General features: G+C 70.4%; 57 protein-coding genes, 1 tRNA gene, 1 pseudogene and 1 riboswitch. Of the genes and pseudogenes, 37 read left to right on the forward strand and 22 right to left on the reverse strand.

Annotated elements, in window-relative coordinates:
* From eno to ABZX10_RS21230, 5 genes and pseudogenes are all read left to right on the forward strand, one after another.
* Window positions 1-153: pseudogene (gene eno / locus ABZX10_RS21210) on the forward strand (phosphopyruvate hydratase); the annotation flags it as partial.
* 35 nt (window positions 154-188) lie between these two features.
* The gene (locus tag ABZX10_RS21215; protein ID WP_355544733.1) at window positions 189-608 is read left to right on the forward strand and encodes a septum formation initiator family protein; all 420 of its coding nucleotides are present in this window, start codon (window positions 189-191) and stop codon (window positions 606-608) included.
* Window positions 608-1,135 carry a DUF501 domain-containing protein gene (locus tag ABZX10_RS21220; RefSeq protein ID WP_355544736.1) on the forward strand — a complete coding sequence of 176 codons (528 nt, stop codon included), beginning with the start codon at window positions 608-610 and terminating at the stop codon, window positions 1,133-1,135. Before ABZX10_RS21215 ends, ABZX10_RS21220 begins: the two co-directional genes overlap by 1 nt.
* Window positions 1,132-2,103: a Ppx/GppA phosphatase family protein gene (locus ABZX10_RS21225; protein ID WP_355544739.1), complete on the forward strand. Its 972-nt coding sequence runs from the start codon at window positions 1,132-1,134 to the stop codon at window positions 2,101-2,103. Before ABZX10_RS21220 ends, ABZX10_RS21225 begins: the two co-directional genes overlap by 4 nt.
* 89 nt (window positions 2,104-2,192) lie before the next feature.
* On the forward strand, window positions 2,193-2,474 hold the full coding sequence (locus ABZX10_RS21230; RefSeq protein WP_355544742.1) for a hypothetical protein: 282 nt from the start codon (window positions 2,193-2,195) through the stop codon (window positions 2,472-2,474).
* Between the two features lie 33 nt (window positions 2,475-2,507).
* Here ABZX10_RS21230 and ABZX10_RS21235 read toward each other — a convergent pair whose 3' ends face one another.
* Window positions 2,508-2,822 carry an SMR family transporter gene (locus tag ABZX10_RS21235; protein WP_355544745.1) on the reverse strand — a complete coding sequence of 105 codons (315 nt, stop codon included), beginning with the start codon at window positions 2,820-2,822 and terminating at the stop codon, window positions 2,508-2,510.
* 18 nt (window positions 2,823-2,840) lie between these two features.
* Window positions 2,841-2,904: riboswitch (guanidine-III (ykkC-III) riboswitch) on the reverse strand.
* Between the two features lie 72 nt (window positions 2,905-2,976).
* Between ABZX10_RS21235 and ABZX10_RS21240 the strand changes: the two genes are divergently transcribed.
* The 3 genes from ABZX10_RS21240 (at window position 2,977) to ABZX10_RS21250 (ending at window position 5,376) form a co-directional block, all read left to right on the forward strand.
* Entirely contained in the window at window positions 2,977-3,558 is a 582-nt protein-coding gene (locus ABZX10_RS21240) for a dihydrofolate reductase family protein (RefSeq protein WP_355544748.1), read from the forward strand.
* A gap of 60 nt (window positions 3,559-3,618) precedes the next feature.
* Window positions 3,619-4,587, forward strand: coding sequence for a mechanosensitive ion channel domain-containing protein (locus ABZX10_RS21245; protein WP_355544751.1), 969 nt, complete (start codon window positions 3,619-3,621; stop codon window positions 4,585-4,587).
* A gap of 222 nt (window positions 4,588-4,809) precedes the next feature.
* Window positions 4,810-5,376: a dihydrofolate reductase family protein gene (locus ABZX10_RS21250; protein WP_355544755.1), complete on the forward strand. Its 567-nt coding sequence runs from the start codon at window positions 4,810-4,812 to the stop codon at window positions 5,374-5,376.
* A gap of 508 nt (window positions 5,377-5,884) precedes the next feature.
* On the opposite strand, the gene ABZX10_RS21255 is transcribed toward ABZX10_RS21250, so the two are convergent.
* Window positions 5,885-5,958 (reverse strand) — tRNA-Leu (locus ABZX10_RS21255).
* An 84-nt stretch (window positions 5,959-6,042) separates the two neighbouring features.
* Between ABZX10_RS21255 and ABZX10_RS21260 the strand changes: the two genes are divergently transcribed.
* The 3 genes from ABZX10_RS21260 to ABZX10_RS21270 all read left to right on the forward strand — a co-directional run bounded on the left by ABZX10_RS21260 (window position 6,043) and on the right by ABZX10_RS21270 (window position 7,849).
* Window positions 6,043-6,249 carry an RNA polymerase subunit sigma-70 gene (locus ABZX10_RS21260; protein WP_068574959.1) on the forward strand — a complete coding sequence of 69 codons (207 nt, stop codon included), beginning with the start codon at window positions 6,043-6,045 and terminating at the stop codon, window positions 6,247-6,249.
* A gap of 18 nt (window positions 6,250-6,267) precedes the next feature.
* The gene (locus ABZX10_RS21265; RefSeq protein ID WP_355544759.1) at window positions 6,268-6,807 is read left to right on the forward strand and encodes a Clp protease N-terminal domain-containing protein; all 540 of its coding nucleotides are present in this window, start codon (window positions 6,268-6,270) and stop codon (window positions 6,805-6,807) included.
* Between the two features lie 124 nt (window positions 6,808-6,931).
* Complete coding sequence (locus tag ABZX10_RS21270; protein ID WP_355544890.1) at window positions 6,932-7,849, forward strand: Bax inhibitor-1/YccA family protein; 918 nt, start codon at window positions 6,932-6,934, stop codon at window positions 7,847-7,849.
* A 60-nt stretch (window positions 7,850-7,909) separates the two neighbouring features.
* Here the strand turns inward: ABZX10_RS21270 and ABZX10_RS21275 are convergent, their stop codons facing one another.
* Window positions 7,910-8,827 (reverse strand): SGNH/GDSL hydrolase family protein, encoded by a 918-nt coding sequence (locus ABZX10_RS21275; protein ID WP_355544763.1) that lies wholly within the window; start codon window positions 8,825-8,827, stop codon window positions 7,910-7,912.
* Between the two features lie 71 nt (window positions 8,828-8,898).
* On the opposite strand from ABZX10_RS21275, the gene ABZX10_RS21280 reads away from it, so the two are divergent.
* Window positions 8,899-10,281, forward strand: a complete 1,383-nt coding sequence (locus tag ABZX10_RS21280) for a cystathionine beta-synthase (RefSeq protein WP_355544766.1) — start codon at window positions 8,899-8,901, stop codon at window positions 10,279-10,281.
* Between the two features lie 14 nt (window positions 10,282-10,295).
* Entirely contained in the window at window positions 10,296-11,468 is a 1,173-nt protein-coding gene (locus ABZX10_RS21285) for a cystathionine gamma-synthase (RefSeq protein WP_355544769.1), read from the forward strand.
* On the opposite strand, the gene ABZX10_RS21290 is transcribed toward ABZX10_RS21285, so the two are convergent.
* The gene (locus ABZX10_RS21290) at window positions 11,461-11,922 is read right to left on the reverse strand and encodes a hypothetical protein (protein WP_355544772.1); all 462 of its coding nucleotides are present in this window, start codon (window positions 11,920-11,922) and stop codon (window positions 11,461-11,463) included. The genes ABZX10_RS21285 and ABZX10_RS21290 overlap by 8 nt on opposite strands.
* Before the next feature lie 19 nt (window positions 11,923-11,941).
* Window positions 11,942-13,588: a hypothetical protein gene (locus tag ABZX10_RS21295; protein ID WP_355544775.1), complete on the reverse strand. Its 1,647-nt coding sequence runs from the start codon at window positions 13,586-13,588 to the stop codon at window positions 11,942-11,944.
* A gap of 153 nt (window positions 13,589-13,741) precedes the next feature.
* Between ABZX10_RS21295 and ABZX10_RS21300 the strand changes: the two genes are divergently transcribed.
* A complete protein-coding gene (locus tag ABZX10_RS21300) occupies window positions 13,742-14,803 on the forward strand; it encodes a polysaccharide deacetylase family protein (RefSeq protein ID WP_355544778.1) in 1,062 nt (353 codons plus the stop codon).
* A 78-nt stretch (window positions 14,804-14,881) separates the two neighbouring features.
* On the opposite strand, the gene greA is transcribed toward ABZX10_RS21300, so the two are convergent.
* The 3 genes from greA to ABZX10_RS21315 all read right to left on the reverse strand — a co-directional run bounded on the left by greA (window position 14,882) and on the right by ABZX10_RS21315 (window position 16,792).
* On the reverse strand, window positions 14,882-15,376 hold the full coding sequence (greA, locus tag ABZX10_RS21305; protein ID WP_168546995.1) for a transcription elongation factor GreA: 495 nt from the start codon (window positions 15,374-15,376) through the stop codon (window positions 14,882-14,884).
* A 169-nt stretch (window positions 15,377-15,545) separates the two neighbouring features.
* Window positions 15,546-16,367, reverse strand: a complete 822-nt coding sequence (locus ABZX10_RS21310; RefSeq protein WP_355544782.1) for a queuosine precursor transporter — start codon at window positions 16,365-16,367, stop codon at window positions 15,546-15,548.
* Window positions 16,364-16,792 carry a DUF4307 domain-containing protein gene (locus tag ABZX10_RS21315; protein ID WP_355544785.1) on the reverse strand — a complete coding sequence of 143 codons (429 nt, stop codon included), beginning with the start codon at window positions 16,790-16,792 and terminating at the stop codon, window positions 16,364-16,366. The genes ABZX10_RS21310 and ABZX10_RS21315 overlap by 4 nt, the downstream gene beginning before the upstream one ends.
* A gap of 136 nt (window positions 16,793-16,928) precedes the next feature.
* Here ABZX10_RS21315 and mca point away from each other — a divergent pair, with 136 nt between their 5' ends.
* The 3 genes from mca to ABZX10_RS21330 all read left to right on the forward strand — a co-directional run bounded on the left by mca (window position 16,929) and on the right by ABZX10_RS21330 (window position 20,137).
* Window positions 16,929-17,795 carry a mycothiol conjugate amidase Mca gene (gene mca / locus ABZX10_RS21320; RefSeq protein WP_355544788.1) on the forward strand — a complete coding sequence of 289 codons (867 nt, stop codon included), beginning with the start codon at window positions 16,929-16,931 and terminating at the stop codon, window positions 17,793-17,795.
* A complete protein-coding gene (locus ABZX10_RS21325; RefSeq protein WP_355544791.1) occupies window positions 17,795-18,109 on the forward strand; it encodes a hypothetical protein in 315 nt (104 codons plus the stop codon). Before mca ends, ABZX10_RS21325 begins: the two co-directional genes overlap by 1 nt.
* An 84-nt stretch (window positions 18,110-18,193) precedes the next feature.
* Window positions 18,194-20,137 carry a glycosyltransferase family 39 protein gene (locus tag ABZX10_RS21330; protein ID WP_355544794.1) on the forward strand — a complete coding sequence of 648 codons (1,944 nt, stop codon included), beginning with the start codon at window positions 18,194-18,196 and terminating at the stop codon, window positions 20,135-20,137.
* Between the two features lie 46 nt (window positions 20,138-20,183).
* Here ABZX10_RS21330 and ABZX10_RS21335 read toward each other — a convergent pair whose 3' ends face one another.
* Window positions 20,184-20,732 (reverse strand): dihydrofolate reductase family protein, encoded by a 549-nt coding sequence (locus ABZX10_RS21335; protein WP_355544797.1) that lies wholly within the window; start codon window positions 20,730-20,732, stop codon window positions 20,184-20,186.
* A 101-nt stretch (window positions 20,733-20,833) separates the two neighbouring features.
* On the opposite strand from ABZX10_RS21335, the gene ABZX10_RS21340 reads away from it, so the two are divergent.
* From ABZX10_RS21340 to ABZX10_RS21375, 8 genes are all read left to right on the forward strand, one after another.
* Window positions 20,834-22,804: a thioredoxin domain-containing protein gene (locus tag ABZX10_RS21340; protein ID WP_355544800.1), complete on the forward strand. Its 1,971-nt coding sequence runs from the start codon at window positions 20,834-20,836 to the stop codon at window positions 22,802-22,804.
* Window positions 22,805-22,999: 195 nt separating this feature from the next.
* Window positions 23,000-24,058 (forward strand): 3-deoxy-7-phosphoheptulonate synthase, encoded by a 1,059-nt coding sequence (locus tag ABZX10_RS21345; protein WP_355544803.1) that lies wholly within the window; start codon window positions 23,000-23,002, stop codon window positions 24,056-24,058.
* Between the two features lie 110 nt (window positions 24,059-24,168).
* Window positions 24,169-24,726 (forward strand): DinB family protein, encoded by a 558-nt coding sequence (locus ABZX10_RS21350; protein WP_355544806.1) that lies wholly within the window; start codon window positions 24,169-24,171, stop codon window positions 24,724-24,726.
* A gap of 74 nt (window positions 24,727-24,800) precedes the next feature.
* Window positions 24,801-25,556 (forward strand): SDR family NAD(P)-dependent oxidoreductase, encoded by a 756-nt coding sequence (locus ABZX10_RS21355; RefSeq protein WP_355544809.1) that lies wholly within the window; start codon window positions 24,801-24,803, stop codon window positions 25,554-25,556.
* 205 nt (window positions 25,557-25,761) lie between these two features.
* Window positions 25,762-26,622, forward strand: coding sequence for an ABC transporter permease (locus ABZX10_RS21360; protein ID WP_355544812.1), 861 nt, complete (start codon window positions 25,762-25,764; stop codon window positions 26,620-26,622).
* Window positions 26,619-27,674, forward strand: a complete 1,056-nt coding sequence (locus ABZX10_RS21365; protein ID WP_355544815.1) for an ABC transporter substrate-binding protein — start codon at window positions 26,619-26,621, stop codon at window positions 27,672-27,674. Before ABZX10_RS21360 ends, ABZX10_RS21365 begins: the two co-directional genes overlap by 4 nt.
* Entirely contained in the window at window positions 27,671-28,456 is a 786-nt protein-coding gene (locus ABZX10_RS21370; protein WP_355544818.1) for an ABC transporter ATP-binding protein, read from the forward strand. Before ABZX10_RS21365 ends, ABZX10_RS21370 begins: the two co-directional genes overlap by 4 nt.
* 72 nt (window positions 28,457-28,528) lie before the next feature.
* Window positions 28,529-29,329, forward strand: coding sequence for an isoprenyl transferase (locus ABZX10_RS21375; RefSeq protein WP_355544893.1), 801 nt, complete (start codon window positions 28,529-28,531; stop codon window positions 29,327-29,329).
* 9 nt (window positions 29,330-29,338) lie between these two features.
* Here the strand turns inward: ABZX10_RS21375 and coaA are convergent, their stop codons facing one another.
* Window positions 29,339-30,280 carry a type I pantothenate kinase gene (gene coaA / locus ABZX10_RS21380; RefSeq protein ID WP_269451185.1) on the reverse strand — a complete coding sequence of 314 codons (942 nt, stop codon included), beginning with the start codon at window positions 30,278-30,280 and terminating at the stop codon, window positions 29,339-29,341.
* A gap of 32 nt (window positions 30,281-30,312) precedes the next feature.
* On the opposite strand from coaA, the gene ABZX10_RS21385 reads away from it, so the two are divergent.
* The 8 genes from ABZX10_RS21385 (at window position 30,313) to ABZX10_RS21420 (ending at window position 39,117) form a co-directional block, all read left to right on the forward strand.
* A complete protein-coding gene (locus ABZX10_RS21385; RefSeq protein ID WP_355544822.1) occupies window positions 30,313-31,563 on the forward strand; it encodes a DUF885 domain-containing protein in 1,251 nt (416 codons plus the stop codon).
* A gap of 9 nt (window positions 31,564-31,572) precedes the next feature.
* Window positions 31,573-32,871 carry a serine hydroxymethyltransferase gene (gene glyA, locus ABZX10_RS21390; protein WP_355544825.1) on the forward strand — a complete coding sequence of 433 codons (1,299 nt, stop codon included), beginning with the start codon at window positions 31,573-31,575 and terminating at the stop codon, window positions 32,869-32,871.
* A 74-nt stretch (window positions 32,872-32,945) separates the two neighbouring features.
* Window positions 32,946-33,773 carry an acyl-ACP desaturase gene (locus ABZX10_RS21395; RefSeq protein ID WP_355544828.1) on the forward strand — a complete coding sequence of 276 codons (828 nt, stop codon included), beginning with the start codon at window positions 32,946-32,948 and terminating at the stop codon, window positions 33,771-33,773.
* Between the two features lie 301 nt (window positions 33,774-34,074).
* Entirely contained in the window at window positions 34,075-35,352 is a 1,278-nt protein-coding gene (locus tag ABZX10_RS21400; protein WP_355544896.1) for a PhoH family protein, read from the forward strand.
* A 135-nt stretch (window positions 35,353-35,487) separates the two neighbouring features.
* Window positions 35,488-35,955 carry an SRPBCC domain-containing protein gene (locus ABZX10_RS21405; protein ID WP_355544831.1) on the forward strand — a complete coding sequence of 156 codons (468 nt, stop codon included), beginning with the start codon at window positions 35,488-35,490 and terminating at the stop codon, window positions 35,953-35,955.
* Complete coding sequence (locus ABZX10_RS21410) at window positions 35,952-36,731, forward strand: metalloregulator ArsR/SmtB family transcription factor (RefSeq protein ID WP_355544834.1); 780 nt, start codon at window positions 35,952-35,954, stop codon at window positions 36,729-36,731. The genes ABZX10_RS21405 and ABZX10_RS21410 overlap by 4 nt, the downstream gene beginning before the upstream one ends.
* Before the next feature lie 89 nt (window positions 36,732-36,820).
* Window positions 36,821-38,515 (forward strand): fumarate hydratase, encoded by a 1,695-nt coding sequence (locus tag ABZX10_RS21415; RefSeq protein ID WP_355544837.1) that lies wholly within the window; start codon window positions 36,821-36,823, stop codon window positions 38,513-38,515.
* 65 nt (window positions 38,516-38,580) lie between these two features.
* On the forward strand, window positions 38,581-39,117 hold the full coding sequence (locus tag ABZX10_RS21420) for a Uma2 family endonuclease (RefSeq protein ID WP_355544840.1): 537 nt from the start codon (window positions 38,581-38,583) through the stop codon (window positions 39,115-39,117).
* A 23-nt stretch (window positions 39,118-39,140) separates the two neighbouring features.
* Here the strand turns inward: ABZX10_RS21420 and ABZX10_RS21425 are convergent, their stop codons facing one another.
* Together ABZX10_RS21425 and ABZX10_RS21430 are read right to left on the reverse strand one after the other, a co-directional pair.
* Window positions 39,141-39,722 (reverse strand): class I SAM-dependent methyltransferase, encoded by a 582-nt coding sequence (locus ABZX10_RS21425; protein WP_355544843.1) that lies wholly within the window; start codon window positions 39,720-39,722, stop codon window positions 39,141-39,143.
* 10 nt (window positions 39,723-39,732) lie between these two features.
* Window positions 39,733-41,217: a protein kinase gene (locus tag ABZX10_RS21430; RefSeq protein ID WP_355544846.1), complete on the reverse strand. Its 1,485-nt coding sequence runs from the start codon at window positions 41,215-41,217 to the stop codon at window positions 39,733-39,735.
* Window positions 41,218-41,407: 190 nt separating this feature from the next.
* Between ABZX10_RS21430 and ABZX10_RS21435 the strand changes: the two genes are divergently transcribed.
* Window positions 41,408-41,719 (forward strand): hypothetical protein, encoded by a 312-nt coding sequence (locus tag ABZX10_RS21435; RefSeq protein ID WP_355544849.1) that lies wholly within the window; start codon window positions 41,408-41,410, stop codon window positions 41,717-41,719.
* Window positions 41,720-41,809: 90 nt separating this feature from the next.
* Window positions 41,810-42,340 (forward strand): NPCBM/NEW2 domain-containing protein, encoded by a 531-nt coding sequence (locus ABZX10_RS21440; RefSeq protein WP_355544852.1) that lies wholly within the window; start codon window positions 41,810-41,812, stop codon window positions 42,338-42,340.
* A 6-nt stretch (window positions 42,341-42,346) separates the two neighbouring features.
* On the opposite strand, the gene ABZX10_RS21445 is transcribed toward ABZX10_RS21440, so the two are convergent.
* Together ABZX10_RS21445 and glpX are read right to left on the reverse strand one after the other, a co-directional pair.
* Window positions 42,347-43,765 (reverse strand): class II fumarate hydratase, encoded by a 1,419-nt coding sequence (locus ABZX10_RS21445; RefSeq protein ID WP_355544855.1) that lies wholly within the window; start codon window positions 43,763-43,765, stop codon window positions 42,347-42,349.
* Between the two features lie 57 nt (window positions 43,766-43,822).
* The gene (glpX, locus tag ABZX10_RS21450; RefSeq protein WP_355544858.1) at window positions 43,823-44,830 is read right to left on the reverse strand and encodes a class II fructose-bisphosphatase; all 1,008 of its coding nucleotides are present in this window, start codon (window positions 44,828-44,830) and stop codon (window positions 43,823-43,825) included.
* A 136-nt stretch (window positions 44,831-44,966) separates the two neighbouring features.
* Between glpX and ABZX10_RS21455 the strand changes: the two genes are divergently transcribed.
* Window positions 44,967-45,593, forward strand: coding sequence for a DUF4245 domain-containing protein (locus ABZX10_RS21455; protein WP_355544861.1), 627 nt, complete (start codon window positions 44,967-44,969; stop codon window positions 45,591-45,593).
* A gap of 1 nt (window position 45,594) precedes the next feature.
* Here ABZX10_RS21455 and ABZX10_RS21460 read toward each other — a convergent pair whose 3' ends face one another.
* The 3 genes from ABZX10_RS21460 to ABZX10_RS21470 are packed head-to-tail and all read right to left on the reverse strand — an operon-like array spanning window position 45,595 to window position 47,754.
* On the reverse strand, window positions 45,595-45,807 hold the full coding sequence (locus ABZX10_RS21460; RefSeq protein WP_355544864.1) for an exodeoxyribonuclease VII small subunit: 213 nt from the start codon (window positions 45,805-45,807) through the stop codon (window positions 45,595-45,597).
* Window positions 45,800-47,086, reverse strand: coding sequence for an exodeoxyribonuclease VII large subunit (gene xseA, locus ABZX10_RS21465; RefSeq protein ID WP_355544867.1), 1,287 nt, complete (start codon window positions 47,084-47,086; stop codon window positions 45,800-45,802). Before xseA ends, ABZX10_RS21460 begins: the two co-directional genes overlap by 8 nt.
* Window positions 47,083-47,754: a lipid droplet-associated protein gene (locus tag ABZX10_RS21470; RefSeq protein ID WP_355544870.1), complete on the reverse strand. Its 672-nt coding sequence runs from the start codon at window positions 47,752-47,754 to the stop codon at window positions 47,083-47,085. Before ABZX10_RS21470 ends, xseA begins: the two co-directional genes overlap by 4 nt.
* Window positions 47,755-47,813: 59 nt before the next feature.
* Here ABZX10_RS21470 and ABZX10_RS21475 point away from each other — a divergent pair, with 59 nt between their 5' ends.
* Window positions 47,814-48,764: a 4-hydroxy-3-methylbut-2-enyl diphosphate reductase gene (locus ABZX10_RS21475; RefSeq protein WP_168547021.1), complete on the forward strand. Its 951-nt coding sequence runs from the start codon at window positions 47,814-47,816 to the stop codon at window positions 48,762-48,764.
* 67 nt (window positions 48,765-48,831) lie between these two features.
* Here the strand turns inward: ABZX10_RS21475 and ABZX10_RS21480 are convergent, their stop codons facing one another.
* From ABZX10_RS21480 to ABZX10_RS21500, 5 genes are read right to left on the reverse strand one after another with little or no spacing between them, the layout of a single operon-like run.
* Window positions 48,832-50,433 (reverse strand): DUF6542 domain-containing protein, encoded by a 1,602-nt coding sequence (locus ABZX10_RS21480; RefSeq protein WP_355544875.1) that lies wholly within the window; start codon window positions 50,431-50,433, stop codon window positions 48,832-48,834.
* Window positions 50,434-50,449: 16 nt separating this feature from the next.
* Entirely contained in the window at window positions 50,450-51,535 is a 1,086-nt protein-coding gene (locus tag ABZX10_RS21485; protein ID WP_355544878.1) for a DNA recombination protein RmuC, read from the reverse strand.
* A 35-nt stretch (window positions 51,536-51,570) separates the two neighbouring features.
* Complete coding sequence (locus tag ABZX10_RS21490; RefSeq protein ID WP_355544881.1) at window positions 51,571-52,770, reverse strand: AI-2E family transporter; 1,200 nt, start codon at window positions 52,768-52,770, stop codon at window positions 51,571-51,573.
* Window positions 52,767-53,276, reverse strand: a complete 510-nt coding sequence (locus tag ABZX10_RS21495) for a methylated-DNA--[protein]-cysteine S-methyltransferase (protein ID WP_355544884.1) — start codon at window positions 53,274-53,276, stop codon at window positions 52,767-52,769. The genes ABZX10_RS21490 and ABZX10_RS21495 overlap by 4 nt, the downstream gene beginning before the upstream one ends.
* On the reverse strand, window positions 53,273-54,742 hold the full coding sequence (locus ABZX10_RS21500) for an AlkA N-terminal domain-containing protein (protein ID WP_355544887.1): 1,470 nt from the start codon (window positions 54,740-54,742) through the stop codon (window positions 53,273-53,275). The genes ABZX10_RS21495 and ABZX10_RS21500 overlap by 4 nt, the downstream gene beginning before the upstream one ends.
* Window positions 54,743-54,869: the final 127 nt, after the last annotated feature.

Raw genomic sequence — 54,869 nt, forward strand, 5'->3', positions numbered from 1 at the left:
GCGGTGGGCTCGGGTCAGATCAAGACGGGTGCTCCGGCTCGTAGTGAGCGGGTCGCGAAGTACAACCAGCTGTTGCGGATCGAGGAGGAGCTGGGCGACGCGGCGCGGTACGCCGGCGATACCGCGTTCCCGCGCTTCGAATTCAACAGCTGACCGATCGATAGCCAGAGCAGAAGGAGCACAGCACCGTGAGCAGCAGGTCCCGCCTCGTGCGAACCCCGTCCGGCGGCGAAGGCCGTTCGGACGGACGGCGTGCGGGGCGCACCGTCGTGCTGTTCCTGGTGCTGTGCGTCCTGGCGCTCACGCTCGCAGTGCCCGTACGGACGTACCTGTCCGAGCAGGCGCGCGAGGACAAGGTGGCCGCCGAGCACGCGCAGCTGCTCGCGGACATCGCGCGGCTCGAAGAGCGGAAGCGGTTGCAGGACGATCCCGAGTACATCAAGGCGCAGGCCAGGATCCGGCTCCAGTACGTGATGCCGGGGGAGACGCCGTACCGCGTGCAGGTCCCCGGGGCGCCGGCTCCCTCGATCGAACAGGTCGAGGCGGAACAGGCGAAGCAGAATCCGTGGTACACCAATGTCTGGCGCACGATCGCGGTGCCGCACTGATGAGCGGATCCGTTGTCGCCCAGGCGGACCTGGACAGAGTCGCCGAGCAGTTGGGCCGCGCCCCGCGCGGCGTCCTCGCCGTCGCCTACCGCACGCCCGACGGCGAGCCCGCCGTTGTCAAGACCGCGCCCCGGCTGCCCGACGGCACGCCCTTCCCGACGCTGTACTACCTGACGGATCCGCGACTCACGGCCGAGGCGAGCCGGCAGGAGAGCGCGGGCATCATGCGCGAGATGGAGGCATTGCTCGCCGCCGACGAATCGATCGCCGAGAACTACCGCGCCGCCCACCGGCACTACTTGGAGTCGCGGAACGCGTTGGAGGATTTGGGAACCGACTTCACCGGCGGCGGGATGCCGGACCGGGTGAAGTGCCTGCACGTACTCATCGCGTACGCGCTCGCCGAGGGCCCCGGTGTGGTCCGCCTGGGCGACGAGGCCGTTGCCCTCGCCGCCGCGGCCGGACTGCGCGGCAGCGCCATCCCCGTCGACTGGCCCGAGCCGCAGTTCCCCTGGGGCGGTCGGTGAGCTCGTCCTTCGCGGGTGTCGTCGCGGCGATCGACTGCGGCACCAACAGTATTCGTCTGTACGTGGCGCGCTCGGAGCCCGGCGGCGGGCTCGCGGAGCTGCACCGTGAGATGCGGATCGTCCGGCTGGGCCAGGGCGTGGACGCGACGGGTGAGTTCGCCGCCGAGGCGCTTGAGCGCGTCCGCATGGCGCTCGACGAGTACGTCACCACGGCACTGGAACTGGGCGCGACCCGCGTACGCATGGTCGCGACCTCCGCCGCCCGCGACGTGTCGAACCGGGAGGCCTTCCTCGAGCTCACCGCCGCCGCGCTGGGTCGGATCACGCCCGGTGCGCGGGCCGAGGTGATTTCCGGGACCGAGGAGGCCGCACTGTCGTACCGCGGGGCCACCGTCGGGCTCGCTGCGACCGATCCGACTCTCGTCGTGGATCTCGGCGGGGGATCGACGGAACTGGTCGTGGGGTCCGATGGCGCCGTGGCACATGCGTTCTCGGCCGACATCGGCTGCGTGCGGATCACTGAGCGCGCGCTGCACACCGACCCGCCGACGGCCGCCGAGGTGGCGGAGGCGACCTTCCACATCGACGCCGCCCTCGACGAGGCCACCGTCGTCGTGCCGCTCGACGGCGTGCGGACGTGGATCGGCGTCGCCGGCACCTTCACCACGCTGGCCGCGCTCGCACTCGGCCTCGACGAGTACGACCCCGTCCGGATCCACGGCGCACGAGTTCCGCTCGGCGACCTCGGCGCGCTGTGCCGCCGGCTCGTACGGATGACCGCCGCCGAGCGACTCGCACTGGGGCCCATGCATCCCGGCCGCGCCGACGTGATCGGCGGCGGGGCGCTGGTCGCGCTGCGCCTCGCCGAGCGGCTCGCCGCGGTGGGCGTCACCGAGCTGGTCGTGTCGGAGCACGACATCCTGGACGGCGTGGCCATGGGGCTCGCCGATGCCGCCCCCGCGATTTAACGCACTGTTGACGAACTCACAGCCTCGTGGCAGCGCACGGAGAGGTTTCGTCGCCTAACGTTATCGGCGTACGGCGAAGGGAGACGGAAATGAAGAACGTTGCTGCGGAGGGCGTGATCGTGGTGCTGGACGGCACCGACGCGACGGCCCGCCTGGTGAGTGACCTGTGCTGTTCCGGGACCCGAGTCACGGCCGTGGGATCGAACTTCCGCGACGTGGTCTCCGTGCTGTCGGGCGATGTCTACGCCCTGGTCGCCGACCTCGGCGACCCCGAGCAGTGGGAGACCGCGGTGCGCCGCGCCGAGGCGCGGCACGGCACCGTCGACCGCGTGCTGGATCCCGGCAACCGGCTGGCCGCCCGCGCCGCATGAGCCCATGTGGGCGTCGGCGAGGGTCGGGCGGCGTCAGTGGGCGAGCTTGAGCCCGATGACGCCACCCACGATGGCCATGATGCAGACGATCTTGGCCAGGGACGTGGATTCCGCGCCGGTGACCATCGCATAGACGACAGTGAGGGTGGCGCCGATGCCGACCCACACGGCGTACGACGTGCCGACCGGCAACTCCCGCATCGCGTACGCGAGTCCACCCATGCTGGCGACCAGCGCGACGCCGAACACGATCGACGGTGTGAGGCGGGAGAAGCCCTCGGACTTGCCGAGCGCAGTGGCCCAGACGGCCTCGAGAACGCCGGAGACGATCAGAACGATCCATGCCATGGTGCGAACCTCCTCGGGTTCACACCGTCTTTTCGCTCGCCGGGTACGGTGCGCCTCGTCCGGATGTCCTTCGCGACGCCACCCAGGCTACTCGACGGGGGATCGATGGTCACGTGGCGGTGACGAAGCTGACCCGCGCACTAGGGTGAGCGGCATGACGCGCGAACTGGTGTACACGGGATTCATCTCGCTCGACGGGGTGGCGGACTCGCCCGGCGGGACCGTCGAAGGACATCGCAGCGGTGGCTGGGTGGCGAGGCACGAGTTCCTACCGGAGGTCTTCTCGCTCAAAGGCGAAGAGCTCGAGGAGACGACGGCGCTGCTGTTCGGTCGACGCAGCTACGAGGCCTTCGGCGCGGTGTGGCCCCGGTCCGAGGATCACGCCGCGTACCGGGACCTGCCGAAGTACGTCGCCTCCACGACGATCGGTGAGGACGACCTCGTCGACGGCTGGGGTGCCACGACGATCCTGCGCTCCGCGGACGATATCGCCGCGCTCAAGGAGACCGACGGCGGCTCGATCTTCATCCACGGCAGCCCCGAGCTCGCCCGCAACCTCGCCGACGCCGGCCTCATCGATCGCTACAACCTCCTCGTCTTCCCGTACCTCCTCGGTGCGGGCAAGAGCATCTTCGGCCGCGAGGACCGCGACGCCACCGCGCTGCGCCTGCGGGAATCGCAGGCGTACCCGAACGGCGTGCTCAAGGTGATCTACGACGTGGTTCACCAACACTGATCCGCCCAGCCGCCGTTGACGGAACTTGCGCGTCTCGCGAGCGTCCGTACCGTCGGGGACATGTCCGACCTGGCTCTGCAACTCAGTGAGAACGGACGACAGTGGTTGATCCACAGGCCCCTGGAGATCGGCCTGTACGTCGTCCTCGCCATCGTGGTGCGGTATGTGCTGCATCGAGGGATCGACCGGCTCGTCCGCGGCAATCGTCGCGGAGAGGACACCGCCCCACGACGATTCGGCTGGGGGAGGATCCGTGGCGGGAGGCTCCCTGCGGTGCGGCGGCGCACCGTCGACGACCCGGGTAAGGCGCAACGGGATCGGGAGAACCGCGCCCGGCGGGCGCAGCGGGCCGAGACCATCGGCTCGGTGCTGAAGTCCGCCGTGTCCTTCCTCGTGCTGATCTGGGTCGTCATCCAGTCGCTGGCGATCCTCGGGGTGAACGTTGCACCGCTGATCGCATCGGCCGGCGTCGTGGGCGTCGCCCTCGGCTTCGGTGCACAGAACCTGGTGCGGGACTTCATCTCCGGCATCTTCATGCTGGTCGAGGATCAGTACGGCGTCGGTGACGTCGTGGACGTCGGTGAGGTGACGGGCACCGTCGAGACCGTGGGCCTGCGGATCACGACGGTGCGCGACGTTCAGGGCACGCTCTGGTACGTGCGCAACGGAGAGATCATGCGCGTGGCCAACTTCAGTCAGGACTACGCGGTCGCCTTCCTGCAGTTGCCCATCTCGTACTCCGCCGACGTGGACCTCGCCTGCCGGGTCGCGCTCGAGGCCGCTCTGGAGGCCGTGGGCGAGGAGCCGTTGTCGGAGGACGTGCTCGGCGCCCCCGACATGCTGGGTGTCGACGGTGCCACCGCCGACCGTGTGAGCATCCGGCTGACGGTGCGGGTGCGCGCGAACCGGCAGTGGGCCGTCGAGCGTGAGCTGCGTCGCCGGATCCTGCGTGCCTTCGACGAGAACGACATCGCGCCGCCCTATCGCACAGGGCTCCCCGTGTCGATCGGCACCGAGCGTTCCGGCTGACTTTGCCGGGGCGTGTCGGTCAGGCCGGGCGCACTTTCCGATGTTCGTCGCACTGCCAGCAGTCGTACGACGGATCGACGTCGGGGATGTCGTTCGCTGCTCCGCAGCGGGTCCCTGGTCTGTGGCTGTGCACGATTCTTCACGGGCAGCGCCACCTTTCGGACTGAAACAGTGGAGAATGCAGGCGACCGAAGACGTTCACGACGAGGTGGTGACTCGCTGATGCGCAGCGTGACCTATTCCCTGAGCACGTCGGCCGACGGGTACATCGTGGGGCCGGACGGCACGTTCGACTGGTCCCAGCCCGACGAGGAGGTGTTCCGGTTCGCCACTGACGAGGTCCGTGGACTGGGCGTGCACCTCATGGGGCGGAGGCTGTACGAGACGATGCTCTACTGGGACGACGCCGAGGAGACGCAGCCGCTCGACGCCGACGAGCGCGTGTTCGCCGCGCTCTGGAAGTCGCTCCCCAAGGTCGTGTTCTCGACGACGCTGACCGAGGTGCACGGCGCCAACACCCGCCTCGCCGACGGTGATCTGGCGGAGGAGGTCGCACGGCTGCGCGCCCAGCCGGGCGACGGGCACATCGGCGTCGGCGGCGCCGGGCTGGCCGCGGAGGCCGCCCGCCTGGACCTCGTGGACGAGTACCGCATGCGGGTGTACCCGGTGCTCGTCGGCGGCGGCATCCCGTACTTCCCACAGCAGGGCAGGATGACCGCATTGGAGCGGATCGGTTCCCGCACTTTCGACTGCGGTGTCGAGTTCGTGCACTACCGGGTGCAGCGCTGACGGCCACGCGCGTCCGATAGCTGCCCGGCTGTTCGAGCTCTTACTCGTACGGTTGCGGATCACGTTGTCGCTGCTGGCGATACGACCGGTTCAACACGGAGCCAGCGACGGAAGCAGGGGATCTCATGGCGAAGTACCCCGTGCTCTATCGCGCCCATCAGTCGGCGGCGGAGCGGATGGCTGAGACGTCTCCCGAAGAGCAGCGGGCCGGTATGGCCGCCTGGATGCAGTGGTTCGGCAAGGCGGGTGCGGCGATCGTCGACGGCGGTTCGCCGGAGACCGGGGGCGACGGCACCGTCGGCGGGTACTCCGTGATGCAGGCCGACTCGCGGGAGGCCTTCGACGGCCTGTTGGAGGGCATCCGCACCTCGCGGTCGGCACGCTCGATGTGCTGGAGTTCCTGCCGATGCCCGGCAAGTAGTCCGGATCGCCGGCGCGGTCCTCCGTGTCATAGGTGGAGGGCCGCGCGGGCACGGCGCGCGACCGTCGCGAGGGGCGGGCGATGGCGTGCCCCCAGTCGGACTCGAACCGACACTGCGCAGATTTTAAGTCTGCTGCCTCTGCCAATTGGGCTATGGGGGCGCCGGGAAAGCGTAGCGCGCGGCGCACCGTCGAACCTGTCAACGTAGATTGACAGCCGGACGACGTCAACGTAGATTGACGGGCGTGAGCTCACCACCCACCCTCGTCGGATCGGCGGCATCACGGGACCCCGCGGAGGGGCTCCGGGCCGTCGTCGCACTGCGGAAGCTGGCCGACCAACTCGAGGCGGTCCAGGTGTCCAACGCTCGGAACCTCGGATGGTCCTGGCAGGACATCGCGGAACACCTCGCGGTCAGTCGGCAAGCGGTGCACAAGAAGTACGGCAAATAGCCGGGAAGCGGGAACAGCATGTTCGAACGGTTCACCAGGAGCGCCCGCGTCGCGGTCGTGCTCGCGCAGGAGGAGGCGCGCGACGCGGGCGCCGACCGGATCACCCCCACGCACCTGTTGCTCGGGGTACTCGGCACCGTCGACGGGGATCTGCGGAGCGAGCTCGGTGAGGTCGGGCTCACCGTCGACGCCGTGCGCGCCGCGGACGTGGGGCGCGTGCTGACCGATCGGGACGCCGACGCCCTCAAGGGGATCGGCATCGACGTGGCGGCCGTCGCGGACGCGGTGTCGGAGCGCTTCGGCTTCGACCTGCTCCGCCCCGTTCGCAAACGGTTCCGCGCGGGCAACATCCCCTTCGGGCCCGGCGCGAAGAAGTCGCTGCAGCTCGCGCTCCGCGAGGCCGTGAACAGGAAGGATCGCAGCATCGAGGGCGCCCATGTGGTGCTCGGCGTGCTGCGCAGCGACGATGCGGAGTCGCTCGCCGCAGTGGAGTCCGTCGTGCCTCGCGAGGAGCTGCGCCGGCGCCTCTACGACCTACTGGATCGTCCCGCCGCATGAGGTTCCTGCGCGGTGTCCCGGAGATGGGTAAGCTGTTCGTAAAGAACGGTCGAATGCGGGAACGCAACCGTCGGCCCGTTCGTTGAACGGTATGTAGGTGCACGACCAGGGAAAGGACCCCACGGTGCGCGAGAGCAGCAACCCGATCTTCCGCGGGCTGACGAAGGACACCCGCCAGGCGGGTGCGCCCGCGGGCTACCCGCAGCAGGGGTACCCCCAACAGGGGTACCCGCAGCAGGGGTACCCGCAGGGCATGAACATGGGCATGGGCGCCGCCGGCGCCGCTCAGGGCATGCAGTTCCAGCAGTACCAGCAGCCGCCGCAGGCCCCGTACCAGCAGGGTGCGGGAACGCGGTCCATGACCATCGACGACGTGGTCACCAAGACGGCGTCCACGCTGGGCGTGCTCATCGTCTTCGCGATCGCCGCGTTCGCCCTGATCTCCCAGAACCTGGGCCTGGCTGCGCCGCTCATGATCGTGGGCGCCCTCGGCGGCCTCGCGCTGGTGCTCGTCGCCAGCTTCGGACGCAAGCAGGACAACCCGGCCATCGTGCTGGCCTACGCCGCGTTCGAGGGCCTGTTCGTGGGCTCGATCTCGAAGGTGATCACCTTCAACGTCAGCGGGAACATCAGCGCGGGCGCGTTGATCGGGCAGGCCGTGCTCGGCACCGTCGGCGTGTTCATCGGCATGCTGGTGGTCTACAAGACCGGCGCCATCCGCGTCACGCCCCGCTTCACCCGCATGCTGGTCGGCGCCATGATCGGCGTGCTGGTCCTGTCTCTCGGCAACATGGTTCTCTACCTGTTCACCGGAGACAATCCGCTGCGCGGCGGCGGCACCATGGCGATCATCTTCTCGCTGGTGTGCATCGCGATCGCGGCGTTCAGCTTCCTGCTGGACTTCGACCAGGCGGACCAGCTGATCCGCGCCGGCGCACCGTCGAAGGCGGCGTGGGGCGTGGCGCTCGGCCTGACCGTCACCCTGGTCTGGCTGTACGTCGAGATCCTGCGCCTGCTGAGCTACTTCTACAGCAGCGACTAATTACGGCCGTCCGAACGCCCCGCAGCCCCGGCTGCGGGGCGTTCGGCGTCTGCGGGACCGTCAGGCGCGGTGCAGGACCCTGGTCAGGCGGGCCGTCAGACCGTTCGCGTCGGCGGCCTCGGAGACCTCCGGCGGCGACGGCAACGGGCCGTGCCACTCGCCGATCGCCGCGAGGACCTCGGGGAGGAGCAGGCGCGCCGCCAGCTCGTAGCCGGCCGCCGACGGGTGGAAGTTGTCCGGCGAGAACATGCGCTCGGGCGCCTCGAGGAACTCGGGGGTCAGGGTGTCGGCGAAGGGCACGGGATGGCCGCCCGCGGCGAGCACGTACGCGCGCTGCCGCGACGCCAGCTGCAGGCCGTACCGCCGGATCACCGACCGTAGGGGCTGCGGGATCGCCTGCACCACCCCGATGTCCGGACAGGTGCCCACCACCACCTCGGCGCCCGCGCCGCGCAGCTGCGCGACCGCCGCGCCGAGGCGTCGCGCGGAGGCCTCGAAGCCGTTGAGCGCCGTCACGTCGTTCGCGCCCACGATGATCACCGCCACGTCCGGGATCTGCTTGGCGATGAACGCGGCCTCGATCTGTGCCGCGAGCCCCTTCGACGTCGCCCCGACGATCGCCTTGACGGCCAGCCGCACCGTACGCCCCGTCTCGGCCACCACGCCGCGCGCGAGGAGCACGCCGGGCGTGTGCTCGGCATCGTCGACCCCGAGACCGGCGGCCGTGGAGTCCCCGAAGACCATGAGGCTCACGTCCGCGACGTGGTGCGGCCCGGGCCGCTCGACGACGGTGGTGCCGGGGGAGTAGATCCCATCCTTCGACGGTGCCTTGTCGGTGCGGTGCGGGATGACGGTGCGCGCGGTGCGCGCCTGCTTGGTGAGCAGCGCGTAGGCGCCCCAGGTGGCTCCGGCGCTGCCGACCGCGGCGGCCGAGGTGTACAGCGCGTCGCGGGTCATGCGGCTTCGGGAGTACCCCATGAGTGCCAATCTACTGCCCGACCCGGGCACCGGCCGTGAGGCGGGCCGGGCCGTTCTGGGACGATGGAGGCATGCGTATCGCAGGACACGTCAGTGAGTTGATCGGCGACACCCCTCTGGTTCGATTGAACTCCGTGGTGAAGCCCGGATCGGGCCTGGTCGCGGCCAAGATCGAATACCTCAACCCCGGCGGGTCCAGCAAGGACCGGATCGCGGTGAAGATGATCGACGCCGCGGAGGAGTCCGGGGAGCTGAAGCCCGGGGGCACGATCGTCGAGCCGACCTCCGGCAACACCGGTGTCGGCCTCGCGATCGTCGCGCAGCAGCGCGGCTACAAGTGCGTCTTCGTCTGCCCGGACAAGGTGAGCGAGGACAAGCGCAACGTGCTCAAGGCCTACGGCGCGGAGGTCGTGGTGTGCCCGACCGCCGTCGCGCCCGAGCATCCCGATTCGTACTACAACGTCTCCGACCGCCTGGTCCGCGAGATCCCCGGCGCCTGGAAGCCGAATCAGTACTCCAACCCCAACGGCCCCGCCTCGCACTACGAGACCACCGGCCCCGAGATCTGGCGCGACACCGAGGGCAAGATCACCCACTTCGTGGCGGGCGTCGGCACCGGCGGCACCATCACCGGCACCGGCCGCTACCTCAAGGAGGTGTCCGGCGGGAAGGTCAAGGTCGTCGGCGCCGACCCCGAGGGCTCGGTCTACTCCGGGGGCACGGGCCGCCCGTACCTCGTCGAGGGCGTGGGCGAGGACTTCTGGCCCACCGCCTACGACCCCGACATCCCCGACGAGATCATCGCCGTCTCCGACGCCGACTCCTTCGAGATGACCCGCCGCCTCGCCCGCGAGGAGGGCCTGCTCGTCGGCGGCTCGTGCGGCATGGCCGTCGTCGCGGCGCTGCGCGTCGCGGAGCGGGATCCGGAGGCGGTCGTCGTCGTCCTGCTGCCCGACGGTGGCCGCGGCTACCTGTCGAAGATCTTCAACGACAAGTGGATGTCGAGCTACGGCTTCCTGCGCGCGCCGCTCGATCCCAACGAGCAGGAGGCCCTCGTCGGCGACATCCTGCGCGGCAAGAAGGGCGAGCTGCCCGACCTGGTGCACACGCACCCGTCGGAGACCATCCGCGACGCCATCGAGATCCTCGCCGAGTACAACGTCTCGCAGATGCCCGTCGTCGGTGCCGAGCCGCCGATCATGGCGGGCGAGGTCGCGGGCGCCGTCACCGAACGCGAGCTTCTCTCCGCCGTCTTCGAGGGCCGCGCGAACCTCGCGGATCCCGTGAGCAAGCACATGGGTCCCGCGTTCCCGCTCATCGGCGCGGGCGAGCCGATCTCGGCCGCCAACGCCGCGCTCCGCGAGTCCGACGCGCTCATGGTGATCGACGACGGTAAGCCCGTCGGCGTCATCACCCGGCACGACGTGCTGAACTACCTCTCCCACGGCAAGTAGAAAGGGCCTCGATCATGAGTGAGCAGAAGAGCGCGATCGACAAGCATGCGGCGCAGGGCTTCTCGACCCGGGCGATCCACGCCGGCTACGAGCCCGATCCGCTGACCGGCGCGGTCAACGTGCCGATCTACGCCAGCTCCACCTTCGCCCAGGACGGTGTGGGCGGCATGCGTGGTGGCTACGAGTACGCCCGCACGGGCAACCCGACCCGACGCGCGTACGAGGCGAACCTCGCCGCGATCGAGGAAGGGACCTTCGGCCGCGGCTTCGCGTCCGGCATGGCGGCCACCGATTGCATGCTGCGCGCCGCGCTGCGCCCCGGCGACCACCTCGTCATCCCCGACGACGCCTACGGCGGCACCTTCCGCCTGATCGACAAGGTCTTCTCGCAGTGGGGGATCGAGCACACCCCGGCGCCGATCAACGACGTCGACGCGGTGCGCGCGGCGATCCGCCCGAACACGAAGCTGGTGTGGATCGAGACGCCCACCAATCCGCTGCTGAACATCGGTGACATCGAGGCCCTGGCCGAGGTGGCGCACGCCGGCAACGCGAAGCTGGTGGTGGACAACACCTTCGCGAGCCCCTACCTGCAGACGCCGCTCACGCTGGGCGCCGATGTGGTGCTGCACTCGGTGACGAAGTACCTGGGCGGCCACAGCGACACCGTCGGCGGCGCACTGATCACCAACGACGAGCAGCTCGACACCGATTTCGCGTTCCTGCAGAACGGCGCGGGCGCGGTGCCCGGCCCGTTCGACGTGTACCTGGCGCTGCGCGGGATCAAGACGCTCGGCGTGCGCATGGACCGGCACTGCGACAACGCCGAGCGGGTCGTCGAGTTCCTCGCGGGCCGACCGGAGGTGTCGACGGTGCTCTACCCGGGCCTGGACAGCCACCCGAACCACGCGGTCGCGGCCAAGCAGATGAAGCGCTTCGGCGGCATGATCTCGGTGCGCCTGGCCGGCGGTCGGGAGGCGGCGCAGCGGTTCTGCGCGCGGACCGAGATCTTCACGCTCGCCGAGTCGCTGGGCGGTATCGAGTCCCTCATCGAGCACCCGGCCGCCATGACCCACGCGTCCACTGCGGGCTCGCAGCTCGAGGTGCCCGAGGATCTGGTGCGCCTGTCGGTCGGGATCGAGGACATCGGCGACCTGATCGCGGACCTGGAGAACGCGTTCAGCTGACCCCGCAGAACTGCCAGCGGCCGCCCTCGTAGCGGAAGCGCACGGTCGTCGTGGCGACGCCCCGATCGGCATCCGCCGTGATGGGGTGGGTCACGGCGACCGTCGCGTCGTCGCCGGAGACGGCGACCGCACCGTCGAACCACGGGACCGGCGGGTACCACCGATCCCGGGCGTCGAACGATCCGAGTATCCGCATGCACATCGCGTCGCTGACGTCCTCGCCGGATCCTGCGTCCCGACTGAACAGGCCGGCCCGGAATCGGACGGAGGTCTCATCGTGGCGGTCGTGCACCACCGGGTCGGACAACGCGTGGGCGAGGAGGAGGAGAATCCCGAGCGCGGCGGCCAGGGCGGCGACGGCGACGACGAGCACGAACGCGATCGCCGTGGTGACGACGACGGCGACGAACGCGGCCGGATTCCGCTGCCGCAACGGCGCCTGGTAGGTGGTCATCACCGCTCGATCGTCCGGCTCAGACCTTGCCGCCCTCTTGGGCGTCGCTTGCGCGTTCACGGTGTTCTCGGCCGGCGGCGGCCGGAGCCGGGCTCTCGGCGACGCCGAGGTCGCGCAGGCACTGTGCGATCGCGACCTGGACCCGCACCGCGGTCGGATCGGCGAAGACCGCGTACGAGCCGGGGCGGGCGAGGGCGATGATCGCCGTGACAACGCCGGCCAGCGCGAGCCCGCCGACCGCTGCGAGTCCACCGGCGACCCCGCCCGGCCCGAACCGGGCGAGTCCGGTCCGCGCGGCGCCGATCCCCCTGGTTCCCGGCGCCCGGCACGCGCCGACGCCGAGCGGGCCGGTTGCGGCGAGGAGACCGGCGGTCGCGATCAGGGCGAGCCGGGTCCGGGTGCGGAACAGGGGCTTCGGACCGAGTCGGTCGTCGACCCTGCGGACCCCGGTGCGGACCTGTTCGCCGACGGCGTCGGGGAAGCCCAGCCGGCGCAGGATCGTGGGGATCGCATCGATCGCCGCGTCCGTGATGTCGATGCCGTACGGCGCGACCAGGTCCGAGTAGGCGAGCTGCACGATCTGGGTCACGGCGTCGCGCAGGGTCCACCGAGCCGGGAGCTCCGGCATGTTCCCCGCGACCAGCTCCGCCAGCTCGGGCGGCAGTTCGCCGACCCGGTGCTCGATCTCCTCGACGTAGCTGCGCCGCAGCATGCTCACGACCCCGTCGAACTTCTCCCGGGCGGCACTGCCGGCGACGCTTTCACTCATCACGCCGAGGTAGGCGAGCGTGAGCAGGGTCCCCGCATCGGCGTCGCTGAGCCGCGGACGCGCCTCCGCTGCGTCGACGGTGCGCTGCAGCGCGTCGTCGATGATGGTCGCGAACGCGGGGTGCGAGGTGTACATGCTCGCGAGATGGCCTGCGCCGCCGCCGATCCAGAAGTCGTTCGCCTCGGGGAAAACGTCCGACAGCCCCCGGCCCGCGGTCACGGGATCGAGCGGATCGATGAAGTTCGACCAGTCGCCCACCCGGGAATACGGGAAGCGCCGGAGGATCCGGTCGGGGGCCCGGTGCAGCGTCTCGTTGCCGCCGGGGCTGCCGATGGTGACGAAGCGCCGGACATGGAGGTCGGGCGGGAGGTGGTCGAGGAGGTCGATGGCGATGATGCTGCCCAGGCTGTGACCGACGAGGACGATGTCGCCGTCGTCGGTGGGGAGTTCGTCGAGGATGTGCTGCAGAACGGTCGCGCGAACGCCCTCATCGGTCAGGTAGTTCTGCACCTGCTTGAGCGCGCCCAGCACGGCGTGGTCGAGGCCGATCGTCTGCACACGATCGACCAGCCCCTTCGGTACGTCGGTGAACGCCAGGCCACGCACGCCCTCGAACCGGCGGATGCGCTCGGCGAGTCGTGCCTGCCGGGCGGTGAACGCCCGGCGGGCATCGGCGTCGTCCTGTTCGGCGTAGGTGATGGCGGGATGATCGACGGCGGGGCGCAGACCGTGGAGGTGGTTGGAGTACCGGGGGGCGAGCACGTCGGCGGCGGTGACCGGGGCGGCGCCGATGTGCTGCAGACCGAAGTTGAGGCCGGTGAGCCAGTTGCCGCCGACGTCGCCGCTCCCCACGCCGTGCAGGTACACCAGCTTCACCGACGTCTCCTCGATCCCCATGGCGGCACGATCCAGATTCTATTCGGCGCCGGACCGTGGCCGTTCGGGCGTAACGACTCGGTCACCATCTGAACCTTCGACTTCCCCTTCAGGGTTCATGGGACTAATGTGGCTCTTGTTGTAGAAGATGACACAAGTGGCTGGAGTGAGTTCTTGAGGCCCAATCAGAGCCGGAAGGTCCGCAATTACGCGGTCGCGGGGAGTGCCCTCGCGATCGCGGCGGCCGTCGCGGTCGGATGCGGTGTGACCGGCACCGGTACCAACCGCGCAGGGTCGAGCCTGACCTTCGATCCGCTGCCCTCGGCACCGTCGGGCGCCTCGGCCGCACCGGGTTCGGGCGTCAACCCCGGCGCCCTGCCCCCCGGACAGACCGCCCCGGTCCCGTCCCCGCCCGCGCCGGCCACGATGACCGTCGTCGTTCCGCCGCCCAGCGTCGCCACGAAGCCGCAGCCCACCGTGCCCGCGACGCCGGCGCCCGCGGCGCCGCCCAAGCCCGCCGGCAACGGTGGGGGGAGCGGCGCACCGTCGGGCCAGGGCGACGGTGCCCCGAGCGGTCCGACCTCGCCCACGCCGGCGGCGCAGGCGCAGGCGCGCTCGGTGACCAAGCCCGTCCTGCTCCCGGACGGCAGCGTGGACTGCGCGAAGAGCAAGTGCGTGGCGCTGACCTTCTCCGGCGGCCCCGGCCCCGTGACCCGGCAGTTCTTGCAGACCCTCGACGCGCACGGCGGCAAGGGGACGTTCTTCGTCACCGGTGCGCAGGTCAACCTGAACCCCGACATCATGACCGCGATCGCGGGCACCGGGAACGAGGTCGCCAACGGCACCTGGACGCAGCCCGACATGACCACCCTGTCGGACGCCGACGAGACGGCCCAACTGCAGCAGACCAACGACGCCATCCGCACCTCCGTGGGCAGTACGCCCACGCTGTTCCGGCCCATGGGCGGGCACACCTCGCCGTCGGTCGTGGACGCCGGCAAGCGCCTCGGTCTCACGCAGATCCTGTGGGACCTGGACTCGATGGACTACAACTACCAGGCCGATCCCGACGGGCTGACGCAGGTGCTGATGAAGATGAAGCCCGGACAGATCGTGATGCTGCACGACACCTTCGTCTCGTCCGCGACGGCGCTCGACCGCGCGATGACGGCGCTCTCCGACCAGGGGTACGCCTTCGTCACCGTCAGCCAGCTGCTCCGCACCCGAGCCGGATAGCCGAGCGCGGAGCCCCCTGCATGCCGAAAGCGGGCCCGCCCGAGGGCGGGCCCGCTTTCGCACGGCCTGGAGCGGAACCTACGAGTGGTACGGCTCCGCGCTGACCAGGGTGACCTTGACGGTGGCGCCGCTGGGGATGGTGTATTCGCGGGTCTCGCCGACCTTCGCGTTGATGAGCGCCGCGCCGAGCGGGGAGTTCGGGGAGTAGATCTCCAGCTCGTTCTCCTGCGCGCCCTCCTCGCGGGTGGCGATGAGGAAGGTCTCGACGTCCTTCTCGTCACCGTCGTAGTACACCTTCACGACCGAGCCGGGGAGTGCCACGCCGGACTGCGTGGGCGCCTCGCCGACCTTCGCGTTGTTGAGCAGCTCCTGCAGCTGGCGGATGCGCGCCTCCTGCTGACCCTGCTCGTCGCGCGCGGCGTGGTAGCCACCGTTCTCCTTGAGATCGCCCTCTTCGCGGCGCTCATTGATCTCGGCGGCGATGACGGGGCGGTTGGCGATCAACGCGTCCAACTCGTTCTTGAGGCGCTCATGGGACTCGGGGGTCAACCACGTCACCTGAGTGTCCGTCATATCTGAAGTCCTTCGTCGTAGTCGGCGGGGCCCGCTGCGGGAGAAACGATCCGCAGCCGAGCCGGCCCTGGAACGGTGCCCGGGGCCCGCAAATGCAGCAATACACGGCTCCATGCGGAACCGTGTATCCGCTCATCCTAGCACGAAAGCTGCAAGCGGGTTGGCCGGATCAGGTCGCCAGCAATGCCTGCTGGTATGTGGGCTCGCGCCGCTTGAGGAACGCGCAGAGGGCGTAGCTCAGGGGCATGATCACGATCTCGACCAGCGTTTTCCACACGAAACCGAGGATCATGTAGTTGAGGAACTGGCCGGGGCTGGTGAACCCGAGAGCAGGGGCGGCGATCGAGCAGAACACCAGGGTGTCGAAGAACTCGCCGACCACCGTCGATCCGAGCAGACGGGACCAGAGGTGCTTCTCGCCGGTCCAGGCCTTCATCCGCACCAGCACCCAGGAGTTCATGAACTCGCCCACGAGGTAGCCGGCCAGGCCCGCTACGAGGAACCGCGGGACGACGCCGGCCACGGTCCGGAAGGCCTCGTCGTTGGGCCAATCGGGGGCGGCGGGGAGGGTGGTGGTGATCCAGAAGCACAGGGCGGCCAGCGCGAGGATCGCGAAGCCGGTGACGATCACCCGGCGCATCGCACGGAAGCCGTAGACCTCCGAGATCACGTCGCCGAGCACGTAGGCGAGGGGGAAGAGGTAGAAGGCGCCGTCGGTGGCGATGCCGTCGATCTTCAGGCCGAGGAACTCGAGGTGCAGCGACGGGGCGAACAGCACGGCCTTGGTGCCGGTGATGTTGCTGATGATCATCACGCCGACGAAGAGGCCGACGATCGGGGGGAAGTAAGGGGACGAGACGGTCGCGAACGCCGGCTTCGGGCGGGAGTGGTGGCCGGGTGGCCGGCGGAGGCGCTGGGAGACGGTGGCGAACGCCGGCCGCGCGCGATTGCGGGCCGGCTGCCCAGACGTGGGTGTGTTGTCAGTGCTCACGGACGGTCAAGATACGCGGGCACGTCCGTTCCGCAACCGAAGACATCGCCGACGGCGGGCGGCTCGGTGGTGCGCACCTCACTGCTCACCACGACGACGGTGTCCGGCGACGGTGCGACGTAGAACTCGCGCCGGCCGATCTCGTCGCCGGCCTTGTTCTTGACGTAGACGACGCAGCTGACCGCCTTCGACGGGTCGGTACGGGTGACGGTGACCTGGACCTCGGCAGCCGAGTCCGAGAGCACGCTGTACCCCGCGGTCTCGCCCGTCACGGGTTGGCGGGAGAACTTCTGATACCCCAGCCAGGCGATGAGCACGCCGAGGATCACGACCACGACCAGCCCGATGACGCCGATCCGGCGGGCGCGGGCGGGATCGCGCTCGTCGGGGTAACGGTCGGAAGAGCGGACGGGGCCTGTCGACATGGATCCATCGAAGCACACCCGACATCGGTGTCCGATCGGCCCGCGTGCAGTGCGCGTCCGGCAGGTCGCGCCGGACGCGCCGGGTCGGGCGTACCCGGCGAACGCCCGGTCGCGCGGATCGTGGACACTGGAGACCATGACCGGATACCGCCTCCTCGCCGTTCACGCGCACCCGGACGACGAGTCGAGCAAGAGTGCCGCGACGATGGCGCGGTACGCGGCCGAGGGGAACGACGTGCTGGTCGCGACGTTCACGGGCGGCGAACGGGGCGACATCCTCAACCCCGCGCTGGACGTCCCCGGGATCAAGGACCGCCTGCCCGAGGTGCGTCGGGAGGAGATGGCCAAGGCCGCCGCGATCCTGGGCGTCGAGCAGCGCTGGCTCGGCTTCGTCGACTCCGGACTGCCGGAGGGCGACCCGCTGCCCCCGCTGCCGGAGGGCTGCTTCGCCCTGGAGCCGATCGAGGTGCCGACCGAGGCTCTGGTGCGTCTGATCCGGGAGTTCCGCCCGCACGTGATGATCACGTACGACGAGAACGGCGGGTACCCGCATCCCGACCACATCATGACGCACAAGGTCTCGATGGCGGCGTACGAGGCCGCCGCCGATCCGGAGCAGTTCCCCGACGCCGGCGAGCCGTGGCAGATCTCGAAGGTCTACTACTGCCACGGCTTCCTCCGCGGCAAGTTCCAGGCCTTCGCGGACGAATTCGAGAAGCACGGCCTCGAGAACCCGTACACCGAGTGGCTGGCCCGGTGGAAGGACGAGAAGAACGACATGATGGCCCGCGTGACCACGCAGGTCGAGTGCAGCGAGTACTTCCCGGTCCGTGACGACGCGCTCCGCGCGCATGCCACCCAGATCGACCCCAACGGGCCCTTCTTCGCGGTGCCGATGGAGTGGCAGCAGCGCCTGTGGCCGACCGAGGAGTACGAGCTGGCCAAGACCACGGTCAGCAGCAGGATGCCCGAGAAGGATCTGTTCAGCGGGATCGAGCTGTGATGGGTCCGCTCCTGCAACTGGCGTCCGACGCGGCGGTCCTCGTCGCCGATCCGCAGAAGCCCAAGGGGCCGGAGTTCGGCAAGTCCGGTCCCCTCGGTCTCGCGGTGATCGTCGCGCTCCTGGCCGTGACCTTCCTGCTCATCCGTTCGATGAACAAGCACGTCAAGAACCTCCCCGAGTCGTTCGACGACGAGGCGCCCGGCGAGGGCGACGAGGCCGGCGGCACGGACCACGCGGGTATCGAGGGGCCGTCCATCCCCGAGGCCGACGGTGCGCCGTCCTCCGGCCCGGAGGACGCGGATCCGCCGAGGTAGTGGTTACTCGCCGGTAACGATCTCGCAGCGACCTCCCAGGGTGAGGGGCGCGGCCGTCCAGTTCCGCCCGCCAGGGTGGACGGCGTGAAGTATTTGACTCCGCGGCGCTGCGCCGTGACCGCATTGCTCGCCGCCACGGCGCTGTTGTACTGCTGGAACCTGTCGATCAGCGGCTACGGCAACGAGTTCTACGCCGCCGCGGCGCAGGCCGGCGGGCTGAGCTGGAAGGCCTGGCTGTTCGGCTCGCTCGACCCGGGCAACGTCATCACCGTCGACAAGCCGCCCACGGCGCTGTGGGTGACGGGCCTCTTCGTCCGGGTGTTCGGGCTCTCGTCGTGGTCGATCCTGCTGCCGCAGGCGCTGATGGGGGTCGGGACCGTCGGGTTGGTGTACTTGACGACGCGCCGGCTGCTCGGCTCGCTGGAGAATCGCATCGCGACGGGCGGCGCGCTGCTGGCCGGCGCCGTCTGCGCCCTGACCCCGGCGGCGGTCCTGATCTTCCGGTTCAACAACCCCGATGCCCTCCTGGTGCTGCTGATGACCGCGGCCGCCTACTGCACCGTGCGGGCGTGTCAGGCCGCGTCGTGGAGGTGGCTCATGGCGTGCGGCGCGCTGCTCGGCTTCGCCTTCCTGACCAAGATGCTGCAGGGCCTGCTGGTCCTGCCCGGGTTCGGGCTCGCGTACCTGCTGTTCGCGCAGACCTCCTGGCTACGCCGTGCGCGGGATCTGGCGTTGGGCGTCGTCGCCGTGGTCGTCTCGGCCGGCTGGTACGTGCTGCTGACGGTGCTGTGGCCGGCGTCCTCGCGCCCGTACATCGGCGGCTCGAAGGACGGCACCTTCATGGACCTGGTGCTCGGCTACAACGGGCTGGCCCGGATCTTCGGGAGCAGTGGCGGTGACTCGGGCTTCGGCGGCGGCAAGGGCATGCCCGGCGGGATGGGTGCGACGGGTACCGGATTCGGCGGCTCGCCGAGTCTGGCACGGCTGTTCAGCAACGAGTTCGGCAACGAGATCTCCTGGCTGCTGCCGACAGCGCTGCTGGTGCTGGTGATCGGTCTTGTGCTGGTGGTGCGGCGTCGCCTGGAGCGGGACCTCGCGCTGGGGCTCACCGTCTTCGGCACGTGGCTCGTGATCACCGGGCTCACGTTCTCGTTCATGAGCGGCATCGTGCACCCGTACTACACGGTGGCTCTGGTCCCGGCGATCGCGGTGCTCGTGGGCGGCGGCGCGGCCGTCGCGTGGAGCCGCAGGTCGACGGTGCCGGGCACGCTCGCGCTGGTCTCGCTGGTGCTCGCCGCCGGCGGGTGGGGCATCGTCCGTGCCTGGCGGGCGGGGTACGCGTGGCCGGTCCTGGGGATCGTCGCGGGCGTTCTGATGGTGGCGGCGATCGGCGCGCTCGTCGTGACCCGGCGGGGCGCGGGGCGCGCGGTGGCCGCGGCGCTGGTGCTCGCGCTCCTCTCCGGTGGCGTTGCGACAGTGGCGTTCTCGGTCTCCACGGCGGGCACCGCGCACAGTGGCGGCGTACCCACGGCCGTGAAGACCGCGAAGTCCGGCGACATGTTCGGCGGTGGCGGGCCGGGCGCCGGGCGCGAGGGGAAGGCACCGTCGGGCGGCGGCACGAAGGTCGAGCTGCCGGCGGGCGTGGAGCTCCCGGAGGGCGTGAGCGCTGATGAGGCCCTCGAGCCGGGCAATCGGCCGGGCGACGAGAAGTCCAACACCGAGCTGATCGCGCTGCTCAAGAGCACCACGACGCAGTGGGCGGCCGCCGTGAACGGCGCGCAGAGCCAGGGCTCGCTGCAATTGAACTCCGGAAGGCCCGTGATCGCGATCGGCGGGTTCAGCGGCTCCGACCCCGCGCCGACGCTCGCGCAGTTCCAGCAGTGGGTGAAGGACGGGAAGATCTCCTACTACGTCTCCTCGGGCGGATTCCGGCCCGGCGGTGGGAAGTCCGAGATCCAGAGCTGGGTGGAGAAGAACTTCACCGCGACGAAGGTCGGGAGCTCGACGGTCTACAAGCTGGTGGGGTAGTCGTTCCTCAGGCGGTGCACGGCCACAGCCGGAATGTCGCCCTGCGCTAGCGGTAGCGCAGGGCGACGGTGCCGTTGCGCAGCGGCTCTGCCGACACCAGCTCGAGGCGGCGGTGGGCGGGCAGTCCCCGGGCGTAGAGCGTGGGGCCGTGGCCGGCGATGACGGGGTGGAGGAGGAACAGGTACTCGTCGACCAGGTCCAGCCGGTCCAGCTCGGTGGCGAGCGCCTCGCTGCCGACGAGCACGCCTGCCGGATACTGATCCTTCAGGGCGCGCACCGCCGTTGTGAGGTCGCCGGTGACGTGATGGCTGTTCGTCCACGGGAATTCGCTCCGTGTGGTGGAGACGACGTACTTCGGCTTGGCCTCGAGCTTCTCCGCCCACTCGCGGATCGCCGGCGGCGCGTCGATCTCGCCGCGCGCGACCAGCGGCCAGTAGACCTCCATCATCTCGTAGGTCGTGCGCCCCCACAGCATGGCGCCGTTCGCGTCCATGAGCCGCGTGAACAGGGCATGGGTCTCGTTGTCGGCGATGCCGGCTTCGTGGTCGATGCACCCGTCCAGGGTCACGTTGAGGCTGAACGTCAGCAGGCCCACCGGGTCGTCCTTCCGGAGCAGGTATGTAGACAGTGTGCACATCGACGCTACGGCGGTTCCGATTCCCGCGTCAAGACGGCGGTCTGAGGCAGGATGGGGACATGAACCGTCTCGGCGCGTCCACCAGCCCGTACCTGCGCCAGCACGCGGACAACCCGGTGCACTGGCAGGAGTGGAGCGAGGCCGCGCTGGCCGAGGCGGCCGAGCGCGACGTGCCGATCCTGCTCTCGATCGGCTACGCCGCGTGTCACTGGTGCCACGTCATGGCGCACGAGTCCTTCGAGAACGAGGCGATCGCGGCGCAGATGAACGCCGGCTTCGTCTGCATCAAGGTCGACCGCGAGGAGCGCCCCGACCTCGACGCGATCTACATGAACGCCACCGTCGCCATGACCGGGCAGGGCGGCTGGCCCATGACCTGCTTTCTCACCCCGTCCGGCGAGCCCTTCTACTGCGGCACCTACTACCCGCCCGAGCCGCGCAACGGGCAGGCCAGCTTCCCGCAGCTCCTCGAGGCCATCACCGACACCTGGCGCGACCGGCGCGACGAGGTCGGCCGGGTGTCCGGGCAGGTGGCCGCGCACCTGCGCCAGGCCTCCGCCGGGCTGCCCGACGGTGCCGCCCCCACCGCCGACGACCTGGCCGGGGCGGTCCGCGCGATCTGCGCCGACGAGGACCCGTCGGGCGGTTTCGGGCGCGCCCCGAAGTTCCCGCCGTCGGCCACCGTAGAGGCCCTGCTGCGGCATCACGAACGGTCCGGCGACCCCGCCTCGTACGGCGTGGCCGTGCGGTGCGCCGAGGCGATGGCCCGCGGCGGCATCTACGACCAGCTCGGCGGCGGCTTCGCACGGTACGCCGTGGACGCCGACTGGGTGGTGCCGCACTTCGAGAAGATGTTGTACGACAACGCACTTCTGCTCCGCTTCTACGCCCACCTGGGCCGCCGGACCGGTTCGCCGCTGGCGCTCCGGGTGGCCGGCGAGACCGCCGACTTCCTGGTCCGGGACCTCGGGGTCGACGGTGGCGGGCTGGCGTCCTCGCTCGACGCGGACACCGTCGTCGACGGGCACGGCGTGGAGGGCGCGACCTACATCTGGACGCCCGCCGAACTCGTCGAGGTGCTCGGCGAGGCCGACGGTGCTTGGGCTGCCGAGGTTTTCGCGGTCACGCCGGGCGGAACCTTCGAACACGGGACGTCGACCCTGCAGCTGCACGGCGAGCCGGATCCGGTACGGCTCGCCGACGTCCGGCGGCGACTGTTCGAATCACGTTCGGGGCGAGCGCAACCGGGTCGCGACGACAAGGTCGTCACCGTGTGGAACGGGCTCGCGATCACCGCGTTGGCGGAGGCGGGCAGGGTCGAGCAGGCCGAGGCCGTCGCGCGATACGTGCTCGGAACCCATTGGGACGGCGAGCGCCTACGTCGCAGCTCGCTGGGCGGGGTCGTCGGCGAGGCGGACGGCATGCTGGAGGACTACGCCGCACTGGTCACCGGGCTGCTCGCGCTGACGCAACGGACCGGCGGATCCGATTGGGCCGCAGCGGCAGCCTCGATCCTGGACGCCGCGATCGTCCGGTTCGGTGACGTCGACGCGGACGGGAGCTGGTACGACGCCCCGTCGGACGGGGAGGCCCTGTTGACCCGCCCGCGCGACCCCGCGGACGGGGCGACGCCGGCGGGCGCGAGCCTGATCGCCGAGGCATTGACCTACGCCGAGGCCCTCCTCGGCGAGCACTACGCTGCCCTCGCCGCCGCCACACGGGCGCGGTCCGGGGAGCTGATCCGCCGGGTGCCGCGCGGGGCGGGACACCACCTGGCCGTTGCCGAGCAGGCCGCGGCGGGGCTGCAGATCGCGGTCGCCGACGGGACGGGCGCCGCCGCGCTGGTGGCGGAGGCGCGCCGCCTGGCCCCCGGCGGCGCGGTAGTCATTGCCGGAGCTAAGGATTCGCATCCGTTGCTGGAGGGGCGCGGCCCCGTCGATGGGCGCGCGGCCGCCTACGTGTGCCGGGGCGCCGTCTGCTCCCTCCCGGTGACCGACGGCGAGACGCTCGCCGAGGAGCTCGCGGGGTAGCTGTGCTATGTTCGCTGTGTGGGTATGAACGCGTATTGGCGCTTTACCGAGGCTCCGGGTGGGGCCGTCGGTGAGGCGCGTGTGCGCTAGTACCGAACAGCACGACCCGGAGCCGAAGGCAGCGAGATCACTCGCTGCCTTTTTCTATGGCACCGGGACCTCCGCCTGGTGTCGCCAACCAGGAAGAGTAATGAGATGACCATCGAACTCGACACCCCGGCGTCCACCTCGAACCGGCGCGTGCGGGCCTTCCACGCGATCCCCTCACCCGCGCAGCTGCGCGAGGAGCTGCCGCTCGCGCCCCGCCTGGCCGCGCAGGTCGAGGCCGACCGCGCCGCGGTCGCCGATGTGATCGCGGGCCGCGACCAGCGGCTCCTCGTCGTCGTGGGGCCGTGCTCGGTGCACGACCCCGAGGCCGCGCTCGACTACGCCCGCCGGCTCAAGCCGATCGCCGATGAGCTGGCGGATCAGCTGCTGATCGTGATGCGGGTCTACTTCGAGAAGCCGCGGACCACCGTCGGCTGGAAGGGCCTGATCAACGACCCCGGCATGGACGAGTCGTACGACGTGCCCCGCGGCCTGCGCACCGCGCGGCGTCTGCTGCTCGACATCCTCGAGATCGGTCTCCCCGTCGGCTGCGAGTTCCTCGAGCCCACCAGCCCGCAGTACATCGCCGACACCGTCGCCTGGGGCGCGATCGGCGCCCGCACCACCGAGTCCCAGGTGCACCGCCAGCTGGCCTCCGGCCTCTCGATGCCGATCGGCTTCAAGAACGCGACCGACGGGAACGTCCAGGTCGCGATCGACGGTGCGCTGTCGGCCGCGGCCCGGCACGTCTTCTTCGGCACCGACGACGACGGCGCTGCCGCCGTGGTCGAGACCGTGGGCAACGACAACTGCCACGTCATCCTGCGCGGCGGACGCGGCGGGCCCAACTTCGACGCCGCGTCGGTGTCCGCGGCGGTCGGTGCGCTGAAGAAGGGTGGGCTCGCACCGTCGGTGATGGTCGACTGCTCGCACGCGAACTCCGGCAAGGACCACGTGCGGCAGGCCGAGGTGGCCCGGGAGATCGCCGCGCGCATCGCCGCGGGGGAGACCGGTATCTCCGGCCTCATGCTCGAGTCCTTCCTCGTCGCGGGCGCGCAGCAGCCCGGGCCCGGGCCGCTCGTCTACGGCCAGTCCGTGACCGACAAGTGCATGGACTTCGCCACCACCGACTCCGTGCTGCACGACCTGGCCGCTGCGCTGCGCTGAGTCGCGCTGCTTCACGATGTCGGGTTTCTGCGACCCGCAGGTGCGCCACGTGCATGCGATTGCGGAGAACCCGACATCGTGAGCCGGCCGGTCCCCAGTAGATTCACACCATGGCGATCGAACCGGATGTCAAGGACTGGACGTGGGTCATCGAGCGGGCGTGTCCTGCCTGCGGATTCGACCCGTCGACGGTGAACCGTGACGACGTCGCTGACCGCATCGCGCGTTCGGCGACCGGGTGGGGCGACGTGCTGGCGCGGCCGGATGTGAACGTCCGCCCGGATGAGAACACGTGGTCGGTCCTCGAGTACGGCTGCCACCTGCGGGACGTGCACCGGATCATGCGGGAACGCCTGGGGATCATGCTGGCCTACGACGAGACGGCCGTGGACGGCGCGACCTTCGCGAACTGGGACCAGGATGCGAGCGCGGTCGAGGACGCGTACAACGAGCAGAACCCGGCCGTCGTCGCGGACGAACTGGCTCGTGCCGCAGTGGACTTCGCAGAGGCGTACCGCGCCGTCGCTGCCGATCAGTGGCACCGGAAGGGGCTGCGGTCCAACGGTTCCGCGTTCACCGTCGAGTCCTTCGCAACGTACGCGCTGCACGACCTCGAGCATCACCGGATGGATGTGGGGCTGGTGCCGCGCCCTGGCGACGGAGCGTGATCCCAGCGAGCACCGCGAGGCGCTCGGCGATACGGTGATGGTTCACCCGTACCGATCGAGATGCAGGAGAACCCATGGCCGAGATCGCCGTCGTCACCGGAGCGAGCAGTGGGATCGGGGCAGCCACGGCGCGGCATCTCGTGCGCGCGGGATTCGACGTGGTGATCGGGGCGCGCCGCGTGGATCGACTGGAGGCTCTGAAGGCCGACCTCGAAGCCCAGCACCCGGAACGGATCGTCACCGCGCTCCCGCTCGATGTCTCCGACGTGGACTCGGTGCGGGCCTTCACCGACGCCATCGAGAAGGTCGACGTGCTGGTCAACAACGCCGGCGGCGCGCTCGGCGTCGACCGTATCGAGACCGCCGACGAGGCCGACTGGTCCCGCATGTACGACATCAACGTGCTCTCGATCCTGCGCATGGTCCAGGCCCTGCTGCCCAAGCTGAGGGCTTCGCCGGCGGCCAGCGTCGTGACGATCGGCTCCGTCGCCTCCACCGAGGCGTACGAGACCGGCGGCGGCTACAACGCCGCGAAGTTCGGCGCCCGCGCCGTGACCCGGGTGCTGCGACTCGAGCTCAAGGGCGAGCCGATCCGGGTCATCGAGATCGACCCCGGCATGGTCGAGACGGAGTTCTCGCTGGTCCGCCTCGGGGGCGACGCCGATGCCGCGAACAAGATCTATCAGGGCGTCGACCACCTCGTAGCAGACGACATCGCCGACGCTGTGACCTGGACCGTTACCCGCCCGCCGCACGTCAACATCGACTACATCCAGATCATGCCCCGGGACCAAGTAGCCGCTCGCAACGTGCACCGGAGGACGGTCTGAACCACTCATATGCCCCGCGACAAGTCGCCGCTCGCAACGTGCACCGGAGGACGGTCTGAACCACTCATATGCCCCGCGACAAGTCGCCGCTCGCAACGTGCACCGTCGGGTCTAACGATCACCGAGATTCGAACCGTTCCCGTGCGAACCGATGCCTGGCAGGGTCAACTGTTCGTGTGCCCGACAGGGCGCCGGAGAGGAATCCATGGCCGGAGAGCCCCCGCTGCTGCGGGTGAAGAACGCCGTCATCGAACCGCTGCCGCAGGCGGTTCGCTCGTGGCTCGTCCGCATCATCGCCCTCGTCGTGTTCGTCGCGGTGTGGTGGCTGATCAGCGGATTGCACCTGATCGACGAGAAGTTCCTGCCGACACCGAAGTCCGTGTGGGACGCCGCCGTTCGTGCCAGTACCTGGCATCAGGTGGCGCCGGGGGTGCCGCGTGAGGTGCTCGGCGAGCAGAACTACTTCCTGTGGGAGCACCTGGTCGCAAGCCTGCAGCGGATCTTCGCCGGTGTCGGCGCGGCGATCGTCGTCGGCCCGATCCTCGGCTTCGCCATGGGCACGTCGAAGACGATCAACACGATCATCGAGCCCTACCTGAACTTCCTCCGCGCGCTGCCGCCGCTCGGCTACATCGGCCTGCTCATCGTGTGGTTCGGCATCGGCGACACGTCCAAGATCTGGCTGCTCTTCCTCGCCGCGTTCCCCGCCATCGCCATCTCCACGGTGAACGGTGTCCAGGGCGTCAGCGTCGATCAGATCAATGCCGCCCGCGCGCTCGGCGCGAACCGGTTGCAGACCATCCGCGGCGTCATCGTCCCGGCCACGCTGCCCGAAGTCATCAACGGCATCCGCATCGCGGTCGGCTTCGCGTGGACCACCGTCGTCGCGGCGGAGCTCAACAACGGCATTCCCGGCATCGGCGGACTCGCCTATCTCGCCGGCCAGCAGCTCAACACGCCCCTGACCATCGCCTGCATCATCGTCATCGGCGTCACCGCGCTCCTGCTGGACTCGCTCATCAAGTGGATCGGCCTGCTGGCCGTCCCGTGGAAGGGGAAGGCATGAACCGCCTCACGCGCCTCGCGCGCACGGCGCTCGTTGTCGGCACCGTCGGGCTGCTGGCCTCCGGCTGCATCGTGGAGTCCGGCAGGGCCGAACAGTCCCGGTCGATCGGCGGGAGCACGGCGTGCCCCGTCGCCCCGGATCCGACGGTGCGCGGCACCGTCCGGATCGGTTGGCAGGAGATCCCGAACGGTGACCTGATCGTCAAGGACACCAGCCTGCTCAAGACCTGCATGCCCAATGTCAACGTCGTCTGGAGCAAGTTCGCCTCCGGCGGCGATGTCATCCAGGCGTTCGGCGCGAACAGCCTCGACGTCGGACTGCTGGGCAGCGCGCCCGCGGCGAAGGCGCTGAGCGCCCCGCTGAACATCGACATGAAGGTCATCTGGATCCAGGACCGGATCGGCGCGGCGGAGTCCCTCGTCGCCCGGGGCGACGGCATCAAGTCCGTCGCCGACCTGCACGGCAAGCGGATCGCCGTCCCGTTCGCGTCCACCGCTCACTACAGCCTGCTGACGGCGCTCGACAAGGCCGGGGTCACCGACGCGCAGGTCATCAACCTTGCCCCCGACGCCATCCGCGGTGCCTGGGGCGGCGGGCAGATCGACGCCACCTACATCTGGGAGCCCACCCTGAGCCAGCTGAAGGGCACCGTCCTCACCACGAGCGCGCAGGTCGCCGAGCAGGGCGCCCCCACCTACGACCTCGAGGGCGCGCGCAGCGACTTCGTGCGCGACAACCCGGCCTTCCTGAAGATCTGGACCGCGGCGCAGGGCTGGGCGGCGAACCTGCTGAACACCGACCCGAACAAGGCCGCCGAGCACATCGCCGGCCAGCTCGGCGTGCCGCTGGACCAGGTGCTCACGCAGGTCAAGGGCTACGCGTACTTCGACGCCAAGACCCAGGCCGGTCCCGATCATCTCGGCGGCCAGCTGGGCGCCGACATCCGCAAGACGGCGGAGTTCCTGCTCCAACAGGGGCAGGTCCAGGGCGTCGGTCCGGCGCAGCACTACACCGACGGCGTGTCCGCGACGGCGGCACAGGAGGCGAAATGAGCGGCACCGAACGCGTCCAACTGACGGGCGTCGGCAAGACCTATGACACCGCCAGCGGGCAGACCGTCGCGCTGCAGCCCACGGACCTGACGATCGAGCCGGGGGAGTTCGTCTCCATCGTCGGCCCGTCGGGCTGCGGCAAGACCACACTGCTGCGGCTCGTCGCGGGCTTCGAGGACCCGACGGCCGGCGTCGTCGAGGTCGGCGGCGCGCGGGTCAGCGCACCATCGGCCGACCGGGGCGTGGTCTTCCAGGCCCCCACCCTGTACCCCTGGCTGACGGTGCGCGGCAACGTCGAGTTCGGGCCCAAGGTCAGCGGGGTGGGCAAGACGCAGCGCCGCGAGCAGGCGCAGAAGATGCTCGACCTAGTGGGACTCGGCGACTTCGGCGACAAGCGACCCTACGAACTCTCCGGCGGCATGCAGCAGCGCGCACAGATCGCCCGCGTACTGGTCAACGACCCGGCGATCGTCCTGATGGACGAGCCCTACGGCGCCCTCGACGCGCTGACCCGCGAGCGGCTGCAGGTGGACCTGCTGAAGATCTGGCGCGAGGCCGGGAAGACGATCGTGTTCATCACCCACTCGGTGGAGGAGGCCGTGTTCCTCAGCACCCGCGTGCTGGTGATGAGCGCCCGCCCGGGCCGCGTCGTGATCGACCGGAAGGTCGAGCTGCCCGGCGACGGTCCCGACACGGTGCGCGACCCGTCGGTGACCGCCACGCCCGAGTTCCAGGCCCTGCGCACCGAGCTCGCGGCGGCGATCTACGCGGCCCACGGCTGAACCTCAGCTGTCGCACAGGTCTCGCGGCGTAGTCTTGCACGCGTGGTGAGCGTCCCGAAACTGCCAGTGTCGCTGCCGTCCGGGCCTGCCCGGACGATCGCGTCCCCCGTGTACGCGATCTACGAGCGCAGGCTCGCCACCGAGCTGGCGCACGCGTACCGCGACGGCGCGCAGCGGCCCCGGCACGTCGCCGTGCTCTGCGACGGCAACCGGCGCTGGGCCCGGGCCGCGGGATTCTCCGATGTCAGCCACGGCTACCGCATGGGCGCCAAGAAGATCGCCGAGATGCTCGAGTGGTGCGACGAGGCCGGCATCGAACTCGCGACCATCTACCTGCTCTCGACCGAGAACCTGCAGCGCGACCCCGACGAACTGTCCGCGCTGCTGGAGATCATCACCGATGTCGTGGAGGAGATCTCCGGCCCCGACAAGAACTGGTCGGTGAAGATCGTCGGTGCGATGGACCTGCTGCCGCCCGACGCCGCGCGGCGGCTCACCGCCGCCGCGGAGGGCACCAAGGGCCGCACCGGCACGCACGTGAACGTGGCCGTCGGCTACGGCGGCCGCAAGGAGATCGTCGACGCCGTGCAGTCGCTGCTCAAGGATCGGCTGGCGGCCGGGATGTCGGCGGAGGAGCTGGCGGACGCGGTCACCGTCGAGGGGATCGACCAGCACCTGTACACCAAGGGCCAGCCCGACCCGGACCTCGTGATCCGCACGTCGGGCGAGCAGCGGCTCTCCGGATTCCTGTTGTGGCAGAGCGCCTACAGCGAGATCTGGTTCACCGAGGCCTACTGGCCCGAGTTCCGCCGCGTCGACTTCCTGCGCGCGCTGCGCGACTACGCCGCCCGGCACCGTCGGTTCGGGGCCTGAGCCGCACCGTCAGAGCTTGCGCAGCCGCACCCGGTTGATCGAGTGATCGGAGTCCTTGCGCAGCACCAGGGTCGCGCGGGGGCGCGTGGGCAGGATGTTCTGCACCAGGTTGGGGCGGTTGATGCCCGCCCAGATGCCCTCGGCGCGGTCCCGGGCCTCCACATCGGAGAGCCCGGAGTAGTGGTGGAAGTGCGAGCTCGGGTCGGCGAACGAGGTGGTGCGCATCGACAGGAAACGGTCCACGTACCAGCGCTCGATGTCCTCGATCCGCGCGTCCACGTACACCGAGAAGTCGAACAGGTCCGAGACCATGAGCCGCGGCCCGGTCTGCAGCACGTTGAGGCCCTCGACGATGAGGATGTCGGGCCGCCGGACGTGGATGGTCTCGCCGGGCACGATGTCGTAGAGTTGGTGCGAGTACATCGGCGCGGTCGCGTCCTGAGCGCCCGACTTCACCGTGGTCACGAACCGCAACAGCGCGCGCCGGTCGTAGGACTCGGGGAAGCCCTTGCGGTGCATGATTCCCCGGCGCTCGAGCTCGGCCGTCGGGTAGAGGAAGCCGTCGGTGGTCACCAGATCCACGCGCGGGTGCGAGTCCCATCGCGCCAGCAGCGCCTGCAGCACTCGCGCGGTCGTCGACTTGCCGACCGCCACCGAGCCGGCGACGCCGATCACGAAGGGCACCTGCGCGTCGTGCCGCTGCTCCCCGAGGAAGGTCGCGGTGGCCGCGTACAGCCGCTGCCGGGCGGCGACCTGCAGGTGGATCAGTCGTGAGACGGGCAGGTAGACCTCGGCGACCTCGGCCAGGTCGACCTGTTCGCCCAGACCGCGCAGGTGGGACAGGTCGTCCTCGGTGAGCGAGAGCGGGGTGGACTGCCGCAGTTCCCGCCACTGCGCGCGGTCCATCTCGATGTACGGACTCGGCTCGCTCACGCGGCGACTCCGTGACACACCGGGGAAGGCATATCCCTAGTCTGGCATGTATGGACGAGCTCAGTCTCACTGGCCGCTACCTGCGGCTCGGCTTGCGGTTCGACCGCATCGAATCCGGATTCGTCGACGCGTACTTCGGCGACCCGGGGCACCGCCGGGCGGTGGAGGCCGAGGACGCCCCCGAACCGGCCCGCCTCGCCGACGAGGCCCGCGCGCTCCTGCGCGACCTCGCCTCCGACGGCTCCCTCACGGCGAGCCGCAGGGAGTTCCTCACCGGGCACGTCGCCGCGCTCGAATGCTCGGCCCGCAAGTTCGACGGTGCGCCGATCGGCTTCGTCGACGAGGTCAAGGCCTACTTCGACGTGGACATCGCGATGGGTGACACGGCCGACTACGAGGCTGCGCACGCGAAGCTCGACGAACTGCTGCCCGGCGCGGGCCCGCTGCAGCCGCGGATGCACGCGCAGCGTGCGCGGTTCGCAGTCCCGCCGGAGCGGGTGCCCGAGGTGGTGGACGCGCTCGCCGGAGCGCTGCGCGATGTCGTGCGCGAGCGGTACCCCCTACCGGAGGCCGAGACCGTGGCCTTCGAGATCGAGCACGACAAGCCCTGGTCCGGCTTCAACTACTATCTCGGCGACTACCGCTCGAGGGTCGCCGTGAACGGCGACCTGCCGCAGCACCTGTCATCGTTGCCGCACCTCATCGCGCACGAGGCCTACCCTGGCCATCACACCGAGCACTGCCGCAAGGAGCAACTGCTCGTACACGGCGAGAACGGCGGAGCGCAGCAGGCCGAACAAACCATCTTCCTCGTCAACACCCCGCAGTGCCTCATGGCGGAGGGCCTCGCGGACCACGCGCTGGGCGCCGCGATCGGGCCCGGATGGGGCCGCTGGGCGCAGGAGATCTACGCCGACCTGGGCCTGTCCTTCGACGGCGAGCTCGCCGAACGGATCGCGGCGGCATCGTCGGGCCTGCTCCACGTGCGCCAGGACGCGGCGCTGCTGCTGCACGACCGGAACGCGGGGGAGGATGCCGTGGCCGCCTACCTGCAGCGCTGGGGGCTGATGGCGGAGAACAGCGCGCGGCAGGCGCTACGGTTCGTCGGGTCGCCGCTCTGGCGGGCCTACATCTCCACCTACGTCGAGGGATACGCGCTGCTCGGTGCATGGCTCGACGAGGCGGAGCCGGGCGCGGCGCGACTGGACCGGTTCGGTCGCCTGCTCGACGAGCCCCTCACGCCGTCGGCGCTGCGCCGGGAGATGACGGCCGCCGCGGGAGATCGCCAACCCTCGAACTAGGATGACCGCATGAGCGATTCCAGCGTGAACTCCGCGTCCCTGGCCGAACTCGATCCCGAGGTCGCGGCCGCCATGAACGGCGAGCTGGCGCGCCAGCGGGACACGCTGGAGATGATCGCCTCCGAGAACTTCGTGCCGCGCGCGGTGTTGCAGGCGCAGGGCTCGGTGCTCACCAACAAGTACGCCGAGGGCTACCCGGGGCGCCGTTACTACGGCGGTTGCGAGTACGTCGACGTCGTGGAGGACCTGGCCCGGAACCGGGCCAAGGAGCTGTTCGGCGCCGAGTTCGCCAACGTCCAGCCGCACTCGGGCGCGCAGGCGAACGCCGCGGTCCTGCAGGCCCTCATGGAGCCGGGCGAGACGCTGATGGGCCTCGACCTCGCGCACGGCGGCCACCTCACGCACGGCATGCGCCTGAACTTCTCCGGCAAGCTCTACGAGAACGTCTTCTACGGCGTGTCCAAGGAGGACCACCGGGTCGACATGGACGAGGTGCGCAAGATCGCGCTGGACTCCAAGCCCAAGGTGATCGTCGCCGGCTGGTCCGCCTACCCGCGCCACCTCGACTTCGCGGCGTTCCGTTCGATCGCCGACGAGGTGGGCGCCCACCTCTGGGTCGACATGGCGCATTTCGCCGGCCTCGTCGCCGCGGGTCTGCACCCGAGCCCGGTCCCGCACGCCGATGTCGTGTCCAGCACCGTGCACAAGACCCTTGGCGGTCCGCGCTCCGGCATCATCCTGGCCAAGCAGGAGTGGGCCAAGAAGCTCAACTCCGCGGTCTTCCCCGGCCAGCAGGGCGGCCCGCTCATGCACGTGATCGCCGCCAAGGCCGTCGCGCTCAAGGTCGCGGGCACGGAGGAGTTCCGCGAGAAGCAGCAGCGCACGCTCGACGGTGCGCGGATCCTCGCCGAGCGCCTGAACGGCAAGGACGTGGCCGACGCCGGCGTCACCGTGCTCACCGGCGGCACCGACGTGCACCTGGTCCTCGTCGACCTGCGCAACAGCGACCTGGACGGCCAGCAGGCCGAGGACCTCTTGCACGAGGTGGGCATCACCGTCAACCGCAACGCCGTGCCCTTCGACCCGCGCCCGCCGATGGTCACCTCCGGCCTGCGCATCGGCACCGCCGCGCTGGCCAGCCGCGGTTTCGGGGAGAAGGAGTTCACCGAGGTCGCCGACATCATCGGCATCGCGCTCGCGCAGGGCAAGGCGGCCGACACGGCCGCGCTGCGCGCCCGCGTCTCGGCGCTCGCGCTGGAGGTGCCGCTGTACGAGGGCCTCGAGGACTGGGGCCTGCTCTCGCGCTGAACCCGGGTTCCGGGTTCGTCACCCTTCCCACCTGGGATTTGAAGGCCGGGCGGGGCCTGCTTTAGAGTGACCGGGTGACTTCCAGCATCTCCGACGACCTGACGCTCGCCATCGACAAGGCGCTGCCGGACATCCGCGCGGCCTACGTCGAGGCCGGCGATGCGTGGCAGCCGCACGACTACATCCCGTGGGACGACGGCCGCAACTACGCCTTCCTCGGCGGCGAGGACTTCGTCCCCGCCGACGTCAAGGTCGACGCGGTGGTCAGCAACGGCCTGATCCTGGGCCTGCTGACCAAGGACCACCTGCCGTCCTTCCACCGCCTGCTCGCGCAGCACCACCTCATCGAGTCGGACTGGGGCAAGTTCGTCGGCCACTGGACCGCCGAGGAGAACCGGCACGGCATCGCGCTGCGCGACCACGTCGTGGTCAGCCGCACGTGCGATGTCGAGCAGCTGGAGATGTGGCGCCTCGAGGCCGTGACCCGTGGCTACCGCCAGTACGAGGGCACCCGCGAGGAGATCCAGATCGCGGAGCAGATCGCCATGGTGATCGTGCACGAGGCGCTCTCCGCCGACTACTTCGACCGCCTCGCCGACTACGCCGAGAAGGCCGAGGGGACGCCCGCGGGCCTCGTCACCACGCTCCGCAAGGTGGCGAACGACGACCGCACCCAGCAGCGCTACTGGACCGAGCTGCTCACCGTCGCGCTCGACGTCAACGAGGGCCACGTCAAGGAGGCCCTGCTGGGCCAGGCGCGCCTCGTCTCGCCGATCGGCGCCGAGACCGCCGACGGCCTCGACGAGGCCCGTCGAATCGTCACCGAGGCCGGCATCAGCTCGCCCGAGCGGGACCGCGAGATCCTGAACGGCCTCCTCGCGACGTGGGGCCTGGCCCTGTAACACCGAGTTCCCACTCGTCATCGATTGTTAACGAACGCGCCGCCCGGGGTCCCGCCCCGGCGGCGCGTTCGGCGTTAGTTTGGCGGTGACGGATTGCGGGGAAGCAGTTCGTCCCGGGAGGTTCCAACCGTGACTGGACATCCAGTTCTCACGAGAGGGCCGGCCCCGGTCCTCGCCGTACGGGCGTAAGAACTACGCACCGTCGGTGTTTGGAACCGGCCGGCCGCAGCTACACGCTTGCGTGGGCGCCGCGCAGGCTAGGAGCGTCACCGTGTCTTTCCGTGAGACCCCCCGCACGTACGTGCTCGACACCTCCGTCCTGCTGTCCGATCCCTGGGCCATCACCCGGTTCGCCGAGCACGACGTGGTGCTCCCGCTCGTGGTGATCAGCGAACTCGAGGGTAAGCGCCACCACGCCGAACTCGGCTGGTTCGCCCGTGAGTCGCTGCGCATGCTCGACGACATGCGCCTCGAACACGGCCGCCTCGACCAGCCGATCCCCACGCCGGGCGGCGGCACGGTTCAGGTGGAGCTCAATCACATCGACCCGTCCGTGCTGCCGGTGGGTTTCCGCACCGAGACCAACGACTCCCGCATCCTCGCGTGCGCGCTGAACCTGCGCGCCGAGGGCCGGGACGTGGTGCTGGTGTCGAAGGACATCCCGCTGCGGGTCAAGGCCGGCGCGGTGGGCCTGCCCGCCGACGAGTACCGGGCGCAGGACGTGGTGACCTCCGGGTGGACGGGCATGGAGGAGCTGGAGGTCCCGCGCGCGGTGATCGACGCGCTGTTCGCGGGCGGCGTCGTCGATCACGACGCCGCGCGGGACCTGCCGTGCAACACCGGCGTGCGGCTGCTGGGCGGCACGTCGAGCGCGCTGGGCCGGGTGACCGCGGAGAAGCAGCTGCAGTTGGTCCGCGGCGACCGCGAGGCCTTCGGCCTGCACGGCCGCAGCGCGGAGCAGCGCGTCGCGCTGGACCTGCTGCTCGACGAGTCGGTGGGCATCGTCTCCCTCGGCGGCAAGGCCGGCACCGGCAAGTCGGCCCTGGCGCTCTGCGCGGGTCTCGAGGCGGTGCTGGAGAAGCGGACGCAGCGCAAGGTCGTCGTCTTCCGCCCGCTCTACGCCGTCGGCGGCCAGGACCTCGGCTATCTGCCGGGCTCCGAGAACGAGAAGATGGGCCCGTGGGCGCAGGCCGTCTACGACACTCTCGACGGTCTCGCCTCGCCGGAGGTCATGGACGAGGTGATGGACCGCGGGATGCTGGAGGTGCTGCCGCTCACGCACATCCGCGGTCGGTCGCTGCACGACTCCTTCGTCATCGTCGACGAGGCGCAGTCGCTCGAGCGCAACGTCCTGCTGACGGTGCTCTCCCGGCTGGGGAGTGGCTCGCGAGTGGTGCTCACGCACGACGTCGCGCAGCGCGACAACCTGCGGGTCGGCCGGCACGACGGCGTCGCCGCAGTGATCGAGAAGCTCAAGGGCCACCCACTGTTCGCGCACGTCACCCTGACCCGCTCCGAGCGCTCGCCGATCGCCGCACTGGTGACCGAGATGCTGGAGGAGTTCGCGCCCGGCGCATAGCTGTCTCGGCACGTTCCGAAACCGGCGTCCCACGCGGTCACGATGGAAATGCTTCGTCGGGTGCCCCGTGGGACGCCGGTTTTCCGTCGACGCTCGCTCTTGAAATATTCCTCTAGAGGAATGTATGGTGATGGCATGACTACCACCATCGAACTCACCGTCCCCGTTCCGCCCGCCCGCGTCTGGGAGCTCTGGACCACGCCCGAGGGCATCTCCGCCTGGTGGGCGCCCGACGGCTTCCGCACCGACGTCACCACCCTCGAGCTGCGGCCGGGCGGCGAGCTGGTCTACACCATGACCGCGGTCGCGCCCGAGCAGATCGCCTTCATGGAGCAGAACGGCATGCCCCTGGCCACCCGCTCCGTCAAGTACTTCGACGAGATCGACGAGCCCGCACGCCTGTCGTACCGCTCGGTGATCGACTTCGTACCCGATCACGAGCCCTACGAGCACCTCACCGTGGTGGAGCTCGACCCCACGGCGACCGGCACGCGCGTCGTGATGCGGGTCGAGGCGATGCACGACGAGGTCTGGACCGCGCGTCTCGTCGGCGGCCGCCGCAACGAGCTCGCCAATCTCGCGGCGTTGGTCGCGTCGGAGTGACGGACCTGCAGCGGGCTCTCGCAGCGGTCGCCGAGCCGACGCGCTTTCGCATCGTCGAGCTGCTGGCGGACCGTCCGCGCACCGTCACGGAGGTGCAGGAGGCGATCGGCGCGCGCCAGCCGCAGACCACCAAGCACCTCCAAGTGCTCGAGGCGGCGGGCGTCGTCCGGGTGCACAAGCTGGGCCGGCGCCGCGTCGCGCGGATCGACCGCGGCATGATGCGGACCCTCAGCGAGTACTTCGCGACACTGGCCGTGACCGGTCAGGACGACGCGGCCCTCGAGGGGTACGACCGCGCGATCGCCGTCGAACGCCGCGGTGACGGTGCCCGCACGGTCGTCGTCGAGCGCACCCTGGAGGTCTCCGTCGACCGGGTCTGGGCCGCGTGGACCGACCCCGCCCTCGCCGCGACCTGGTGGGCACCCCGGCATTTCGGCGTCGAGGACGTCGCCGTCGCTCCGGTGGCGGGGGAGTCCGTGCGCCTCGTCCTCCGGGAGGGTGACGGTGCGCGGTACGTCTCCGAAGGGCGGGTGCTCGAGGTGGACGCGCCGCGCCGTCTGGTCTTCACCCTCGCCCCCGTCGGCGCCGACGGTGCGCCTCTGTTCGGCGCCCGGCACACCGTCGTCCTGACCGGGGACGCGTCCACCACCGTCACGCTGACGATCGACGTCACCGACGCGGGCGACGATGCGGCGCCGATGGTCGCCGGCCTCCAACCGGGCTGGAACCAACTGCTCGACGGGCTCGTCGCGTCGTTCGCCGAGCGTCGCGCGTGACCCGCCCGGCGGCACCGTCGGGCTGCGGTCGCCGCAGCTAGGGCACCCTTATCGGGGACGAATCGGTGCCTGGGGCATACTCTCGGACTGTGACTTCGAACAGCCCCGAATTCATCTATTCCGATCTGCTGCCCATCGGCCCGGACACCACGCCGTACCGATTGCTGACCACCGAAGGCGTGTCGACCTTCGAGGTGGACGGGCAGAAGTTCCTCAAGGTGGAGCCGGAGGCGATCCAGAAGCTGACCGCCGAGGCGATGCACGACATCAGCCATTACTTGCGGCCGGCGCACCTGAAGCAGCTGCGGAAGATCATCGACGACCCCGAGGCGTCGGGCAACGATCGCTTCGTGGCGCTCGACCTGCTCAAGAACGTCAACATCTCCGCCGGCGGCGTGCTACCGATGTGCCAGGACACGGGCACCGCCATCGTCATGGGCAAGAAGGCCGAGGGCGTGCTGACCGGCGTCGAGGACGGCGAATGGGTCTCGCGCGGCGTCTACGACGCGTACACCAAGCTCAACCTGCGCTACTCGCAGAACGCGCCGATCACCATGTACGAGGAGCGCAACACCGGCACCAACCTGCCTGCGCAGGTGGAGATCTACGCCACCGAGCAGGGGCCGAAGGGGCCGGAGTACAAGTTCCTGTTCATGGCCAAGGGCGGCGGCTCGGCCAACAAGTCGTTCCTGTTCCAGGAGACGAAGGCGATCCTCAACCCGGACCGGATCCTGAAGTTCCTCGACGAGAAGATCCGCTCGCTGGGCACCGCCGCGTGCCCGCCTTACCACCTCGCGATCGTCATCGGCGGCACGTCGGCCGAGTTCGCGCTCAAGACCGCGAAGTACGCCTCGGCGCACTACCTGGATGAGCTGCCGCGCGAGGGTTCCATGGCCGCGCACGGCTTCCGGGATGTCGAGCTCGAGGAGAAGGTCTTCGAGCTGACCCAGTCGTTCGGGATCGGCGCGCAGTTCGGCGGCAAGTACTTCTGCCACGACGTGCGCGTGGTGCGCCTGCCGCGGCACGGCGCGTCGCTGCCCGTCGCGATCGCCGTGTCCTGCTCGGCGGACCGTCAGGCGCTGGGCAAGATCACCGCCGACGGTGTCTTCCTCGAGCAGCTGGAGACCGACCCCGCGCAGTACATGCCGGATGCCGGTGTGGCGGAGGACATCGAGGGCGGCGCGGTCGTCGAGATCGACCTGAACCGGCCGATGCCCGAGATCCTCGCCGAGCTGTCGAAGTACCCGGTGAAGACGCGCCTGTCGCTGACCGGTCCGCTGGTCGTGGCGCGCGACATCGCGCACGCGAAGATCAAGGACCTGCTCGACTCGGGTGCCCCGATGCCGCAGTACCTCAAGGACCACCCGGTGTACTACGCCGGACCCGCGAAGACGCCGGAGGGCATGGCGTCCGGGTCCTTCGGTCCCACCACCGCGGGCCGCATGGACAGCTACGTCGACGAATTCCAGGCCGCGGGAGGATCTCTCGTGATGTTGGCCAAGGGGAACCGGTCGAAGCAGGTCACGCAGGCCTGCGACACGCACGGCGGCTTCTACCTCGGCTCCATCGGCGGCCCCGCCGCCCGGCTCGCGCTCGACTGCATCAAGTCGCAGGAGGTCATCGAGTACCCCGAGCTCGGCATGGAGGCCGTGTGGAAGATCGAGGTCGAGAACTTCCCCGCGTTCATCGTCGTCGACGACAAGGGCAACGACTTCTTCACCGACCCGTCGGGCGAGGTCGCCCTGCCGCTCAGCGGGATCCGGGTGCGCTCGAAGGAGCGGTAGCCCTTCCGCTGCCGCCTGTGGATGACGCGCTTGGGTGCGTGACCCGCGGGGCTTACACTCGCGACATGACTGCTGCAGCTCATCGTCGCGATCTCATGTCGCTCGACGACTGGCGTGCCTTGGGGGAGGACCCGTCGCAGCGGTACGAGGTTCAGGAGGGGGTCCTGATCGTGTCACCGAGGCCGCGGCAGCGGCATCAGAACGTGATGCTCGCACTCGGCAGTCGCCTTCTCCAGCAGCGGCCGGCCGGTGTGCGCGTCACGCCGGAGCCCGACGTGATCATCGATCCACGCACTCCGGCCACCGTGCGCATCCCCGACCTGGTCATCTGTCGGGGCGACGAAGATGCGACGCTCACCGCGGCCGACGTCCTCATCGCCATCGAGGTCCTGTCGCCCGGCACTCGCCGGGTCGATCTCGTCATGAAGCGCAGCGAGTACGCGGACGCGGGGATCGAGCACTACTGGATCGTCGATCCCGACGAGCGGTACATGGAGGTCCTGACTCTGATCGACGGTGCGTACGTCGGTCGTAGGGTTGAGGGAGTCTTCACCACGTCGGTTCCCTTCGACGTGACGATCGACCTGGACGACCTCGGCTGAGCGTCCTCGGCGCGAGGTAGACGTCAGGCCGGGCGGAGAATCGTGACGGCGAAATCGGCGCCGTCGTGCCAGGGCTTGACGTCCCACGTCGCGAGGCGCAGATCGGTCCGTAGCCCGGCCTCGGCGGCCTGGGCGTCCAGCTGCTCCGGGGTGAGGCCGCGGTCGGTGTGGAAGCCGACGATCGCGAATCCGTCCGGCGCGAGGTGCTTCCGGAAGTTGGTGAGCACCGTCGTCTCCGTGCCCTCAGCGACGAACACCATGACGTTCCCCGCGCAGACGATGGCGTCGAAGACGCCGTCGAGGTCCAGCTCTGCGAGATCCTGGACCAGCCAGCGCGGGCCAGGGTGATCCTGCTCCGCCGCGGCGATGAGGACCGGATCCACGTCGACCCCGGTCACGTCGTGGCCCACCGAGTGCAGGTAGCCGCCGATCCGCCCGGGCCCGCATCCGGCGTCCAGGATCCGCGACCCGCGACCCACCATCGCGTCCACCAGGCGCCCTTCACCGGCCAGGTCCGCGCCCTCGCGTGCCATCGTCCGGAAGCGCTCGACGTACCACTCGCTGTGGCCGTCGTTGGTGTCGGTGAACCAGCGGGGTGTACTCATATCCTCGAACCTACTTGCAGGGATCCGCGGCCTTGCCGGTGCCGGTGTTGTTGCTCAGGACGCGCACATAGGTGTCGCCCGTGCGCGCGCTGCACGCGGCCCGGCTCGATGTTCCGTAATCGACGTAGGGCGTGTAGAACGCCTCGCCGTTGTCGTCGACGGCGCGGATCGAGCCGCAGTTCAGAGTTTTGCTGTAGAAGTACTCGGCGCCGGGGTGCGCCGCCAGCTGGTTGCTCACCAGTGTCGCGACCGACGGATTCGACTGCTCGATCGACACCAGGACGAGGACCGCACGTCCGTCACACGGCGGTCGGCTCACGGCGCGGGTGAGTCCGAGATCGCCGGCTTCGCGAGGTGGCGTGGTCGACATCGGCGCGGGCGCCGGGGTAGTAGCGGGCACGGTCACGGTCGACGGGGCGACGATGACAGTCGACAGAATGGTGCTCGATTCGATGGCAGGAGAGGCGTCGGAGGAGTCGGAGCGGCCGAGCATGACGCCTGTGCCCGCGACCAGGGCACCGACCACGAGGGCAGCTGCGACCGCGGTGGGAAGGAGCCACGTGCGCAGGGACTTCCGCTCGAGAGGCCGTGACGCCGTCGGAGTCGGCGCGATCATCGTCGGACCGTCGTGCGTCCCCGCCGTGGGCGGTGCGGCTCGGATGACCGTCGGCTCCGACGGTGCCACAGCGAGTTCGGCCGCGAATTGCCCGGCGCTCCGAGGACGATCGGCGGGGGAGCCGGCCATGCCACGGGCGATCGCTCTGTCGACGGACGAAGGGACATCGGGGCGCCTGGCGGTCACCGGAACGACGGCGCCGTCGAGTGCTGCCGCGATCACGGCGGCGGGACTACTCCTGTCGAACGGTCGGGAGCCCGTGAGGAGGGCGTAGGCGGTCGTAGCGAGTGAGTAGATATCTGCACGCGAATCGATCTCGTCGCCCCGGAGCTGCTCCGGCGCGGCGTAGGCGACGGAACCGATGGTCGTCCCGGTGGCGGTCAGATCGGACGTGTCGCCCGCCGCCCGAGCGATCCCGAAGTCGGACAGTAACGCACGCGAGCCGTCGAGCATGATGTTCGCGGGCTTGACATCCCGATGGAGGATGCCCCGTTGGTGAGCGAAGTCGAGTGCTGCAGCGGTGTCGCGGACGATCGCGACGACCGCGTCGAACGGCAGGCCGCCCGGAGACTGCGCGATGCGCGCCGCAGCGTCGATCCCGTCGATGTACGGCATCGACAACCACAGTCGACCGCCCTCCTCGCCCCTGTCGAGAACTCCGACGATGTTGGGGTGATTGAGGGTGGCGGCGAGATCGGCCTCGCGGAGGAAGCGTAGCCGGAAGGCCTCATCGGTCGCGAGATGCGGTGGGAGGACTTTGATCGCGTCGTGGCGAGGCAGGCGAGGATGCTGCGCGAGGTACACCTCGCCCATGCCTCCCGCGCCGAGACGACGAACGATCGTGTACCCCGCGAAGACCTCACCCGGCGAAAAGGACATCTCGCACCTCCCAGGAGGAATCTACTACCCGAACTGAGCGCACCAGCGTCGGGCTCAGCGGCGCGGAGGGACCGGTGACCTGTGGAAACGCTGATCGTTGGCCGCCTGGGGCGACGTTCGTGCCGGCATCGCGCGCACATCGACCGCAACTGCACAACTACTACGCGCAGTAGTGGGTACTGTCGAAGCCATGACGAACATCATCGACCGGATCGGAACGGCGCCGATCGCTGCGGCGGGGCTCGTGGGCGGATACTACGTGGCGCGGGAGACGGGGATCCGTCCGCTGGGCGGCGTCGTGCTCGCGGCCGCCGGCGCCGCGGCCGCCCAGGGTTGGTACGCGAAGGGCGGTGCGGCCACTGCCGCCGCGCTGGGGGCGATCTACCTGGGCGGATTCGGTGCTTCGCATCCGTTGGCGAAGAAGATCGGCGCCTGGCCGTCGGTCCTGAGTGTGGCGGCGGTGGCCGGCGGTGCGTCGTACGCTCTCGTCGATCGTCTCTGACCGGGACCCGGGAGCGCACCGACGGGCTACGCTCGGACAGTGAGATTGAGAACAAGTTTCACTGCTGTTGCTTGTGCATCCGCACTGTTCGTGACGGGGTGCGGTGGGCAGGCCGCGTCGTCGTCGGGCGAGGCGGACCGGGTTGCGAACAACGGCCCGGCCGGCGGCGCAGCTGCGGTCTCCGCGGGGCACGGCAGCACGACGCCGACGGGCACGCCGCTCTACACCCGGTTGATCACGTCCAGCGCGGTCGGCGGGACGGGGCAGGCGCTGACCGCCATGCTCGCCGGCGCGACCTACCGGAGCGCCACCGGCGTCTGGGTCGGCTGCGAGGGTACCGCCGCGACCGCGGTGTACCGGCTGTCCGGCGACTTCGCGAAGCTCACCGGCCTCCTGGGACTACAGCCGCACACCCCGGCGGACCTGCAGGTCCGCGTGTCGATCGTCGTGGACGGCGGCACGCGGCTGTCCGTCGTGCTCACGCGCAACGGCCAGCCGCAGAGCATCTCGATACCGGTCGCGGACGCCCGGATCCTCACCGTGTCGGCGCTCGCCACCGTGGGGCAGTGCGCGCCCGCCGCGGCGCCCTACGGCGCGATCGGTGCCGCGTCACTCACCTGAGCGCGGTCACCGCTCGCGGTCGACGTTCGCCATGGCCAGCACATCCAGCCGCCGGTCCAGCTCCTCGAGTGACAGCTCGTCCCCGATCAGGCCCCGGTCGATCACCGTCTGGCGGATCGTCTTCCCCTCGCGCAGCGCCTGCTTCGCGACCGCGGCCGCCTCCTCGTAGCCGATGAGCGAGTTCAGCGGCGTCACGATCGACGGCGACGACTCGGCGAGCGTCCGGAGCCGGTCCTCGTGGGCGACGAGCCCGTCGATGCAGCGGTCCGCGAACAGCCGGGACACGTTCGCCAGCAGCGCGATCGACTCCAGCACGTTGCGGGCCATCATCGGGATGTAGACGTTGAGCTCGAAGGCGCCGTTGCCGCCGCCCCACGCCACCGCGGCGTCGTTGCCGATCACCTGCGCGGCCACCTGCGTGACCGCCTCCGGGAGCACCGGGTTCACCTTGCCGGGCATGATCGAGCTGCCGGGCTGCAGGTCGGGCAGGGCGATCTCGCCGAGCCCCGTCAGCGGCCCCGATCCCATCCAGCGCACGTCGTTGGCGATCTTGGTCAGCGAAATCGCGACGGTGCGCAGCGCCCCCGACAGCTCGACGAGCCCGTCGCGCGCGGCCTGCGCCTCGAAGTTGTCCTTGGCCAGCCGGATATCGTCGACGCCCGTCAGCGTGACCAGCTCTGCCACCACCAGCGAGCCGAATCGTTCCGGCGCGTTGAGCCCGGTGCCGACGGCGGTGCCGCCGATCGGGACCTCGCCGACGCGGGGGAGTGTGGCGCGCACGCGTTCGACGCCCGCCTCGACCTGCCGGGCGTAGCCGCCGAACTCCTGGCCCAGCGTCACGGGGACCGCGTCCATCAGGTGCGTGCGGCCGGACTTCACCACGGATCGCCATGCCGCGGACTTCGCCGCCAGCGACTCCTGCAGGTGCTCGAGCGCGGGGATCAGGGAGGTCACCGCCGCCTCGGTCGCGGCCACGTGCGTGGCCGTCGGGAAGGTGTCGTTGGAGGACTGCGACATGTTCACGTCGTCGTTCGGGTGCACCTGTACGCCGGCGCGGGCCGCGAGCGACGCGATGACCTCGTTGGCGTTCATATTGGAGCTGGTGCCCGAGCCGGTCTGGAACACGTCGATGGGGAACTGGTCGTCGTGCAGGCCGTCGGCGACCTCGCGCGCCGCGGCGATGATCGCGGCCGCCTTCTCCGTGGAGAGCAGCCCGAGGTCCTGATTCACCTGGGCCGCAGCAGCTTTGAGTAGGCCCATCGCCCGGATCTGTGCCCGCTCGAGCGGGCGGAAGCTGATCGGGAAGTTCTCGACGGCGCGCTGCGTCTGCGCGCGCCAGAGTGCGTCCACCGGCACCCGGACCTCGCCCATGGTGTCGTGCTCGATGCGGTACTCGGTCTCCGGGGTTTCAGCGGTATTAGCCATACCTCACAAAAGTACTCGGGCCCCGGAATCATTCCCAGGGCCCGAGGGGGAGATCACTCAGTCGAAGATCTGCGCGTAGGTCTTGAGCTTGGTCAGGCGGTGCGTCGCGTCCACGATCCGGACCGTGCCGGAGCGGCTGCGCATGACGATCGACTGCGTCGTGGCACCGTCGGCCCGGTACCGCACGCCCCGCAGCAGGTCGCCGTCGGTGACGCCGGTGGCGGCGAAGTAGACGTGCTCGCCCCGGACCAGGTCGGTGGTGGTGAGGACCTGGCTCGGGTCGATGCCCAGATCCGCGAGCCGCTGGTGCTCCGCGTCGTTCGACGGTGCCAGGGTCGCTTGGATCTCGCCGCCCATGCACCGCAGCGCCGCGGCGGCGATGATGCCCTCCGGGGTGCCGCCGATACCGACCAGGATGTCGGTCTTGGCCTCGGGGCGGGCGGCGGCGATGGCGCCGGCCACGTCACCGTCGGAGATGAGGCGCACGATCGCTCCGGTCGCGCGGATGTCGGCGATCAGCTGGTCGTGGCGGGGGCGGTCGAGCACCGTCAGCGTGACATCGGTGACCTTGATGCCCTTGGCCTTGGCCACCTTGGCGATGTTGTCGGCGATGGGAGCGTTGATGTCGATGACGCCGGCCGCCTCGGGACCGACGGCGATCTTGTTCATGTAGAACACGGCGGACGGGTCGTACATCGCGCCGCGTTCGGAGACGGCGAGCACGGCGATAGAGCCGGGCATGCCCTTGGCCATGAGGGTGGTGCCGTCGACGGGGTCGACGGCGACATCGGTGGACGGGCCGAAGCCGTTGCCGACCTCCTCACCGTTGTAGAGCATGGGGGCTTCGTCCTTCTCGCCCTCGCCGATCACGACCACGCCGCTCATCGAGACGGTGGAGACGAGCTGACGCATCGCGTCCACCGCAGCACCGTCGCCGGACTCCTTCTGGCCACGGCCCACCCAGCGGCCCGCGGCGAGTGCGCCGGCCTCGGTGACGCGCACCAGCTCCATGGCGAGGTTCCGGTCCGGGGCGATGGGATTCACGTCGGTGTTGCTGTCGGACATGGGTGATCCTCCATTGATCTCGGTGCGCGCGGCGGGCGCGGCGGGGCCTCGACGCAGATTCTTCCATGCCGGGCCCGGTCCGGGTTCGGCTATGCCGCCTCCGACGGTGCGCGAGGGTTTCGGGATACTGGACGGCGTGGCTGAGAAACCCCGCATCCTGCAGAGCCGTCGCGACCTCGTGTTCACGATGGTCCCGTTGCTGGTGCTGTGCCTGATCGTGTTGTTCGCGTCCGGCAACTTCAAGCTCGGTTTCGGCGCCGACCCGAAGGACGAGTCCGTCCCGGCCATCAATCCGCAGGGCGTGTACGAGGTCTCGGCGCAGACGCTGGGCTTCCCGGTCCGGATGCCGGGAGGGACGGGCGTCGCGTGCGGCGTGCCCGATGGCTGGAAGGCGACCGCCACCCGCGATGACGACGTGACCGGCGGCACGGTCTTCTCGGTCAACTACCTGACGCCCGAGAAGAACTCGCTGCAGCTCTCGCAGTCCGGATCGCCGGTCGAAGCGGTCGTCGCGTCCGTCTACGGCTCGAAGGCGAAGCCCTCGGGCACCATCCCCGTCGGGGATCGGACCTGGGACGTCTACGGCCCGAACGACAAGAAGCGCAGCGCCTGGGTGCTCCAGCTCGACGGTGCCGTGATCGTCGTCTTCGGCAGCGGCACGGTGCCGCGATTCACCGAGCTGGCGTCCGCCGTCCAGTCGCAGGCGCCGCTGCCGCGCACCGCGGGGCAGGCCCCCGCGGCACCGTCTGCCGGGCCGAAGTAGGTCACTGCGCGCCGTCCGCGATGGCCCTCTCGATCCGGGCCCGCGCGCCCGCGAGGTGCTCCTCGCAGCGCTTGGCCAACGCCTCTCCGCGCTCCCACAGTTGCAACGACTCGTCGAGGTCGATCCCGCCCTGTTCGAGCAGCTTCACCACGACGGTCAGCTCGTCGCGGGCCTGCTCGTAGCCGAGCTCGGCCACCGGTGTCTCGTCACTCATCGGTCTTTCCTCCCAGTCGTTCCACACCCATCACCGCCGCCTTGGCCGCACCGTCGGGCACCCGGACCCGCAGCTGCGAGCCGGGCGCGAGGTCGTCGATGCTGCGCACGACGGGATTCTCGCCGTCGGGCGTGATCTTCTGGACCACGGCGTAGCCGCGGGCCATGGTCGCTGCGGGGCCGAGCGTCGTCAGGCGCGCGGCCAGGTGCCGCACCCCGTCGGATTCCCGGTCGACGGTGCGCCGCACGTCCCGCCGGGCATTGCGCAGCAGGCGCTCGATCTCGGTGGCCCGGTCGTCGACGAGCCGCATCGGGTGCGCGAACACCGGCCGCGAGCGCAGCGCCTCGAGGGTGTGCGCCTCGCGCGATACCCAGCCCCGCAGGGCCGCGGCCGCGCGGGAACGCAGCTCGGCGATCCGCGCGAGTTCGGAGACCACGTCGGGTACGACGCGCTTCGCGGCGTCGGTGGGGGTCGCGGCGCGGACGTCGGCGGCGAAATCGCAGAGCGGGTTGTCGGGCTCGTGGCCGATCGCGGAGACGATCGGGGTCCGGGCCGCGTGCACGGCCCGGCAGAGGGCCTCGTCGGAGAAGGGCAGCAGGTCCTCCACGCTGCCGCCGCCCCGCGCCATGATGATCACATCGACCTCGGGGTCGGCGTCCAGCGCGCGCAGAGCCGTGACCAGCTGCGGGACCGCGGTCGGGCCCTGGACCGTGGCGTACTCGGCGCGGATCCGCACGTCGGGCCAGCGGCCCTCGGCGATCGACCGCACATCGCGCTCGGCCGCGCTGGCCCGCGCGGTCACCAGGCCGACGGTGCGCGGCAGGAAGGGCAACGGCCGCTTGAGGCGCGGGTCGAAGAGGCCCTCGGCGTGCAGCAGCTGCCGCAACCGCTCGATGCGGGCCAGGAGTTCGCCCACGCCGACCGCACGGATCTCCGTGATCCGCAGCGAGAGGCTGCCGCGGCCGGCCCAGTAGGTGAACTTGCCGCGCACGATCACCTGCGTGCCCTCGTTCAGGGGCACCTCGGACCGGTCCAGTACGGCCGGGAGGCAGGTGACCTGGAGCGAGACGTTCGCGGACGGATCGCGCAGAGTGAGGAACGCGGTGCCGCCGCCGCGGCGGTTGAGCTGCGTGATCTGGCCCTCCACCCAGACCTCGCCGAGCCGGTCGATCCACTGCCCGATCTTCATCGAGACCACACGGACGGGCCACGGGTGTTCGGCGGTCGACGGTCCGCCGGCGGAGGGACCGGCCGCCGCGCCGGTTCCGGGTGCGGTCACCGCGTGATGCGGTTCTCGAGCATCGTCAGGAAGGGCGCCCGGCCCTTGTGGTCGCGCTCGTACGCGACGAGCGACTCGACCTCGGCCGTGGTGAGGCCGGGCAGTCGGCCGCGCAGCTGCGCGAGCGTCAGGTCGGGGTAGTCGATGCGCTGGGCCGCGGCAGGCAGGTCGTCCGGCACCTGGGCGACGGTCGGGGTGCTCGATGGTGCCGGGGCGGGCGAGCTGTACAGGGCGTACCGTCCGGCGCCCGACGGTGCCTGCTCCGCCCCGGCGGGCTCCGTGCCGTGCTGATCGGCGGCGCGTGCCGGAGCTGCGACGGGCGCACCGTCGGGCTCCGCGGCGGGGGCCGCGGGCTCGGCGGCGGGGCGGACCTCGCCGTACGCGGCCCGGGGCGGGGTGGGCAGGTCCACGTCGACGTCCTCGTCGTCGTCGAAGGTCGCCCAGGCGGCCTGCTCCTCCTCCTTGGCGGGGAAGACGGTCTCGATCGCGCGGTCGCCGCGGACGGCCAGGTCGGCGAGGTCCTGCTGGACGGCGATGAAGGCCTGCGCGGACTTGCTTCCCAGCGTGAGCGGCGCGCTGACGGCGCCCGTCACGATCTCCTGGCCCTTCTCGGCGGCCAGCGACACGGCCCCGACGGCGACGCGGACCACGAACGGTAAACGGCTCATGTGTCCAGGGTGCCTCATCGCGGCCGCGGAGTCTCCGTCAGGTGCCGTAGCCTGGGGGCATGAGTTCTGGCAAGCGAGTCCTGCTGGCCGAGCCGCGCGGCTACTGCGCGGGCGTCGACCGTGCGGTGGAGACGGTCGAGAAGGCACTGGAGAAGCACGGCGCGCCCGTGTACGTGCGCAAGGAGATCGTGCACAACCGGCACGTCGTCGAGACGCTGCAGGACAAGGGCGTGATCTTCGTGGACGAGACCGACGAGGTGCCGGAGGGCTCCCTGCTGGTGTTCTCCGCGCACGGCGTCTCGCCCGCGGTGCACGAGGGCGCGGCGCAGCGCAGTCTGCGCACCATAGACGCGACGTGCCCGCTGGTCACGAAGGTGCACCAGGAGGCCAAGCGCTTCGCGCGCGACGATTACGACATCCTGCTGATCGGCCACGAGGGGCACGAGGAGGTCGAGGGAACGGCCGGTGAGGCGCCGCAGCACGTGCAACTGGTCGACGGTCCCGATGCGGTCGAGAAGGTCGTCGTCCGGGATGAGGAGAAGCTCGTCTGGCTCTCGCAGACCACGCTCTCGGTCGACGAGACGATGGAGACGGTGCGTCGCCTGCGGGAGAAGTTCCCCAAGCTGCAGGATCCGCCGAGCGACGACATCTGCTACGCCACGCAGAACCGTCAGGTCGCGGTGAAGGCGATGGCACCCGAGTGCGATCTGGTGATCGTCGTGGGCTCGCGGAACTCGTCGAACTCGGTGCGTCTGGTGGAGGTCGCGCTGCAGGCCGGCGCTCGCGCCGCGCACCTCATCGACTTCGCCCGCGAGATCGACCCGGCGTGGCTCGAGGGCGTGAACACCGTCGGCATCACGTCCGGCGCGTCGGTGCCGGAGATCCTGGTCAAGGGCGTGGTCGAGTACCTCGACGGGGAGGGTTTCGAGGACGTGCAGTCCGTCACCACTGCGAACGAGACGCTGGTCTTCGCGCTGCCGCGTGAGCTGCGCCCCCGCGCGAAGGCCTGACCGCCCACCACGACGAACGACGATGCCCCCGCCAGTGCGGGGGCATCGTCGTTGCGCGGTCGTGGCGTCAGTCCTTGTAGCGGTGCCTCCGGATCTGGCGCGGCTGCTCGGCGGGCTCGGCGAAGTCGTCACGGAAGTTCGTCTCCACGGCCGTGTCCTCGCTCTGGGGCCGGTAGCGAGGCGCCCGGTAGTGCTCGTAGCGCCCCGGGCTCGACGGTGTCTCGGCCCGCCGGGAGGGACGCTCGGCGTCGCGGGAGAGGCTCGGCAGGTCGGGCTGGGCGGAGCGATCACCGGAGAGGCGGGGGAGCGAGGCGAAATCGTCGCGGGGGATCCGGGGCCGCTCGCGCTCGGCCCGCGGGGCGACGGGCTCCGCGACGCCGCGGGCCCGGTCGATGTCGCGTGCCTCGCGTCGGTAGTCGCGGGAATCGGCACGGGCGGCGGTGCGGTGCGGGCCCGACGGTGCGTCCGGCGGAGCCACCTCGGGCGCACCGCGCCACCGGGGTTGCGGGTCGAGCGGCCGCCGCTCGCCGTCGCGGCGCAGCTCCCGCGAGTCGTGAGCGCCGGGCCGCGGGCGGTCGCCCTGGGCGACCGCCGGCCGGGGCCGAGCACCGCGCGGCATGTCCGGACGGATGTCGTCGATGGGGCGTCGGATCGGCGCGGGCCGCCGGGTCGGCGCGGAGTCGGGACGTACGACGCGGTTGATCTGGGTGGCCGGTGCGCCCGCGTCGCGGGCGGCGATCTCCTCGCGCCGGGTGCGCTCGCGGCGCGGATCCTCGCGGCGGGTGTTCTCGCGGCGGGGATCGTCGCGCCGCAGGTCGTCGCGCCGGGCGGCGGAACTGCGGCCACGTGCCGCCGCCGACTCAGTGGCCGCGGTCCCCGGGCGCTCACGGCGCTCCGCCCGGTCCCGGACGGCACGACTGGACCGGTGCGACGAGCCGCTCTGATGGCGCTCGGACCGCGCCGCGCCCTCGGCGACGAGTGCCGCACCGCCCGCCGCTGCCACCGAGCCCGCCACTGCGGGGGCGGCGGCCGGGCCGGGACGCATGCGGGTGAACGCGGCACGGAGTCGTTCGCCGAGGGCAGGGCCGGAGGATTCGGCCCGCTTCTTCGCGGCACCGGACTTCGAGGTGGTGCCGGACTTCGCCGCGGCGCCGCCGGTCTTGGCGGTCGACGACGTCTGCTTCGCGCCGGACTTCGCACCGCTCGTCGAACCGGCCCGCTGCACGCTGCGTGCGGTAGCGGTGAGCCGCCGGTACAGCATGAACCGGGCGCCGCCGATCGCGATCACGACCACCGAGATCCAGAACATCCACGGGAAGAGTGAGATGAGTGGGAAGAGCACATCCGTGAGGATCTTGCTGGTGCTGCGGGGGCTGGGGAGGGAGAACCACTTGTACACCGGGATCGCGGCGGCGATCACCAGCGGTGGTTGCACGATCGCGGTGAACAGCGCGCGATGACGCACGGCGAGCACGGCGACGATCGCACCGACCGCCATCGCGAGGACACCGGCGTTGCTCCCCGTGTACTCGCCCGCCGCGACGGCACCGACTCCGGTGAACACCAGCAGGGTCAGGACAGCACCCCACCAGGGCAGGCCGGGGACGGTCGCGAGCACGGACCGCTCGTCGACCGGCACCTGCGAGCGGGACGGTTGGAACTTCGACACAGGTGAACCGTACCGGTTAAGGCTGTGAGAACCGAGAATCCGACCCGGTGGGGACGGCTCGCGGCGTGAGCGTGAGCTCCAGTGGCTCCTCGCGCGCACCGTCCGGCATGGACGCCAGATCGGACAGCCGCCGCGCCGTGACGCCGACGCGAGCGTTGTACGACCCGACGGTGGCGTTGAACGCCTCGACCGTTCTGCCCAGGGCGGACCCGAGCGTGGAGAAGTGACTGTTCAACACGTCGAATCGCTCGTTCAGCTCCCGACCGAGTGCTTGGATCCGTCCGGCGTCCTCGCCGAGCGCGTGCTGGCGCCAGGCGAGCGCGACCGCCCGGAGCATCGCGACCAGCGTGGTGGGTGTGGCGAGCACCACATTCCGATCGAGGGCGAACTCCAAGAGGTCGGGGTCGGCCTGCAGTGCCGCGTCGAGGAAGGCCTCCGCCGGCACGAACATCACCACGAGCTCCGGGGAGCCGACCGCTTCCCAGTACCGCTTGCCCGCCAGCTGCACCACATGGGAGCGGAACCGGCGAGCGTGGTCGGACAGGAGGGCCGCGTGCTCCGACGGCGGCGCCTCGAGCAGCTGGAGGTACGCGTCGAGCGGCACCTTCGCGTCCACCGCCAGATTCCGGCCGCCGGCCAGGTGCACCACGAGATCCGGCCGGACGCGGGACTCGCCCACGGCGGCCCCGTACTGCGTGGAGAAGTCGCAGTGCCTGCTGAGCCCCGCCAGCTCGACGACCCGCTCGAGCTGGAGCTCACCCCACCGGCCGCGCACGGTGGACGACTTCATCGCCGAGCGCAGGGTCGCGGTCTCGGCGCGCAGCGCCTCGCTCGTGCGGGCGACGGTGCCGATCTGCTCGCGCAGCCCGGCGAACGCGGCGACCCGGCTGCGCTCGGCGACGGCGAACTCGTGCCCCAGCGCGTCGAGGGTCTGCCGCAGCGGCGCCAACAGCGCGTTGACCGGCCCGGCGACGGCGTCCGGGCCGGGGGCGGCACCGTCGGGCGACGTGGGCCGGACGGGCACGACCCTGGCGAGGATCACCCCGGCGGCGACGCCGACCACCAGCGCCAGCAGCGCGACGATCAGGTGCGAGAGGTCCATGCCGACAGCATGGACGAACCCCCTGACAGGTTTCGTCAGGCGGCGTCGGCGGGCGCCCCGTCGGCGGGCTCGGGTGCGGGTTTGCGCCGGAGCCGGTCCCAGAGACTCGGCTTGGCCGGCTCATCGTCGGGGGGAGGCGTCTCACCGGTCTTCTCGTCGACCAGTTCGCCGAGGTAGCGGAACAGCACCGCGATGGCGGCCGCGACCGGGACCGCCAGGAACGCGCCGATGATGCCGAACTGCGTGCTGCCGAAGGCGATCGCGAGCAGCACGATCGCGGGGTGCAACTGCATCGAGCGGGACTGCAGGATCGGCGAGAGCACGTTGCCCTCGAGCTGCTGGACCGCGATGACCACGGCCAACACGGCCAGCGCGGTGCCGAAGCCGTTGGTGACGAGCGCGACGATGACGGCGAGCGCGCCCGCGACGAACGCACCGACGATCGGAACGAAGCCGCCGAGGAAGGTGATCACCGCGAGCGCGCCGGCGAGCGGCACCTGCAGGATCACCAGGCCGAGGCCGATGAACAGGGCGTCGATGAAGCTCACCAGCGCCTGCGTGCGGATGAAGCCGCCCAGGGTGGTCCAGATGCGGCTGAGCAGTTCGGCGAAGTGCTCCGAGACGGGCGTGCCGGAGTGGCGCCGCAGCCACGGCATGAACTTGTCGCCGTCCTTGAGGAAGAAGAAGGTCAGCATCGCGACCATGACGATCGCCACCACGAAGGAGCCGGCGGCGCTGACGCCCGTGAAGACGCCCGACGCGATGGTCTCGGCGCTCTCCTGCAGCTTCTTGGTGATCGACGTGACGAACTTGCTGATCTGCTCGTCCTGCAGGTTCAGCGGCGGGCCCTGCGCCCACTTCTGCACCTTGCCGACGCCCTCGACGGCGCGGTCGGCGATCTCCTTGGACTGGCCGCCGATGGACGGCGCGATGGCTCCGATGACGCCGCCGAGGAGCCCCAGGGAGAGCAGCAGGACGAGCGCGGTGGCGAGCGCGGGCGGCAGGCCCTTGCCGCGCAGCCAGCGCACGGGCGGCCACAGCACGGTGCACAGCAGGATCGCCAGCAGCACGGGCAGCAGGATCGTCCAGAACTCGGCGATGATCCAGGTCAGCACGTACAACATCGCCGCGATCGCGATGAGCCGCAGGCTCCACAGCGCCAGCCAGGTGCCCGCGGCCCCGTACACCTCACCGCGTGTCCGCGTGGTCGGCGGATTCGTCGTCTCTTCGCTCACGACGAGATCGTATGTGCCTCGTGCGACAACAGCCACTCCTTGACGGCGAGTCCCCACCGGAAGCCGCCGAGGGAGCCGTCCAGGCGCAGGACCCGATGGCAGGGCACGAACAGCGCGGCGGCGTTGCGGGCGCAGGCCATCGCCGCGGCCCGCACAGCCGCGGGCCGCCCGGACAGATCGGCGTACTCCGTGTAGGTCACGGGCCTTCCGGGTTCGACGGTGCGCAGTACGTCCCAGGCGTGCTCGACGAACGCGCCGGAGCGCTGGCGGACGACGATGTCATCGATCGCGGTCACCTCGCCGGCGTGGAAGGCCGCGACGGCGCGCGTGACCGCGCCGAGGTCGGCGCGCTCGTCGACGGCGGTGGGCCGCAGCGCGGAGTGGATCACCGGCAGGAGGGCGGACAGGTCGGCGGTCCAGCCGGAGGCGAGCACGGCACCGTCGGCGTCGACGACGGCGGTGAACGGCCCGATGGGGGTCGCGGCGGTCGTGCTGTATGCGGTCACGGGGTGATCCTCCGGTCGGTGGTGAGGGCGTGGTTCCACAGGTGCAGCGAGACGTAGCTGCCCCAGGGGCTCCAGCGATTCGTGGTGATGTCGAGCTCGAGGTACTTCGCGCCCTTGGCGACGACGAGATCGGACGCGAGCAGCGTGTCGGGGTCGGCGAGCAGGCGCATCGCGACGTAGTCGGCGGTCCACGGGCCGACCCCCGTGAGCCGGAGCAGTTCCGTGCGGGCCTCGGCGCGGGTCATACCGGGGTGCAGTCGGAGTCGTCCGTCGGCGAGTTGCGCGGCGACGCCGAGGACTGCGGCGATCCGCGCTCTCGGTCCGGTGAGCACCTCGCCCCCGCGTTCGGCGACGACCGCCGGGGTGGGGAAGGCCCGCGTGACCCGGCCCGCGGGGTCGTCCACCTCCGCGCCCAGCGCGTCGACCAGCCGCGCCTGATGGGTGGCCGCCGCGGCGATGGAGATCTGCTGCCCGATCATGGTGCGCAGCAGCAGTTCCGCCGGGTCCACGCAGCCGAACAACCGGATGCCCGGCGTCGCTGCGACAAGGGGCGCGAGTCGTGGATCGGCGCCCAGCGCCTCGTCCACGGCCAGCGGATCCGCGTCCAGGTCGAGCAGGTGGCGCAGCCGGGCGACCGCCGCGCCGAGGTCGCTCATCGTGGCGAGCGACAGGGTGGCACGGACGTACCCGTCTGCCGCGGTACTCAGGTCGACGGTGGCGATCCCGTTGCCGCCCGGCAGGTTCAGGACGCGGGTGTAGCGGTCACCGTCGGCGTGCTCGAGGCCCGCGACGGCGTGCGCGGTGAGGAACCACCGCACCCACCCGGTGGCGTAGGGTCCGCGCAGCGCGAGACGGAGGGTCAGTTCGCCGGTGGCGCCGGCGCGGTCGGGGCTCCGCCGGGCGCGCAGTTCAGAAGGTGTGCGGGCGAAGACCTCGCGCACGGTGTCGTTGAACTGCCGGATGGAGGTGAAGCCCGCGGCGTAGGCGATGTCCGAGAAGGGCATCGAGGTGCTCGTGATGAGGATCCGGGCCGTGGTGGCGCGGTGGGCGCGGGCCAGGGCGAGGGGACCGGCGCCGAGCTCCGCGGTGAGCACGCGGGTGAGCTGCCGCGCGCTGTACCCGAGCCGTTCCGCGAGGCCGGGGACCCCGTCGCGGTCGACGACGCCGTCGGCGATGAGGCGCATGGCCCGCGCCGCGAGGTCGGATTCGAGGTTCCACCGGGGCGAGCCGGGCACGGCGTCGGGGAGGCACCGTCGGCACGCCCGGTACCCGGCGGCCTGGGCGGCGGCGGCCGTGAGGTGGAAGCTCACGTTCTGGGGCTTCGGGGTCGTGGCGGGGCAGGACGGCCGGCAGTAGATGCCGGTAGTAGCGACGGCGGTGTAGAACTGCCCGTCGAACCGTGCGTCCCGGCCGGCGATCGCCCGGTAGCAGCGGTCGAAGTCGAGGAGGGCTGATCCGTTGGTCACGTCCTCGACTCTCGCACCGCCGGGCTGATCGTGCTAGTGGCGCGTGGCTGAAGTCTTCTTCCGGTCGATCTTGGCGAGGATGTCCTCCGCGGTTTTGACCCACACGAACGGATGTGAGCGTGGGTTC

Origin of the sequence: Tsukamurella sp. NPDC003166 (assembly GCF_040611135.1) — a bacterium.
Lineage (GTDB): Bacteria > Actinomycetota > Actinomycetes > Mycobacteriales > Mycobacteriaceae > Tsukamurella.

What these genes read in the sequence shown, in the direction of transcription:
- ABZX10_RS21220 (WP_355544736.1), top strand. Translation starts at nt 608, where the DNA reads ATGAGCGGATCCGTTGTCGCCCAGGCGGACCTGGACAGAGTCGCCGAG.
- ABZX10_RS21230 (WP_355544742.1), top strand. Translation starts at nt 2,193, where the DNA reads ATGAAGAACGTTGCTGCGGAGGGCGTGATCGTGGTGCTGGACGGCACC.
- ABZX10_RS21235 (WP_355544745.1), bottom strand. Translation starts at nt 2,822, where the DNA reads ATGGCATGGATCGTTCTGATCGTCTCCGGCGTTCTCGAGGCCGTCTGG.
- ABZX10_RS21240 (WP_355544748.1), top strand. Translation starts at nt 2,977, where the DNA reads ATGACGCGCGAACTGGTGTACACGGGATTCATCTCGCTCGACGGGGTG.
- ABZX10_RS21245 (WP_355544751.1), top strand. Translation starts at nt 3,619, where the DNA reads ATGTCCGACCTGGCTCTGCAACTCAGTGAGAACGGACGACAGTGGTTG.
- ABZX10_RS21250 (WP_355544755.1), top strand. Translation starts at nt 4,810, where the DNA reads ATGCGCAGCGTGACCTATTCCCTGAGCACGTCGGCCGACGGGTACATC.
- ABZX10_RS21265 (WP_355544759.1), top strand. Translation starts at nt 6,268, where the DNA reads ATGTTCGAACGGTTCACCAGGAGCGCCCGCGTCGCGGTCGTGCTCGCG.
- ABZX10_RS21275 (WP_355544763.1), bottom strand. Translation starts at nt 8,827, where the DNA reads ATGGGGTACTCCCGAAGCCGCATGACCCGCGACGCGCTGTACACCTCG.
- ABZX10_RS21280 (WP_355544766.1), top strand. Translation starts at nt 8,899, where the DNA reads ATGCGTATCGCAGGACACGTCAGTGAGTTGATCGGCGACACCCCTCTG.
- ABZX10_RS21285 (WP_355544769.1), top strand. Translation starts at nt 10,296, where the DNA reads ATGAGTGAGCAGAAGAGCGCGATCGACAAGCATGCGGCGCAGGGCTTC.
- ABZX10_RS21290 (WP_355544772.1), bottom strand. Translation starts at nt 11,922, where the DNA reads ATGACCACCTACCAGGCGCCGTTGCGGCAGCGGAATCCGGCCGCGTTC.
- ABZX10_RS21295 (WP_355544775.1), bottom strand. Translation starts at nt 13,588, where the DNA reads ATGGGGATCGAGGAGACGTCGGTGAAGCTGGTGTACCTGCACGGCGTG.
- greA (WP_168546995.1), bottom strand. Translation starts at nt 15,376, where the DNA reads ATGACGGACACTCAGGTGACGTGGTTGACCCCCGAGTCCCATGAGCGC.
- ABZX10_RS21315 (WP_355544785.1), bottom strand. Translation starts at nt 16,792, where the DNA reads ATGTCGACAGGCCCCGTCCGCTCTTCCGACCGTTACCCCGACGAGCGC.
- mca (WP_355544788.1), top strand. Translation starts at nt 16,929, where the DNA reads ATGACCGGATACCGCCTCCTCGCCGTTCACGCGCACCCGGACGACGAG.
- ABZX10_RS21325 (WP_355544791.1), top strand. Translation starts at nt 17,795, where the DNA reads ATGGGTCCGCTCCTGCAACTGGCGTCCGACGCGGCGGTCCTCGTCGCC.
- ABZX10_RS21340 (WP_355544800.1), top strand. Translation starts at nt 20,834, where the DNA reads ATGAACCGTCTCGGCGCGTCCACCAGCCCGTACCTGCGCCAGCACGCG.
- ABZX10_RS21345 (WP_355544803.1), top strand. Translation starts at nt 23,000, where the DNA reads ATGACCATCGAACTCGACACCCCGGCGTCCACCTCGAACCGGCGCGTG.
- ABZX10_RS21350 (WP_355544806.1), top strand. Translation starts at nt 24,169, where the DNA reads ATGGCGATCGAACCGGATGTCAAGGACTGGACGTGGGTCATCGAGCGG.
- ABZX10_RS21355 (WP_355544809.1), top strand. Translation starts at nt 24,801, where the DNA reads ATGGCCGAGATCGCCGTCGTCACCGGAGCGAGCAGTGGGATCGGGGCA.
- ABZX10_RS21360 (WP_355544812.1), top strand. Translation starts at nt 25,762, where the DNA reads ATGGCCGGAGAGCCCCCGCTGCTGCGGGTGAAGAACGCCGTCATCGAA.
- ABZX10_RS21365 (WP_355544815.1), top strand. Translation starts at nt 26,619, where the DNA reads ATGAACCGCCTCACGCGCCTCGCGCGCACGGCGCTCGTTGTCGGCACC.
- ABZX10_RS21370 (WP_355544818.1), top strand. Translation starts at nt 27,671, where the DNA reads ATGAGCGGCACCGAACGCGTCCAACTGACGGGCGTCGGCAAGACCTAT.
- ABZX10_RS21385 (WP_355544822.1), top strand. Translation starts at nt 30,313, where the DNA reads ATGGACGAGCTCAGTCTCACTGGCCGCTACCTGCGGCTCGGCTTGCGG.
- glyA (WP_355544825.1), top strand. Translation starts at nt 31,573, where the DNA reads ATGAGCGATTCCAGCGTGAACTCCGCGTCCCTGGCCGAACTCGATCCC.
- ABZX10_RS21405 (WP_355544831.1), top strand. Translation starts at nt 35,488, where the DNA reads ATGACTACCACCATCGAACTCACCGTCCCCGTTCCGCCCGCCCGCGTC.
- ABZX10_RS21420 (WP_355544840.1), top strand. Translation starts at nt 38,581, where the DNA reads ATGACTGCTGCAGCTCATCGTCGCGATCTCATGTCGCTCGACGACTGG.
- ABZX10_RS21425 (WP_355544843.1), bottom strand. Translation starts at nt 39,722, where the DNA reads ATGAGTACACCCCGCTGGTTCACCGACACCAACGACGGCCACAGCGAG.
- ABZX10_RS21430 (WP_355544846.1), bottom strand. Translation starts at nt 41,217, where the DNA reads ATGTCCTTTTCGCCGGGTGAGGTCTTCGCGGGGTACACGATCGTTCGT.
- ABZX10_RS21435 (WP_355544849.1), top strand. Translation starts at nt 41,408, where the DNA reads ATGACGAACATCATCGACCGGATCGGAACGGCGCCGATCGCTGCGGCG.
- ABZX10_RS21445 (WP_355544855.1), bottom strand. Translation starts at nt 43,765, where the DNA reads ATGGCTAATACCGCTGAAACCCCGGAGACCGAGTACCGCATCGAGCAC.
- glpX (WP_355544858.1), bottom strand. Translation starts at nt 44,830, where the DNA reads ATGTCCGACAGCAACACCGACGTGAATCCCATCGCCCCGGACCGGAAC.
- ABZX10_RS21460 (WP_355544864.1), bottom strand. Translation starts at nt 45,807, where the DNA reads ATGAGTGACGAGACACCGGTGGCCGAGCTCGGCTACGAGCAGGCCCGC.
- ABZX10_RS21470 (WP_355544870.1), bottom strand. Translation starts at nt 47,754, where the DNA reads ATGAGCCGTTTACCGTTCGTGGTCCGCGTCGCCGTCGGGGCCGTGTCG.
- ABZX10_RS21475 (WP_168547021.1), top strand. Translation starts at nt 47,814, where the DNA reads ATGAGTTCTGGCAAGCGAGTCCTGCTGGCCGAGCCGCGCGGCTACTGC.
- ABZX10_RS21485 (WP_355544878.1), bottom strand. Translation starts at nt 51,535, where the DNA reads ATGGACCTCTCGCACCTGATCGTCGCGCTGCTGGCGCTGGTGGTCGGC.